General features: G+C 38.5%; 59 protein-coding genes (2 of these 59 cut by a window edge). 44 read left to right on the top strand and 15 right to left on the bottom strand.

Translation table 11 applies throughout. The features are described from left to right. A protein-coding gene (locus B7E05_RS14600; RefSeq protein WP_080874891.1) for a potassium channel family protein crosses the window boundary here: on the top strand, positions 1 to 154 show its 3' end. 509 nt of this gene lie to the left of the window's left edge; the window shows 154 of its 663 coding nt (coding positions 510–663); the start codon falls outside the window, past its left edge; the stop codon is at positions 152 to 154. Between the two features lie 272 nt (positions 155 to 426). Here B7E05_RS14600 and B7E05_RS14595 read toward each other — a convergent pair whose 3' ends face one another. From B7E05_RS14595 to def, 4 genes are all read right to left on the bottom strand, one after another. Beyond that, complete coding sequence (locus B7E05_RS14595; RefSeq protein ID WP_080874890.1) at positions 427 to 1,059, bottom strand: methyltransferase; 633 nt, start codon at positions 1,057 to 1,059, stop codon at positions 427 to 429. Between the two features lie 144 nt (positions 1,060 to 1,203). Next, a complete protein-coding gene (gene rnjA, locus B7E05_RS14590) occupies positions 1,204 to 2,871 on the bottom strand; it encodes a ribonuclease J1 (RefSeq protein ID WP_080874889.1) in 1,668 nt (555 codons plus the stop codon). A gap of 2 nt (positions 2,872 to 2,873) precedes the next feature. Continuing rightward, positions 2,874 to 3,083: a DNA-dependent RNA polymerase subunit epsilon gene (locus B7E05_RS14585; protein ID WP_080874888.1), complete on the bottom strand. Its 210-nt coding sequence runs from the start codon at positions 3,081 to 3,083 to the stop codon at positions 2,874 to 2,876. Between the two features lie 536 nt (positions 3,084 to 3,619). Continuing rightward, the gene (def, locus tag B7E05_RS14580) at positions 3,620 to 4,171 is read right to left on the bottom strand and encodes a peptide deformylase (protein ID WP_080874887.1); all 552 of its coding nucleotides are present in this window, start codon (positions 4,169 to 4,171) and stop codon (positions 3,620 to 3,622) included. 323 nt (positions 4,172 to 4,494) lie between these two features. Here def and B7E05_RS14575 point away from each other — a divergent pair, with 323 nt between their 5' ends. From B7E05_RS14575 to lpdA, 5 genes are all read left to right on the top strand, one after another. Then, entirely contained in the window at positions 4,495 to 5,178 is a 684-nt protein-coding gene (locus B7E05_RS14575; protein ID WP_080874886.1) for a YkyA family protein, read from the top strand. Between the two features lie 421 nt (positions 5,179 to 5,599). After that, entirely contained in the window at positions 5,600 to 6,682 is a 1,083-nt protein-coding gene (gene pdhA / locus B7E05_RS14570; RefSeq protein ID WP_080874885.1) for a pyruvate dehydrogenase (acetyl-transferring) E1 component subunit alpha, read from the top strand. A 3-nt stretch (positions 6,683 to 6,685) separates the two neighbouring features. Further along, positions 6,686 to 7,663: an alpha-ketoacid dehydrogenase subunit beta gene (locus B7E05_RS14565; RefSeq protein ID WP_080874884.1), complete on the top strand. Its 978-nt coding sequence runs from the start codon at positions 6,686 to 6,688 to the stop codon at positions 7,661 to 7,663. Positions 7,664 to 7,682: 19 nt separating this feature from the next. Next, positions 7,683 to 8,954 (top strand): dihydrolipoamide acetyltransferase family protein, encoded by a 1,272-nt coding sequence (locus B7E05_RS14560; protein WP_080874883.1) that lies wholly within the window; start codon positions 7,683 to 7,685, stop codon positions 8,952 to 8,954. A 4-nt stretch (positions 8,955 to 8,958) separates the two neighbouring features. Beyond that, the gene (gene lpdA, locus B7E05_RS14555) at positions 8,959 to 10,365 is read left to right on the top strand and encodes a dihydrolipoyl dehydrogenase (protein WP_080874882.1); all 1,407 of its coding nucleotides are present in this window, start codon (positions 8,959 to 8,961) and stop codon (positions 10,363 to 10,365) included. Positions 10,366 to 10,686: 321 nt separating this feature from the next. Here the strand turns inward: lpdA and B7E05_RS14550 are convergent, their stop codons facing one another. Next, positions 10,687 to 11,067: a hypothetical protein gene (locus B7E05_RS14550; RefSeq protein ID WP_080874881.1), complete on the bottom strand. Its 381-nt coding sequence runs from the start codon at positions 11,065 to 11,067 to the stop codon at positions 10,687 to 10,689. A gap of 362 nt (positions 11,068 to 11,429) precedes the next feature. After that, positions 11,430 to 13,058 (bottom strand): BCCT family transporter, encoded by a 1,629-nt coding sequence (locus tag B7E05_RS14545; protein ID WP_080874880.1) that lies wholly within the window; start codon positions 13,056 to 13,058, stop codon positions 11,430 to 11,432. Between the two features lie 697 nt (positions 13,059 to 13,755). Between B7E05_RS14545 and B7E05_RS14540 the strand changes: the two genes are divergently transcribed. The 3 genes from B7E05_RS14540 to B7E05_RS14530 are packed head-to-tail and all read left to right on the top strand — an operon-like array spanning position 13,756 to position 15,898. Further along, the gene (locus B7E05_RS14540; RefSeq protein ID WP_080874879.1) at positions 13,756 to 14,643 is read left to right on the top strand and encodes a polysaccharide deacetylase family protein; all 888 of its coding nucleotides are present in this window, start codon (positions 13,756 to 13,758) and stop codon (positions 14,641 to 14,643) included. Positions 14,644 to 14,663: 20 nt separating this feature from the next. Beyond that, a complete protein-coding gene (locus B7E05_RS14535; protein WP_080874878.1) occupies positions 14,664 to 15,632 on the top strand; it encodes an NAD(P)H-dependent flavin oxidoreductase in 969 nt (322 codons plus the stop codon). Continuing rightward, positions 15,629 to 15,898 carry a UPF0223 family protein gene (locus B7E05_RS14530; RefSeq protein WP_080874877.1) on the top strand — a complete coding sequence of 90 codons (270 nt, stop codon included), beginning with the start codon at positions 15,629 to 15,631 and terminating at the stop codon, positions 15,896 to 15,898. Before B7E05_RS14535 ends, B7E05_RS14530 begins: the two co-directional genes overlap by 4 nt. A gap of 45 nt (positions 15,899 to 15,943) precedes the next feature. On the opposite strand, the gene B7E05_RS14525 is transcribed toward B7E05_RS14530, so the two are convergent. Beyond that, positions 15,944 to 16,576 carry a YktB family protein gene (locus tag B7E05_RS14525; RefSeq protein ID WP_080876322.1) on the bottom strand — a complete coding sequence of 211 codons (633 nt, stop codon included), beginning with the start codon at positions 16,574 to 16,576 and terminating at the stop codon, positions 15,944 to 15,946. Positions 16,577 to 16,812: 236 nt separating this feature from the next. Here B7E05_RS14525 and B7E05_RS14520 point away from each other — a divergent pair, with 236 nt between their 5' ends. From B7E05_RS14520 to B7E05_RS14510, 3 genes are all read left to right on the top strand, one after another. Next, positions 16,813 to 18,174 (top strand): transposase, encoded by a 1,362-nt coding sequence (locus B7E05_RS14520; protein WP_080873175.1) that lies wholly within the window; start codon positions 16,813 to 16,815, stop codon positions 18,172 to 18,174. Positions 18,175 to 18,428: 254 nt separating this feature from the next. Continuing rightward, positions 18,429 to 18,617 carry a hypothetical protein gene (locus B7E05_RS14515; protein WP_080874876.1) on the top strand — a complete coding sequence of 63 codons (189 nt, stop codon included), beginning with the start codon at positions 18,429 to 18,431 and terminating at the stop codon, positions 18,615 to 18,617. 179 nt (positions 18,618 to 18,796) lie between these two features. After that, on the top strand, positions 18,797 to 19,603 hold the full coding sequence (locus tag B7E05_RS14510; protein ID WP_080874875.1) for an inositol monophosphatase family protein: 807 nt from the start codon (positions 18,797 to 18,799) through the stop codon (positions 19,601 to 19,603). Here the strand turns inward: B7E05_RS14510 and B7E05_RS22190 are convergent, their stop codons facing one another. After that, entirely contained in the window at positions 19,604 to 19,777 is a 174-nt protein-coding gene (locus B7E05_RS22190) for a DUF5325 family protein (protein WP_179134545.1), read from the bottom strand. Between the two features lie 155 nt (positions 19,778 to 19,932). Between B7E05_RS22190 and B7E05_RS14505 the strand changes: the two genes are divergently transcribed. Then, positions 19,933 to 20,241, top strand: coding sequence for a YlaH-like family protein (locus B7E05_RS14505; protein ID WP_080874874.1), 309 nt, complete (start codon positions 19,933 to 19,935; stop codon positions 20,239 to 20,241). Between the two features lie 86 nt (positions 20,242 to 20,327). Here the strand turns inward: B7E05_RS14505 and B7E05_RS14500 are convergent, their stop codons facing one another. Then, positions 20,328 to 20,531, bottom strand: coding sequence for a YlaI family protein (locus B7E05_RS14500; RefSeq protein WP_080874873.1), 204 nt, complete (start codon positions 20,529 to 20,531; stop codon positions 20,328 to 20,330). A 164-nt stretch (positions 20,532 to 20,695) separates the two neighbouring features. On the opposite strand from B7E05_RS14500, the gene B7E05_RS14495 reads away from it, so the two are divergent. Further along, positions 20,696 to 20,974, top strand: coding sequence for a hypothetical protein (locus tag B7E05_RS14495; protein ID WP_080874872.1), 279 nt, complete (start codon positions 20,696 to 20,698; stop codon positions 20,972 to 20,974). 57 nt (positions 20,975 to 21,031) lie between these two features. Here B7E05_RS14495 and B7E05_RS14490 read toward each other — a convergent pair whose 3' ends face one another. Then, entirely contained in the window at positions 21,032 to 21,478 is a 447-nt protein-coding gene (locus tag B7E05_RS14490) for a hypothetical protein (protein WP_080874871.1), read from the bottom strand. A gap of 298 nt (positions 21,479 to 21,776) precedes the next feature. On the opposite strand from B7E05_RS14490, the gene B7E05_RS14485 reads away from it, so the two are divergent. The 3 genes from B7E05_RS14485 to pyc all read left to right on the top strand — a co-directional run bounded on the left by B7E05_RS14485 (position 21,777) and on the right by pyc (position 27,220). Beyond that, positions 21,777 to 22,058, top strand: coding sequence for an Fpa/YlaN family protein (locus tag B7E05_RS14485; RefSeq protein ID WP_080874870.1), 282 nt, complete (start codon positions 21,777 to 21,779; stop codon positions 22,056 to 22,058). Between the two features lie 540 nt (positions 22,059 to 22,598). Beyond that, the gene (gene ftsW, locus B7E05_RS14480; RefSeq protein WP_080874869.1) at positions 22,599 to 23,783 is read left to right on the top strand and encodes a putative lipid II flippase FtsW; all 1,185 of its coding nucleotides are present in this window, start codon (positions 22,599 to 22,601) and stop codon (positions 23,781 to 23,783) included. Continuing rightward, positions 23,780 to 27,220: a pyruvate carboxylase gene (gene pyc / locus B7E05_RS14475; RefSeq protein ID WP_080874868.1), complete on the top strand. Its 3,441-nt coding sequence runs from the start codon at positions 23,780 to 23,782 to the stop codon at positions 27,218 to 27,220. Before ftsW ends, pyc begins: the two co-directional genes overlap by 4 nt. Positions 27,221 to 27,295: 75 nt before the next feature. Here pyc and B7E05_RS14470 read toward each other — a convergent pair whose 3' ends face one another. Further along, positions 27,296 to 28,210 carry a COX15/CtaA family protein gene (locus B7E05_RS14470; RefSeq protein WP_080874867.1) on the bottom strand — a complete coding sequence of 305 codons (915 nt, stop codon included), beginning with the start codon at positions 28,208 to 28,210 and terminating at the stop codon, positions 27,296 to 27,298. 587 nt (positions 28,211 to 28,797) lie between these two features. Between B7E05_RS14470 and cyoE the strand changes: the two genes are divergently transcribed. The 7 genes from cyoE (at position 28,798) to B7E05_RS14435 (ending at position 35,537) form a co-directional block, all read left to right on the top strand. After that, positions 28,798 to 29,742: a heme o synthase gene (cyoE, locus tag B7E05_RS14465; RefSeq protein WP_080874866.1), complete on the top strand. Its 945-nt coding sequence runs from the start codon at positions 28,798 to 28,800 to the stop codon at positions 29,740 to 29,742. A gap of 66 nt (positions 29,743 to 29,808) precedes the next feature. Beyond that, complete coding sequence (coxB, locus tag B7E05_RS14460; RefSeq protein ID WP_080874865.1) at positions 29,809 to 30,891, top strand: cytochrome c oxidase subunit II; 1,083 nt, start codon at positions 29,809 to 29,811, stop codon at positions 30,889 to 30,891. A 41-nt stretch (positions 30,892 to 30,932) separates the two neighbouring features. Further along, a complete protein-coding gene (ctaD, locus tag B7E05_RS14455; RefSeq protein ID WP_425435115.1) occupies positions 30,933 to 32,780 on the top strand; it encodes a cytochrome c oxidase subunit I in 1,848 nt (615 codons plus the stop codon). Between the two features lies 1 nt (position 32,781). Beyond that, positions 32,782 to 33,405, top strand: a complete 624-nt coding sequence (locus B7E05_RS14450; protein WP_080874863.1) for a cytochrome (ubi)quinol oxidase subunit III — start codon at positions 32,782 to 32,784, stop codon at positions 33,403 to 33,405. A gap of 3 nt (positions 33,406 to 33,408) precedes the next feature. After that, positions 33,409 to 33,729, top strand: coding sequence for a cytochrome c oxidase subunit IVB (gene ctaF, locus B7E05_RS14445; protein WP_080874862.1), 321 nt, complete (start codon positions 33,409 to 33,411; stop codon positions 33,727 to 33,729). 231 nt (positions 33,730 to 33,960) lie between these two features. Beyond that, on the top strand, positions 33,961 to 34,866 hold the full coding sequence (gene ctaG / locus B7E05_RS14440) for a cytochrome c oxidase assembly factor CtaG (RefSeq protein WP_080874861.1): 906 nt from the start codon (positions 33,961 to 33,963) through the stop codon (positions 34,864 to 34,866). A gap of 215 nt (positions 34,867 to 35,081) precedes the next feature. Next, positions 35,082 to 35,537 (top strand): DUF420 domain-containing protein, encoded by a 456-nt coding sequence (locus tag B7E05_RS14435; RefSeq protein ID WP_080874860.1) that lies wholly within the window; start codon positions 35,082 to 35,084, stop codon positions 35,535 to 35,537. A 192-nt stretch (positions 35,538 to 35,729) separates the two neighbouring features. On the opposite strand, the gene B7E05_RS14430 is transcribed toward B7E05_RS14435, so the two are convergent. Next, positions 35,730 to 36,095 (bottom strand): YugN family protein, encoded by a 366-nt coding sequence (locus B7E05_RS14430; RefSeq protein ID WP_080874859.1) that lies wholly within the window; start codon positions 36,093 to 36,095, stop codon positions 35,730 to 35,732. Positions 36,096 to 36,426: 331 nt separating this feature from the next. On the opposite strand from B7E05_RS14430, the gene B7E05_RS14425 reads away from it, so the two are divergent. The 7 genes from B7E05_RS14425 (at position 36,427) to coaD (ending at position 40,890) form a co-directional block, all read left to right on the top strand. Continuing rightward, complete coding sequence (locus B7E05_RS14425) at positions 36,427 to 37,494, top strand: CAP domain-containing protein (RefSeq protein WP_080874858.1); 1,068 nt, start codon at positions 36,427 to 36,429, stop codon at positions 37,492 to 37,494. A gap of 399 nt (positions 37,495 to 37,893) precedes the next feature. Next, complete coding sequence (ylbD, locus tag B7E05_RS14420; protein ID WP_080874857.1) at positions 37,894 to 38,298, top strand: spore coat protein YlbD; 405 nt, start codon at positions 37,894 to 37,896, stop codon at positions 38,296 to 38,298. A 10-nt stretch (positions 38,299 to 38,308) separates the two neighbouring features. Then, positions 38,309 to 38,542 carry a YlbE-like family protein gene (locus B7E05_RS14415; RefSeq protein ID WP_080874856.1) on the top strand — a complete coding sequence of 78 codons (234 nt, stop codon included), beginning with the start codon at positions 38,309 to 38,311 and terminating at the stop codon, positions 38,540 to 38,542. 219 nt (positions 38,543 to 38,761) lie between these two features. Beyond that, entirely contained in the window at positions 38,762 to 39,199 is a 438-nt protein-coding gene (locus B7E05_RS14410; protein ID WP_080874855.1) for a YlbF/YmcA family competence regulator, read from the top strand. Positions 39,200 to 39,275: 76 nt separating this feature from the next. Further along, positions 39,276 to 39,548, top strand: coding sequence for a YlbG family protein (locus B7E05_RS14405; protein WP_080874854.1), 273 nt, complete (start codon positions 39,276 to 39,278; stop codon positions 39,546 to 39,548). Positions 39,549 to 39,831: 283 nt separating this feature from the next. Continuing rightward, the gene (rsmD, locus tag B7E05_RS14400) at positions 39,832 to 40,401 is read left to right on the top strand and encodes a 16S rRNA (guanine(966)-N(2))-methyltransferase RsmD (protein ID WP_080874853.1); all 570 of its coding nucleotides are present in this window, start codon (positions 39,832 to 39,834) and stop codon (positions 40,399 to 40,401) included. Positions 40,402 to 40,404: 3 nt separating this feature from the next. Beyond that, positions 40,405 to 40,890 carry a pantetheine-phosphate adenylyltransferase gene (coaD, locus tag B7E05_RS14395; protein WP_080876321.1) on the top strand — a complete coding sequence of 162 codons (486 nt, stop codon included), beginning with the start codon at positions 40,405 to 40,407 and terminating at the stop codon, positions 40,888 to 40,890. An 84-nt stretch (positions 40,891 to 40,974) separates the two neighbouring features. Here coaD and ylbJ read toward each other — a convergent pair whose 3' ends face one another. Further along, entirely contained in the window at positions 40,975 to 42,183 is a 1,209-nt protein-coding gene (gene ylbJ / locus B7E05_RS14390) for a sporulation integral membrane protein YlbJ (protein WP_080874852.1), read from the bottom strand. A 380-nt stretch (positions 42,184 to 42,563) separates the two neighbouring features. On the opposite strand from ylbJ, the gene B7E05_RS14385 reads away from it, so the two are divergent. Beyond that, positions 42,564 to 43,586 carry a SepM family pheromone-processing serine protease gene (locus B7E05_RS14385; RefSeq protein WP_080874851.1) on the top strand — a complete coding sequence of 341 codons (1,023 nt, stop codon included), beginning with the start codon at positions 42,564 to 42,566 and terminating at the stop codon, positions 43,584 to 43,586. Between the two features lie 77 nt (positions 43,587 to 43,663). On the opposite strand, the gene B7E05_RS14380 is transcribed toward B7E05_RS14385, so the two are convergent. Then, a complete protein-coding gene (locus B7E05_RS14380; RefSeq protein WP_080874850.1) occupies positions 43,664 to 44,863 on the bottom strand; it encodes a nucleotidyltransferase in 1,200 nt (399 codons plus the stop codon). A gap of 289 nt (positions 44,864 to 45,152) precedes the next feature. On the opposite strand from B7E05_RS14380, the gene B7E05_RS14375 reads away from it, so the two are divergent. From B7E05_RS14375 to B7E05_RS14365, 3 genes are all read left to right on the top strand, one after another. Further along, on the top strand, positions 45,153 to 45,692 hold the full coding sequence (locus tag B7E05_RS14375; protein WP_080874849.1) for a YceD family protein: 540 nt from the start codon (positions 45,153 to 45,155) through the stop codon (positions 45,690 to 45,692). A 45-nt stretch (positions 45,693 to 45,737) separates the two neighbouring features. Then, positions 45,738 to 45,911 (top strand): 50S ribosomal protein L32, encoded by a 174-nt coding sequence (gene rpmF, locus B7E05_RS14370; protein WP_080874848.1) that lies wholly within the window; start codon positions 45,738 to 45,740, stop codon positions 45,909 to 45,911. Positions 45,912 to 46,114: 203 nt separating this feature from the next. Then, a complete protein-coding gene (locus tag B7E05_RS14365; protein WP_080874847.1) occupies positions 46,115 to 46,573 on the top strand; it encodes a Myb-like DNA-binding domain-containing protein in 459 nt (152 codons plus the stop codon). A 41-nt stretch (positions 46,574 to 46,614) separates the two neighbouring features. Here B7E05_RS14365 and B7E05_RS14360 read toward each other — a convergent pair whose 3' ends face one another. Continuing rightward, on the bottom strand, positions 46,615 to 47,097 hold the full coding sequence (locus B7E05_RS14360; protein ID WP_080874846.1) for an N-acetyltransferase: 483 nt from the start codon (positions 47,095 to 47,097) through the stop codon (positions 46,615 to 46,617). Between the two features lie 181 nt (positions 47,098 to 47,278). Here B7E05_RS14360 and B7E05_RS14355 point away from each other — a divergent pair, with 181 nt between their 5' ends. From B7E05_RS14355 to B7E05_RS14315, 9 genes are all read left to right on the top strand, one after another. After that, positions 47,279 to 47,659: a DUF3397 domain-containing protein gene (locus B7E05_RS14355; protein ID WP_080874845.1), complete on the top strand. Its 381-nt coding sequence runs from the start codon at positions 47,279 to 47,281 to the stop codon at positions 47,657 to 47,659. A gap of 102 nt (positions 47,660 to 47,761) precedes the next feature. Then, the gene (gene bshC / locus B7E05_RS14350) at positions 47,762 to 49,390 is read left to right on the top strand and encodes a bacillithiol biosynthesis cysteine-adding enzyme BshC (protein ID WP_080874844.1); all 1,629 of its coding nucleotides are present in this window, start codon (positions 47,762 to 47,764) and stop codon (positions 49,388 to 49,390) included. A gap of 196 nt (positions 49,391 to 49,586) precedes the next feature. Then, on the top strand, positions 49,587 to 50,018 hold the full coding sequence (gene mraZ, locus B7E05_RS14345; RefSeq protein ID WP_080874843.1) for a division/cell wall cluster transcriptional repressor MraZ: 432 nt from the start codon (positions 49,587 to 49,589) through the stop codon (positions 50,016 to 50,018). 35 nt (positions 50,019 to 50,053) lie between these two features. Further along, entirely contained in the window at positions 50,054 to 51,034 is a 981-nt protein-coding gene (gene rsmH, locus B7E05_RS14340; RefSeq protein ID WP_080874842.1) for a 16S rRNA (cytosine(1402)-N(4))-methyltransferase RsmH, read from the top strand. Then, positions 51,031 to 51,405: a cell division protein FtsL gene (gene ftsL, locus B7E05_RS14335; RefSeq protein ID WP_080874841.1), complete on the top strand. Its 375-nt coding sequence runs from the start codon at positions 51,031 to 51,033 to the stop codon at positions 51,403 to 51,405. Before rsmH ends, ftsL begins: the two co-directional genes overlap by 4 nt. A gap of 17 nt (positions 51,406 to 51,422) precedes the next feature. After that, positions 51,423 to 53,693: a penicillin-binding protein gene (locus tag B7E05_RS14330; RefSeq protein ID WP_080874840.1), complete on the top strand. Its 2,271-nt coding sequence runs from the start codon at positions 51,423 to 51,425 to the stop codon at positions 53,691 to 53,693. Positions 53,694 to 53,889: 196 nt separating this feature from the next. Further along, positions 53,890 to 55,824 (top strand): stage V sporulation protein D, encoded by a 1,935-nt coding sequence (locus B7E05_RS14325; RefSeq protein ID WP_080874839.1) that lies wholly within the window; start codon positions 53,890 to 53,892, stop codon positions 55,822 to 55,824. 157 nt (positions 55,825 to 55,981) lie between these two features. Then, positions 55,982 to 57,463, top strand: a complete 1,482-nt coding sequence (locus B7E05_RS14320; protein ID WP_080874838.1) for a UDP-N-acetylmuramoyl-L-alanyl-D-glutamate--2,6-diaminopimelate ligase — start codon at positions 55,982 to 55,984, stop codon at positions 57,461 to 57,463. 3 nt (positions 57,464 to 57,466) lie between these two features. Then, positions 57,467 to 57,671, top strand: partial view of a UDP-N-acetylmuramoyl-tripeptide--D-alanyl-D-alanine ligase gene (locus tag B7E05_RS14315; RefSeq protein WP_080874837.1) — the 5' portion only. Its footprint extends 1,151 nt past the window's final position; only the first 205 of its 1,356 coding nucleotides appear in the window; its start codon is at positions 57,467 to 57,469; its stop codon lies off the right edge, out of view.

Raw genomic sequence — 57,671 nt, 5'->3', positions numbered from 1 at the left:
AAGATACGGTTGTAACATTGTTGGAATAAAAAGAGGGGCAGACATTGATGTATCTCCGGATGCAGAGGAGCCGTTGTATGAAGGGGACGTGCTTGTAGTTATTGGAGCGGATCAGGATATTAACCGATTTGAAAAAGCTTTGATATTTGATTAAATAAAAAGACCTTTCCACGACTGTTGTAAGAAATGGAAAGGCCTTTTTTAAGATTAGGCATTAATATCTTGATAAGAAAGCGAAGAAAATATATTTCCTCTTAGATGGGAGTGGAGGGAAGTCGACTTCTGCGGGAAAAGCAACGGCTGAAGACCCCCGCAGGAAGTGGGCTTCTTCCGAAGAGGCTGAAGCGTTGCCCGCGGAAAGCGACTTCCCGCAGCGGACATCTTCTCGGCAAGAACACCGGTATGATAACGGCCAAGTGATTTTTTTTATTTAGCTTCGAACAATGTATTATCATAACGATAGACCATTATCCGTTCATCTGGATTCAACCAGTATGATTTTAATTTGATTTCTGTTAATAATTCGAAAGGGCTGTTATGTTCAAGAAAATGGATATACGTTTGATGCGGATAATATAAAATAATATCAATCTCTCTCGGCACATCTTTAACCGATATTAAGATATTAGAGATAATACGCTTAAAAATGTTAACCGAAAAAGGATTAAAAAAGTAAAACCGGTTATCTGTTGCGCCAATGTTATATTCTTCTGCTAAACTGCAAATAAATTGAATATTGGCTTGATTATTTTCGGAACGGATTAATTGCTGATAAGACTGCAAATTATGCTGTGCAGCATGGAAAAAATGTGTATCCATTTCAATGCCGGTTACGGATATATGTTGAAAATAATGAAGGTAAAAAGGCAAGCGCCCTTTCCCGCATCCAAAATCAATTACGGTGTCCTGCTTATCAAACGTATAATGTTTTGTTAATTTTTCCAAGGCATTATATGGAGTTGGTTCATATGGATTATATTGCTGGAATTCAGGATAAATGGTTTTCTTATCCTCCATGGTATGTATATGCAATAGCTTATCATAATATTTATCCTTCATCGTTATACCTCTTTCTAATATTAACGGCCTTTTAAAGACTTATGGATAGAAAAGCTCCATTCTCCACAAAATCAGGAGAATGGAGCTTTTCATATTATCACGGAATCATTGCCCGTAAAAACTCCCGCTGATGGAAATTTCGTTTTATATTTCCATAATAATCGGCAATACCATTGGGCGGCGCTTCGTCTTTTCATATAAGAACGGAGCGATTGTATCCGTGATTTCATTTTTAATTTCTGACCATTGTGTTGTGCGGCGTTCCATCACTTTGTCCAAGTGTTTGGAAACCAGCTTTTGTGCATCCTTGATAAGGTCTTCGGACTCGCGCATATATACAAAGCCGCGGGAAATAATGTCGGGACCTGATTCAATTTTGAATTCTTTCATATTAATGCTTACAACAACAATTACTAAGCCTTCTTCAGAAAGGATTCTACGGTCTCTAAGAACAATATTTCCGATATCCCCGATGCCGCTTCCATCCACATAGATAGAACCAGATGGGATTTTACCTGCGATGGCAGCTTGTTCTTTTCCAAGAGCAAGTACATCCCCATTATCCATCACATAAGAATGACTTTCTTCTACACCGCATGACTCAGCTAATTTCACATGTTCTTTCAGCATGCGGTACTCACCATGAATCGGCATAAAGAATTTTGGCTGAATTAAACGCAACATCAGTTTTTGCTCTTCCTGGCTTCCGTGACCGGATGTATGAATGTTGCTCAATTTTCCATGAATAACATCTGCTCCTGCACGGTACAATTTGTTAATTGTTTTGCTTACACTAACTGTATTTCCAGGGATTGGTGACGATGAAAATACAACCGTATCTCCAGGAATCAATTGAATTTGACGGTGTGTACCGTTGGCAATCCGGGAAAGTGCAGCCATTGATTCACCTTGTGAACCAGTGCAGAGGATCGTTACTTCATTTGCCGGAAGACGATTAATTTGGTTGGCATCCACAAATGTATCTTTAGGAGCTTGGATATAACCTAATTCCAATCCAATGTTTATCGCAGATTCCATGCTCCTTCCGAATACAGCAACTTTACGATGATGCTTGACAGCTGCTTCGACAACTTGCTGAAGACGGTAGATATTAGACGCAAACGTGGCAAATATCAGTCTGCCGTCAACACGGCCGAATATATCTTGGATGCTCTCGCCAACGACACTTTCTGACATTGTAAACCCGGGAACTTCACTATTCGTACTATCGGAAAGAAGACATAATACTCCTTCTTCGCCAATTTGAGCCATTTTTGCAAGGTTTGCAGGTTCTCCAACTGGTGTGAAATCAAATTTGAAGTCACCAGTATGCACAATATTACCAGGTGGTGTTTTTACGACAACGCCAAAAGAGTCTGGAATACTGTGTGTTGTACGGAAAAAGCTAACGGAAGTTTTACGGAATTTAATAACATCATCTTCTTGAATGGAATTTAGCTTGGTAGTGCGCAATAAACCGTGTTCTTCCAGCTTATTACGGATTAAACCGATTGCTAACTTTCCAGCATAAATTGGCACATTAATTTGTTTTAATAAAAATGGGATTCCACCAATGTGGTCTTCGTGACCATGTGTAACAAAAAGACCTTTAATTTTATCTTGATTTTGCACAAGATAGGTGTAATCCGGGATAACATAATCAATACCAAGAAGGTCATCCTCCGGGAATTTAATTCCCGCATCAATAAGGATAATCTCATCCTGGAATTGAACTGCATACGTATTTTTGCCGATTTCCCCAAGTCCGCCAAGGGCAAATACAGCAGTTTGATCATTTTTTACAAACTTCATCCTTATACGTTCTCCACTTCGAAGTTGCCGGTACGTTTTTCGTATTCGAGATGTGCCTCATCTAATACTTGAATGTACTCAATGTTAATGTTGCGGTCACTTAATTTTGATCTTGCTTCTCTGATGGACGCTGCTTCTACATAGAGGCTTTCCGTCCGTTCTCTTACAGGCACTTCTTTGCTCGATGCCTGATATAATACTTTAAAAATCATTTCATCTCTCCTTTAAAATTAAAAACGACATTATATAGTCAGGGTTATTATAGATATCATTTATTCCGTTATAAATGAAAAGGTAAGTTTCCGTCGGCTCACCTGAAAAATGGCTTTTCTGTTTGAAAAATAGTATTTGGCGATTAATTTTTATTAGTAGTTGGTACGCGCCCCTCTTTGCCTAGTAAATCCTTTAAACGTTTTTTTAGTTTCTCTTTAAGACGTTTCAGCATAAGGACTCACTTCTCCTTCCGATAATATAGAAAAGCAAATTTAACCCTCTACCGTCCAATCCTCTTATCTATAGTATAGTACGAAATGGAAAAGAATTAAATAAAAAACGATAAATAATAAAAAATATTCTTCTGCCCGCATCAGGTAAACTATTTCTATCATCGTCCAAAAAAGCAAATTTATACAGTTTTAAAATGAATTTTCCAAGGCTTCTCATCAAAGTCCATGGTTACTTTTATCAAAAAGATAGCTGTTAGTCACCCGTCGATTTTGGTGTTGAACCTTTTCCGGAAGTGGTGAAGTTAACTAATTTCGATGGAATTATCCGGAACAGCGAATGGACTATCCTGGTTAATTCGATCAAAAAACATAATACCTTGTAAATGATCAATTTCATGTTGGAATACAACCGCAGGGTAATTTTTTAAGCGGAGTTTCACCGGATTATCATTTATATCTGTTGCAGTAATTGTCACGCGGGCGTGTCTTGGAACATACCCTTCAACAACACGGTCAACGGACAAACACCCTTCGCCGCCTTGCAAGTATGCCTGCTCTACAGAATGGCTGATAATTTTAGGATTTGCTAATCCCATGCTGTATTGTCTTCCTCTGCTGTCTTCAAAGTGCAATGCAATCAATTGTTTTTCAACACCAAGCTGTGGTGCGGCTAAACCTACACCAGCTCTTAAGTCATATTTTTCAGCTATTTCCTCGTCTTGACTGTTTTTTAAAAACTGAAGCATATCTTCTAGTAATTGCTTATCTTCTGCAGACAACGGAACTTCTACCTCAGCTGCTTTTTTGGTTAAAGAGGGGTATCCTTCTCTGACAATGTCCTTCATTGTTATCATATTTATGACTCCTTTATAATAATTATATCAAATAGAAACTTTTTACGGGAATTTCACACAGAAACTCCCTTTGAATAAAGTTTTCCTTTATGCTAAATAAGTCTGGTGCTTATCATAACACATAATTTAAAGCGTGGTATGCTATTTACATAATATAGAATAGAAAAAGGAAATGTAAAAGTTTTTGTTTGAAACAGGAAGAGGAGGGGAAAAAGATACGGTCGACGCGTAATAATTTTCTTTTCCGGTACATATTTAGTGTGTTACAATTTTAAAGGTATATAGCTAAAAAAAGAAATGCATCATATATTGGAGGTTTTTTTGTGTCAAAAAAGGGTTATCTAACAGCAATCATTATTTCTTCTTTATTTATAATTGCCGCATGCAGCAGTAAGTCTTCCGAAGAACAAATACACGACCATCTTGAAGAAGCAATTCAGCTGGAAGAAGGATATGAAACGCAACAACAGGAAATTCAAGAACTGGAACAGCAGGAGCAGGAAATCTATTCTCAAATCGTTGAATTGGATATGGACCAATTCGATGAAATTCAACAATTGTCAGAAGAAGCTGTCTCTGTTGTTGACCAAAAACAAGAAAAATTGGAGGAGGAAAAAGAAAGCATTGAGTCCTCTGAAGAAGAATTTAGTGAGATAGAATCTATTATTTCCGATTTGGAAGATGAAAATGTACAGCAGGACGCTGAAACGATGTATGATGTAATGGGAGAACGGTATACCACATATTATGATTTAAATGATACTTATCAAGCTTCTGTCGATCAGGAAAAAGAATTATATGAAATGCTGCAGTTAGAAGAACTTGAACAGGACGAGGTAACCAATCATTTAGAAGCGCTAAATGAAAATTATGAAAGTATTATTGCATTAAATGGCGAGTTCAATCAATTAACAGCAGATTACAATGAAGCAAAACGTACATTTTATGAGGACTCCGACTTAAATGTAAATTATAATGATGATTCCGAAGCAGAAGCTGCTGAATAACTGAAAAAAGCTTCCGTGATGCATAAAAATGCATCACGGAAGCTTTTTTTGTTTCGTAGAGAAGAAATCCCTGTTGAATGCGGTTTTACGACATCCTGTATCATATATAAAATTGATACAGTTTTTTCATATAGTAATACAGTTTTTGCTTGAGTGGACAGAGAAGGAAAAATGGGTGGATGATATATGAAGCTTCTATAAACAAACTGATTGACCATCCTGTTAAAATGAGCTAATATGATAGAAGATAAAATTGTATTACTTTCTATTGGATGTCCTTTTAGAACAGTAACGATAAAATAATACAGATTAGAAAATGGTGCTTCAGGGTAAAGGTTTTCATATGTAATTTTTATTGTTTAAGGGTAGAATAGTAAAAGAATACTTAATTTTGATATATGAAAGGAAGAGGTGAATCATTTTGAAACAGGTACTTGAAAGTATTGAAAACCAATTCGAAATGTTCCAGGTTTTAGATGAAAGCGGAAAAGTAATAAATAAAGATGATCTCCCGGATTTGTCGGATGATGAATTGAAAGAATTAATGCGTCGTATGGTGTATACACGTATACTTGACCAGCGTTCTATTGCGCTTAACCGTCAAGGACGTTTAGGTTTCTATGCACCAACTGCAGGTCAAGAAGCTTCTCAATTAGGAAGTCAGTTTGCATTGGAGCAGGAAGATTTTATTCTCCCGGGATATCGTGATGTTCCACAGCTGATCTGGCAAGGACTTCCATTATATCAAGCTTTCTTGTTCTCTAAAGGTCATTTCCATGGAAACCAGTACCCGGATGAATTGAGAGCAACCAGCCCACAGATTATCATTGGTGCGCAGTATGTTCAAACAGCCGGCGTAGCACTTGGTTTGAAAAAACGCGGCAAGAAAAATGTAGCAGTTACTTATACTGGTGATGGCGGTACCTCTCAAGGCGACTTCTATGAAGGAATTAACAATGCTGGTGCTTTTAAAGCCCCTGCTATTTTTGTTGTGCAGAATAACCGTTTTGCTATTTCTGTTCCTGTAGAAAAACAAACGAATGCAAAAACATTAGCTCAAAAAGCAGTTGCAGCCGGAATTGAAGGAATTCAAGTAGATGGAATGGACGTTTTAGCAGTGTATGCTGCTATGAAAATCGCCCGTGACCGTGCAGTAGCCGGAGACGGTCCTACATTAATCGAAACATTGACATACCGTTTTGGACCACATACGATGTCCGGCGATGACCCGACCCGTTATCGTACGGAAGAAATGGATCAGGAATGGGAGAAAAAAGACCCGCTTGTCCGTTTCCGTAAATATTTAGAAGGTAAAAAACTCTGGTCTGAAGAAGAAGAAAACAAAGTAATTGATGAAGCAAAAGAAGATATCAAAAAAGCAATTAAACAAGCAGAACAGCAACCTAAACAAAAAGTGACAGATTTAATTGATCATATGTATGAAGAGCTTCCAACTCATTTACAGGAGCAAAAAGAAATTTACCAAGCAAAGGAGTCGAAATAGATCATGGCACAAATGACAATGATTCAAGCAATCACTGATGCAATGCGCGTCGAGTTGAAAAATGACGAAAACGTGCTTGTTTTTGGTGAAGATGTTGGACAAAATGGCGGAGTTTTCCGTGCAACGGAAGGTCTTCAAGATGAATTCGGCGAAGATCGTGTATTTGATACACCGCTTGCTGAATCAGGAATTGGCGGTTTATCCATTGGTTTAGCATTGGAAGGATTTCGTCCAGTACCGGAAATCCAGTTTTTCGGCTTTGTTTTTGAGGCGATGGATTCTATTAACGGCCAAATGGCTCGTTTGCGTTACCGTTCCGGCGGTCACTATCATGCACCGATTACGATTCGTGCCCCATTCGGCGGAGGTGTTCATACACCAGAGCTGCACGCAGATTCTTTAGAAGGTCTGATTGCTCAGCAACCAGGTATGAAAGTGATTATTCCTTCTACACCATATGAAGCAAAAGGACTTCTTATTTCTGCTATTCGTGATAATGATCCAGTATTATTCTTAGAGCATATGAAATTATACCGCTCTTTCCGCGGGGAAGTTCCTGAAGAAGAATATACGGTTGATATCGGAAAAGCAGATGTAAAACGGGAAGGTTCTGACGTAACATTGGTTGCTTATGGAGCAATGGTGCATTCTTCCTTAAAAGCAGCTGAAGAGTTGGAAAAAGACGGCATTTCAGCAGAGGTTATCGACTTGCGTACGATTTCTCCGGTTGATTATGACACCATTATTGAATCAGTGAAGAAAACGAACCGTGTTGTATTCGTTCAGGAAGCACAGCGTCAGGCGGGAGTTGCCGGACAAGTCATTTCTGAAATTCAAGAAAGAGCAATATTGCATTTAGAAGCTCCTATTCTTCGTGTTACTGCACCGGACACAGTATATGCATTCTCTGATGCAGAAGAAGTTTGGTTGCCGGACCATAAAGACGTTATTGAGAAAGTAAACGAAGTAATCAACTTTTAATTTTTAGGAGGTCAAACTCATGGCATTTAATTTTAAATTACCCGATATCGGTGAAGGAATTCACGAAGGCGAGCTTGTTAAATGGTTCGTAAAAGAAGGCGACGAAGTTAAAGAAGATGACGTGCTTTGTGAAATTCAAAATGATAAATCCGTCGTTGAAATTCCATCACAGGTAGACGGAACAGTAACGAAGATTCATGTGGCTGAAGGCGAAGTTGCTGTTGTAGGCGATACATTAATTTCATTTGATGCAGAAGGTTACGATGATGAAGAAGAGGAAGATACAAAATCGGAAGATACTTCTTCTGAGTCAAAAGAAGAAAAAGCTGAAGAAAGCATGGAACAAGCGTCGGGCGATGCATCAGGATCTGAAGATGACACTCGCGTTATTGCGATGCCTTCTGTCCGTAAATTCGCACGTGAAAATGACGTGAATATTAAAGATGTACAAGGCAGCGGCAAAAATGGTCGTATTACAAAAGAAGATGTAGAAAGCTTCTTAAGTGGAGACCAAACGGAAGCTTCTTCTGAATCTGCAGAAACAGCAACTTCTGAAGGTGCACAGGCAGCAGCTGCTCCACAAGGTGAGTACCCAGAAACGCGCGAGAAAATGACAGCGATGCGTAAAGCCATTGCAAATTCAATGGTGAACTCTAAATCAAAAGCACCGCATGTTACCTTGTTGGATGAAGTGGACGTAACGGACTTAGTAGCACATCGTAAGAAATTCAAAGCTGTTGCAGCAGAGCAGGATATTAAGCTGACTTATCTGCCATATGTCGTAAAAGCATTAATTTCTGCATCGAAGAGATTCCCGATTTTGAATTCTTATATTGATGATGCAACCGACGAAATTGCGGAAAAACATTATTATAATATCGGAATTGCTGCAGACACAGATCGCGGACTTTTAGTACCTGTTGTCAAAAATGCAGATAAAAAATCTATCTTTGAAATTTCCAGTGAAATCAATGAATTGGCAGTAAAAGCGAGAGATGGTAAACTGAAACCAGACGAAATGAAAGGGGCTTCTAATACGATTACCAATATTGGTTCTGCTGGCGGTCAATGGTTTACTCCTGTATTAAACTATCCGGAAGCAGCTATTCTCGGAATCGGTCGTATTGCAGAAAAACCTGTCGTTCGTGATGGGGAGATTGTTGTAGCACCGGTTCTTGCATTGTCCTTAAGCTTTGATCATCGTATTGTTGATGGTGCGACTGCACAAAATGCATTGAACCAAATCAAACGTTTATTGAATGACCCACAATTAATTATGATGGAGGCGTAAATTCATGGTAGTAGGAGATTTTCCGGTAGAAGTAGATACACTTGTCGTTGGTGCTGGTCCAGGAGGCTATGTCGCTGCAATCCGCGCGGCACAGCTTGGACAAAAGGTTACAATTGTTGACAAAGGACCTTTAGGCGGCGTGTGCTTGAATGTTGGATGTATTCCTTCCAAAGCACTTATTGAAGCTGGACATAAATATCAAAATGCCAAAGGAACTGACGAACTGGGGATTACAACAGAAAATGTAAGTCTTGACTTTTCTAAAGTACAAGAGTGGAAAGGTTCTGTTGTAAATAAGCTTACTTCTGGTGTTCAAGGGCTCTTAAAAGGAAATAAAGTAGATATTGTAAAAGGGGAAGTTTACTTTATTGATGAGCATTCAGTAAAAGTTGCTGGTGAAAAAGACTCTCAAACGTATAAGTTTAACAATTGTATTCTTGGTACGGGCTCTTCACCAATTGAAATTCCTTCTTTCAAATTCTCTGAAAGAGTATTGGATTCTACAGGTGCATTGAACCTGTCTGAAGTTCCAGAGAAACTAGTTGTTATTGGTTCTGGTTATGTTGGAACAGAACTTGGTACAGCTTATGCAAACTTCGGGACAGAAGTAACCTTCTTAGAAGGCGCAAAAGATATTCTTGGCGGATTTGAAAAGCAATTGACACAAGTTGTTAAAAAAGAGCTGGATAAAAAAGGTGCTAAAGTTGTTACGGAAGCAATGGCTAAAGGTGCTGAAGAAACAGAAAACGGCGTAAAAGTGACTTATGAAGCAAATGGTGAAGAAGAAGTCATTGAAGCTGACTATGTATTGGTTACAGTAGGCCGCCGTCCAAACACAGAAGAACTTGGCTTAGAACAAATCGGCGTTGAAATGGATGACAAAGGTTTGATCAAAGTGGATGAACAAGGCAGAACTTCTGTAGAAAGTATCTTTGCCATCGGTGATATTGTTCCTGGTCCGGCGCTTGCGCATAAAGCATCTTATGAAGCGAAAATTGCAGCGGAAGCAATCAGCGGCGAAAAAGCAGCAATTGATTACAATGCCATTCCGGCGGTAGCATTTACTGAGCCTGAGTTGGCAACAGTAGGTTTATCAGAACAAGCTGCGAAAGATGAAGGGTATGATGTAAAAGCATCTAAATTCCCATTTGCAGCAAATGGACGTGCACTATCATTAAATACATCAGAAGGATTCCTGAAATTAATCACCCGTAAAGAAGATGGTCTTATCATCGGCGGGCAAATTGCAGGTCCAAATGCAAGTGATATGATTGCTGAAATTGGATTGGCTATTGAATCTGGTATGACGGCAGAAGATATCGCACTAACAATCCATGCTCATCCTACATTAGGTGAGATTACAATGGAAGCTGCAGAAGTTGCTTTGGGTACACCAATTCATACAATGTAAGAGCAAAAGTGGTAAGTGTCCGCTTCAAAACGGAGAAGCTGCGCCCCTGTTTTTGGGGCGGTTGAATTTCCTTTATTTCTTGTGATAAAGGAACCTCACGATGAGGTAACGAACCGATGACTTATCGCAGGGCATAAGTAAGACTTTACTTCTGTCTGCGTCTGTCGGCTTGCTCATCGTAAGTCTTCTTTATAATTGCTTAGACAAAGAAAAATGCTCCGGGGATATCCCCGGAGCATTTTTTAATGTTTTATATAAGTAAGACGTGATAGAAATGGTGTTTTTTATGCTATCTATCCATTCTGAAGGCGCTTTTCCATATTAATAAACCAATTGATCATCCGTATTTACAATGGACTCCAATGTCTTCATAAGGTCTCCATACGACATGGCATTCTCACTCGAGTAAATAACCGATTCGTCTTTCAGTAAATAAATACTGTTATTATTTAATGTATAATCTGAAGGTAAGTCCTGATTGCCCATGGTACGCTTTTCTGGACTGCTAATTTCTTCTGGATACTTTGCCTTCAAATCAATGAATGTATTCATATAGCCTTCGTTATCTTCCTCTGGGGGAACATAAATCACTTGATAGTCTGTAAATTGAAATTCGATAACTTGTAAGTCCTCTTCAGCCTGACAGCTATTTAACAGGGACATGAAGACAGATAATAGTAGAATGATACCAATTTTCTTCATTCTATGTCACCTCTTCCCGAAAACAAAAGCAGCTTCTTTTATTTTCGTTCGCTATATTTAGCTTAACAAATAAATTCACGAAATCAGCAGATGTTATAAAATAGTAAAGAAAATGATATCAGAGTAACATTCGTTTGTAGCAAAGTGTAATACTTTTTAAAGAAAAAGCAACATACCATGGAAATGTATGCGTATACAGCTTGGAGGATACGGATAAAAAGGATATCATTATGACCGAAAAGAAGACGGCATTAAAAACGCTCCTTAAGTTATCATTAAGATACTTAAGGAGCGTTTTTAATGCACATCATTTTTATTTTGCAGCAGTATAAAGCCTATTTTTAAATACTTTATTTTAGAAATTAAAAGTTGTCTTTGTTTTCTTCATCCTTATCAGGCAGTGTTTTTTGGAATCCTTCTTTCATTCTTCTTATTTCTTTTCTCTGATTTTCCCGGAAGCTTGGATCATATCTGCGTTGTCTGGCTTCCAATGTTAAAATCTTATGCTCACTTCTCAGTGCTTTGAAAAGTGAAATTGTCATAAGAATCATTAAGAAGGCAAATGGGAATGCTGCAATCAGCATGGCCATTTCTAAGGCGCTTAAACCACCAGACCATAATAATACGGTAGCAATCGCCGCTAAAATGATTCCCCAGATAACTTTTACACCCATATTCGGATTTAGTTTACCGCCTGTTGTAAGCATACTGAGTACAAAAGTTCCTGAGTCGGCAGAAGTGATAAAGAAACAAGATATCAAGAGTACTGCAATACCGATAACAATGGAAGACATCGGTGAAGACTCAAGGAAAGCGAATAAAGCTACTTCTTCTCCCAGTTCGTTCATTAACTGATAAATTGATCCGCCTTGCGAAATATCCATATCTAATCCTGCTATACCAAAAACAGAGAACCAGAAGGCACTGAATATCACCGGTACAGCAGTTACTCCGATAACAAATTCACGAATTGTTCTTCCTCTGGAAACCCGGGCAATAAATGTTCCGACAAATGGGGACCAACCAATCCACCATGCCCAATAAAATAGTGTCCAATCATTTAGGAATCCTCTATTTCCTTCAAATGCATTTGTACTAAATGTCATACTAGGGAGATTCTGCAAATAATTTCCCAACGTAGTTGTAAAAGTTTCGACCATTTTTGTCGATGAACCTAAAACAAATACAAACACCATCAATCCAATAGCAAGAACAACGTTAGTCCAGCTCAGATAGCGAATTCCTTTGTTGATTCCTGTCGTAGCAGAAAGCATGAATAGGGCTGTAATAACTATAATCACAATCATATTCACTGTGAAGTTATTTGGAATCCCTTCAAACGTGAAATTTAACCCTGCTGTAATTTGTGTTGCACCGAGCCCGAGTGACGTTGCAATCCCAAATACAGTAGCAAATACCGCAAGTGTATCAATAGAAATTCCCAGAATTCCTTTTGTACGGTCACCAAACAGTGGTGCAAAAGCAGAACTGATTAGAGCTGGAGCCCGATGACGGAATTTAAAATAAGCAAGTGCTAAAGCAAGTACTGCGTAAGTTGACCATGGGTGAAATCCCCAATGAAATACGGTATAACGTAATGCTTCTTCTGTTGCAGCCGTCGTTTCAGGATCTGCAGTAGACGGTGAATAATAATGAGACACAGGTTCTGTAACACCGTAGAATACGAGGCCAACCCCCATACCAGCGGTGAATAAAAACGCAAACCAAGTAAAATAGTTATATTCCGGCTCATCATCCGGTTTACCTAGTTTAATTTTTCCGTATGGTCCAAAGATGAGGAACAATGCAACAATAATGAAACCTGTAGTAACCAGCATATAAAACCAGCCAAAGGTATCCGAAATAAAACCATCAATTATCCCTAGTACGTATTCAACATTTGCAGGGAAAAAAGTTCCCCAAATAAGAAATATAAGTATCAATGTTAAAGATACCCAAAAAACGGGTGTGAGTGTTTTCGATTTAATAATTATGACCTCCTTATAATTTGGAAAGTAAGTAGATTAGAGGGTGCTATCATTACCCATTCCGTTTAATCGTTGTTATTTTGGAAAGTTCAGCTGATTTGTACAGTTTATTATTCCCTTGAAGGGGGTGATTATCCGGAAACGAACAAGTAAGATGAAACAATCCAAAAGAATAAAATATAATTTTAATTTACACTGTTTCCCGGAATAGGCTTCCAGACTTTTCAAATGATGTTTACAAATAAGCATGAAGTCGGTCAAATTGCTGCATTTTAACATAAATAATCCACTGCCCAGAGTAATTGTATGTTATGTTTGGACTGGTATTAAACCAATTCACTGCGCCTCTTTATCAGAAAAAATACCTTTATCAGACTATCAATCCTTTAACCTTATTGTCAACTGTTTTATCGAATAAGGAATTTTAAAATTGTATAAGTCTTATGTCCATGCTTTACACGTTTTGGATTCACATCAGCCCTCTCCGTTTCCTAAATGTATAAGAATAGGACAGCAGTTCTTTATGTGCTGTATATTCTTCTTACATATTACTTTGTAAAATACCCATTCTCATAAAAACAAAACATGTTTCGACTTTTTTCTTAAAAAACACAATCGTCATACACTGGTTGCCCATTATAAAAAACTAACCTATAATTAAATCAGAATTTAGTAATAAATAGGGGAGGTTTTTGATAACATGTCACGAAAAAATGTACTTATTGTCGTATTGTTTTTGATGTTCGGCATGGTGGCAGCGTGCAGCTCAAATAATAACGAAGAGAGCAGTGCGGAACAATCAGAGGATGAAACAGAAGAAACAGAAAATGATTCAGAGAGCCAAGAAAATGAAAGCTCTGATGAAGACGGAACAAATGAAGAAGAAGCGGAAGAAGGAAGTGAGGAGGAGAGCGCAGAAAATCAAGAACCGATTTATTATATTGATGAAGAAACAGCTTCTATCCATCCTATTGATGACGCGGATGAAGATGTTGTCCTTCTCACTATTGATGATGCGCCGGATGAGTATGCGATGGAAATGGCTGAAACATTGCAGGAAAAGGATGCGAAAGCAATTTTCTTTGTCAATGGCCACTTCATTGAAGATGAGGAAGGGCAAGAAGAATTAAAAGCTATTCATGACATGGGATTTCCAATTGGTAATCATACATATTCTCATCCTGTTATTCCAGATATCCCTGAGGATGAACAGACAGAGGAGATTGTCAGTCTAAACGATAAAATTGAAGATATTATTGGAGAACGTCCTGAATTTTTCCGTGCACCGCATGGCGCTAATTCCGATCATTCACGTGAGGTCGTCAAAGATGAAGGAATGGTTTTAATGAATTGGACATACGGCTTTGATTATTTTGAGCCTTATGAAGATGCGGACAAATTAAAAGAAGCTCTGATTTCAGGAGAAGCGCCTGAAATAGGTGAGGATCAATCATTGCTTCATGCAGGTTCGAATTTGCTTATGCACGATCGTGAATGGACGAATGAAGCTTTAGGGGATGTTATTGATGGTCTGAGAGATCAAGGTTATGAGATAGCGGATCCCAACTTAATTGAAACATCAGAATAGAGTCAGGTGGAGGGAAAAGCGTGTATCAAACAAGGATAACCAAGCTGTTAAATATAAAATATCCAATTATTCAAGGTGGATTGGCATACTTGGCATATGCTGATTTGGCTGCGGCAGTGAGCAATGCGGGAGGACTGGGACAGGTTACGGCAATGAGCCTGGCCTCTCCTGAAAATCTGCAGAAAGAAATACAAAAGGTAAAACAGTTAACAGACCGGCCATTCGGTGTAAACTTTGCTATTGGTCAGCACGGCAGAAAGTATGACCATATGGTAAAAGTCGCTATAGAAGAGCAAGTACCTGTTGTTTCCGTTACAGGTGGAAATCCTGCCGGTGTATTAAATATGTTAAAAGACCACCCTATCAAAAAACTTGTATTGGTTGCATCTGTCAGACAGGCAGTGAAAGCACAAGAATTAGGTGCGGATGCTGTGATGGTTGTCGGACAGGAAGGCGGGGGCCACTTAGGAAGAAGTGACACCGGCACCATTGTTCTAGCTCCACAAGTCGCAGATGAACTTGATATTCCTGTTATTGCATCCGGCGGTATCGTTGATGGAAGAGGGCTGATGGCTGCACTTGCGCTTGGAGCAGAAGGGATTGAAATGGGGACAAGGTTTATTGCAACAAAGGAAGTTCAGGCGCATATAAATTATAAAAAAGCGATAGTGGCTGCGGGAGAAGGAGATACCGTTGTTATTAAACGATCCTTAGGTACCCCGGCAAGAGCTCTCAGAACCCCTTTTACAGAAAATATTTTATCCCTTGAAAACAAGTACGAGAATAATTATGAGCAGTTAAAGAATTATATTAGTGGAGAGGTAAATCAAAAATATATCGCTACCGGTGAAACGACAGCAGGTTTCGGTTGGGCCGGTCAAGGGGCAAGCCGTATTCATCAAATTTTGAGTGTGAAGGAAGTAATAGATACCATCATACAGGAAGCGGATCAGGTGAAAGAAAAATGGAATAAAGAGGTGTCAAAATGAATTATGCATATCCCATGGATGAGACATGGTCGACGAATGAAATTATTGATGTCGTTAATTTTTTCTCATTAATCGAACAGGCATATGAAAAAGGTGTAAGACGAGAAGACCTACTTTCTTTATATCGCCGTTTCAAAGAGATTGTTCCGTCAAAAAGCGAGGAAAAACAAATATTTGAAGAATTTAAGCGGTCTTCCGGATATTCCAGCTACCATGTTGTGAAAAAAGCAAGAGAGTCTGATGAAACGCTGATTTCCATGAAATAAATACACCCCCTTAAGCATGAAAATTGCTTAAGGGGGTGTATTTACTTATGCATCTCGACTGTCAATTGCTAATTGATAAAGCGGGAGCAGCTGTTCATATGTTTCCGTAATGGTGGCAAATAATTCTTTATCATTTTGTAAAATGGGATCATCATAGGATAAATGCCTGCCAATTAAAAATTCTGCTTTTTTCACGTCCCGAAAACGTTCTAAATCCTTTTCAGATAACGCTTCTAAGGAAACCGCATCTTTTTTTGTATGGTCTAATGAAACAACAAATGATGCAGGAAGCTTTTTGATTTCCTCAAAATGATCTAAATAGCTTTCTGCAATTTTTTGTTTGTTCGGTAATTCATAAATAAGTGCCAGCCAAATAAATAAATGATCATCAAATAATCCAACTTGGAAATGGGGATGCTTTTTATATCCTCTTTTATTATCTGCAATTGCCAACCATGTGTCATTAGGCGGATGAACACTTCTGCGTGCGTGTCTCGCAATATGTAAATAAAGCTCCTGATCTGTTTTCTCTGACAAATAGGAGACAAGTTCTTCACCTATTGCTTGAAATTTTGGCTGGATTCTTTTCTGTATAGCTTCCATACGTTCATCTAAACCATCAATGGTAAACGTTTGAAAATCTTCTTTTGTAAAGTGACGTAATTCCACAAATGTCATCCTTTCTTTCATTGTAAATCCTATTGCTAATATAAATTATTATTCTTTATCTGTACAAAGAAGTCAAGCCAGAGCAGAAAATGGAAAAAGCCGATCTTTTTACAAATGAATGAATTTCATAATTCTTATCCCTTGTGCCCCAATGAGTTCAGGACATGAAAAAAGAAGTACCTCCCCAAATCTTGTATAATGGTAGTTGACAAGAAAACCATAAAAAGACTGGAGGAGTACTTCTTATGACCATTATACGACAACCGAGCCTATTTGGCATCCAAGAATTATATGACATGGAACCTACCCAAAAATATGAAGCGATTATTTCAGCGATTGATCTGGATCTTATTTATCATGCGATTAATAAGAAATCCCGGCTGGGAGCGCCTGTTGAGCTAAATTATGCAGGGATGATTATTTCCTTTTTTATTCGCTACATCGAACGCATCCCAACGATCAAAGACTTAATCAAGCGTCTCAATGATGACTTTATCTTTAAAATGAACTGCGGATTTCTGGTTTCCGACGCTATTCCATCAGAAGCTGCGTATTCTCGTCTCGTAACGAAACTGAGTGAATCAGATATTTTAGAAAAATCCTTCGAAAGCGTAACGCTGGCAGCTGTCACAGAAGGGTTTATTGCCGATGAAGTCATTGCCATTGATGCCACCCATTTTGAAGCACGAGATAAGGCACCCGTTCAAAAAGAAGAAAAACCGGAAGCTGCGCCCAAAAAGCGTGGGCGTAAATCCAAAGAAGAACGCGAACAGTACCTTCAAGAACAAGCAGAAAAGGAAGCAAACCTGCCATTGTATGAAAAGAAAATCGAAGCACAGTTAGACGTTCCGTTAGACATCTTGCGTGCAGAAGTACCACTAGCCCCCAAATGGGGTGTGAAAAAGAATGCAGACGGTAAAAATGAATACTGGTTTGGCTACAAAGGACATCTCGCAGTTGGTACATCAAGCCAGTATATTCTACAATCCTTGTTTTCATCTGGCAGCTTAAATGATGGAAAAGCCGCTATCGCCTTATTAAAGGGAACGGACCAGCGCCTTCCTCTTACCACTGTTCATTATAATACGCTAGATGCTGGTTACGATTTCGAGCCGATTTATGAACAGATTCATCGCATGGGACAACAGTCTGTCATTGCCTATAATAAGCGCAATGAAGGCGAAATGATTGGGTTTGATAAGAATTTTGCCCCAACCTGTTTTCGAGAACATTCCTATAAATATGATAGCTTTGATCCAAAATACGAAACATTGAAATATACCAGACCAAAGGAATGCAGCGACTGCCCACTTGCGAACGAAGGTATCTGTCAAAAAGTGTATAAAGTCAAGATAACTACGGATTTAAGACGTTATACTGCGCCTGCACGCGGATCAAGAGCTTGGAAAAAGATTTTTAAACAACGGACAGCAGTAGAACGTGTCAATGCTTATCTGAAAGAGTTCTATCAGCTAAACAATGTTCGTTATCGTACTGGAAAGCGTGCGAAAGTCCATTTTGATATGGTCGCTTTGATTTATAATGCTTCCAAATTAGCTGCGGATCGCATCCAAGCTGAGCTTATTCAACAACAACAAACTGCATAATTTTGTTTTTAAAAATACACTTTCGAAAATTCGGTTCGTCTTTGTATTTTTAAAAAGAGCAATTATGAAATTCATTCAAATAAGAAAAGGTTTTAATTTGATGATTAAGGGGAATAGAGTGGTAACAATAAACCAAATTTATTGTTCAGGGTGAACAATTCATCCGGTAAATCATAATATATAACACATACATGAAACGAAAATAACAATCGGCTCGCAGTTGGAAAATGACCCCTCTCATAAGGAGTGATAGGATGAAATATGTGATGGAAGCTCTCCGACGGAAAGAAGCAGAAGAACGTCTCCCTGTCATTAAATTAGAGATTGATTATGAATTGGCAACATTATACGATGCGTTGCAGGAAAAAGATACGGTACAAATCATTAAATCAAAAGAGAAATTAAAACAGCTCAGTGAACAGTGGATGAATCTTATGGATTAACATCCATCTCGCCTACCCTAATATATAGCAGCTTTCTTGATGAGAAAGTGCATATTAGGGTTATTTGTTGATTATATGAAGCAGGCGCCTTTCACTTAAGAATGGAATGGCTGGGATTGGTTTAATAGAGAGCAGTCTGATAAAATAAGTGTAATTGCACTTTTGGGAGGCGATGTATAATGGATCAGCAACAAAGACAGGAAATTTATGAAACAGCAAAACAATGGATATACGAAGCAGGCGCCCAAATTCGCGGGCACATGAATGAACCTTTAGATATTGAAACAAAATCCAATCCGAACGACTTGGTAACGATACTGGATAAACAGACGGAAAAGTTCTTTGTAGATCGTATTCATCACCGTTACCCGAAACACCACATTATTGGTGAAGAAGGATTTGGAGATACCTTATCCCATGTTGACGGAACCATATGGATTATTGATCCGATTGACGGTACGATGAACTTTGTCCATCAAAAACGAACATTTGCTATATCTATTGGTATTTTACATAATGGCGTAGGTGAAATCGGGTTTGTTTATGACGTCATGGATGATATTTTATACCATGCTAAGCGTGGAGAAGGTGCTTTTAAAAATGATAGCCGGTTAGCTCCGCTGGATAAGGAGAAAAAAATCAAAGAAGCCATTGTCGGGATGAATCACTTTTGGTTGTGCGATAATAAGGTAGTGGATTATCCCGTGATGCAAAAATTTGTGCGTACAGTAAGAGGCACACGGACTATCGGATCTGCAGCATTAGAACTGGCGCATGTTGCGGAAGGCATACAAGACGCTTACCTGGCATTAAGTCTTGCGCCGTGGGATGTGGCAGGTGGAATTATATTGAATACAGAAGTTGGCGGAGTTGCCGGTGACGTTGACGGGAATCCGTGGAATCCGCTGGAAAGGTCACCTGCTGTCGTAGCCAATCCTGCAATACACGACTATATTATCGAATTTTTAAAGGAAGGAAGGAAGTAATTATCCCTTCCTTTTTTTCTTTTTGGATATGCCGTATCCGAAGACTGCGAATGCAAGAATAATGCATAAAATGATAGCCCATACACTTCGTAAAGCAATCGCTAATGCAACTAAAATAAATAACAATACGACAAGACATGCTAATAATAGCATTGGAATATCTAATTTCTTCATTTTTCAACCGCCTTTGCTATCTGTCCACAAAATAGTATAAAGCATATAACCATGAACTTCAAAAAACATACATATAATTTTTCATTTTTCTCTAGTCATATGAAAGCACTTTTAGTATGATAAAGGAAGCGCATAGATAAGGTGGCATGTAAACGATGGTATTTGATTATGTCTTTGAAGTAAATGGAACAGATAATATTTTCTGGATTTTTTATGTAATGAACCTGATTCTTTTAGCAATCGCTTATCAGCTTGGGTTTGCTAAGAAGCTCCCGATTGGGAAAAATATTATTGTGTACATATTATTAATGATTGGCACATTTGTTATAACCATTTTTTCAACGGTTATGCAGATGCCGACGATTGAGTGTTTAATTGTTATTATTTTAGTTTTGGGCATTTATCGTTTTCGATTACATCGTGAACGAAAACATCGTAAAGAGGTAAAGGAAGAGAACGTATAAAATTGGATACGGATTACATGGCAAAATAAAAAAGCAGGAACTTCTATACGGGTTCCTGCTTTTTATATGAAATAAAGAAAAGCTGCTTACAAGTAGTCATCTACTTTCTTATCTTCTTGATAGAAGCGGAAATTTCCTGTTGCCAGCCTTTTTTTCGTATTCTCTTCAATGCGTTTATAGCATGGGGTACATAAATGAATATTTTTTCTGCGGTTACGTAACCTTTTCGCATGCAGTGAATCTTTGTCTATTTCTTCCACTTTATCACAAATGGTACATTTAACCTGCATGTTTCCACCTCAATTCGGTAAAAATAATGAAACAATACCTTTTATAAATATAGTATAGCATATTTTTTCATCCGAAATAAATTATCAAAGTTTGAAATCCTGAGAAGCGGGAATGATAAGATTAAAGATGAAAGAAATGTCTGATTGTTTGAAAGGATGATAGGATGAAAAAAAGATATGTTGTATCAGCGTTAGGTGCAGTAGGAGCAGGAGTCGCCGGAGTATTATTGTCCGATAGAAAAAAACGGAAAAAAGAAAACTCGGCCACTGAAACATTGCGGGTTTTTGAAAATGCAGGAAAACCTGATCAATTTGAAGAAGACGAATTGGACCAGCTTGAAAACGCTAAAATGGTTTCTGAAGGATCTCAATTTGGAGTACAATATTATAATGAAAAAAAGGATGAAATGAATCATCTGTCTCGGAAAAATGAAAATAAATAAAAAGGAGTCCGCTTGCTAATTTGTATGAAACATACGGCAAGCGGACTTTGTTGATAATTAATGAACATGAATTTCTTTAATAAATTTAATCGGATTATCTTTATTAGATCCGTCCTTATCGTAAAAATGAACTGGACCATCTTCAAAAAGCGGCTTGCCTTCCAATGAAAAAAGCAAATAGCCGTTTTTGGCATCTTCTAATGATATTTTTTCATTTTCACCACTGCTTTTAATAAATTCTATTTCCCGGGCGTCCTTTTTTGGTTCTGCGTTGTTCAGAAAATCATGTAATGGAATCACATAACTATTTTTTAAATATTCTTCTCCTTCCATCTTGGAGATGCTCCGATTTACCGGCGGCTTATGAAAAATGGATGTGCTTGTCTCTCCTTCTTCTTTTTCAATAAAAGCATGCTCCAGTTCCACTTTTCGATCATCGAAAATCCATACAGTCGGATCAAGCGTGATCGGATATCCTACGTTTCCTTTAATCATGACAATCATCTTATTTTATCCCCCTAAGTTCATTTCAATTATATACAAGTACTACAAGCTAATATACGGAAGCGCTTGCTTCTTAAATACAGTTTGCACATACTTCCAATTACAAGAATAGCAAAGTTCGAGATGACTTTCATCTATTTTATTTCGGTTGATAACGATAACATGTGTCAAAATCCATCTGTTATAAAAAAGAATAAGCAATGTAAATTTAACAGAATACTTAAGTTAAATTTGCATTTTTGCGCTTGGAGCGATAATATTATATAAAGAATGATAATATGCGGAGGGGATTATATTGATGCCTGATGTAACGATTAATCACCGTGAAAAAGCCCACGCTCTTTTGAAAGCTGATGCTGACAAGATACTTCGTTTAATCGAGGTTCAGATAGAAAATTTAACAATGCCTCAATGTCCTGTGTATGAGGACGTACTGGATACACAAATGTTTGGTTTATCCAGAGAAATTGATTTTGCCGTCCGTTTAGAACTGATTACGGAGCATGAAGGGCGAAATCTATTGGGGAACTTGGAGAAAAAGCTGAATATACTGCATGAAGCTTCACAAGATACTTTGTGATTATCACTGTCTATGACTGTTACAGTACAACATAAAACTTTGCCAATGTAAGGAGCGGCAAGGTTTTTTTAAAAGATAAGCAAGTACAACGATTATTGTTTGTTTATCCTTATGAAGGTGTAGTTGCATGTTTGAGCGCTAAGCCAAAAAAGGGGGTTCGGCTGACGGTCGAAACACACTGCGAAAATAGAGACTGTTCGTTCTTTATTTTTTAACAGAGGGGCTTGCGCTTTTTTCTTTTGGTATAAGCAGCAGAAGAAGAGGCTGTTTAGGGCTTGTTGAAACTTTTTAAAAAGAAAAAGCATCGGCAAAATAAACATAGCATCGTAACATATGTACAAAGTAAGTGAAGGAGAAAATGCAAGGTGAGAAAACGATAGCCTTGGACTTCGAATGAAATCTTTTAGAGCTCCCTATTGTTTTGTATATGTTAAAAAATGTATACTGACAAATGAGAGATAAAAATAACAGCTCTATAAACAAATATGATATACTGTTAAAAATCTCTTAAACTTACATAGTGACTAGGAGAAAAATATAATGTTAAAAAATTGGAAACACTTCGATTTCACATTGATGATTACACCAATTCTATTAGCTAGTTTTGGCATCGTGATGGTATATAGTGCAAGTATGGTGTTAGCTGTTGTAGAAGGATCAGACAGCAGCTTTTATCTTAACAGACAAATAATATTCTTTATTGTTGCCCTGATAGGATTTGTGATTACATCCTATTTGCCTTACCAAATCTACCAAAGGATAATGAAAATAATTATTATCACTTGTATTATCTTGCTTGTGGCTGTTCTTTTCTTTGGGGATACAGTTAATAATGCAAGGTCGTGGTTCCGGTTTGGTCCATTTAGTCTGCAGCCTGCTGAGGTTGCCAAGCTTGGTCTGATTATATATTTGTCTGCGATTTATTCAAAAAAGCAGGCTTATCTGGATCAATTCAGTAAAGGGGTATTGCCACCGCTTATTATCACAGCAGTGGTACTTGCATTAATTGTTGGCCAGCCGGATGTTGGAACAGCGGCCATTATTTTTTTAATGGCATGTTCGGTTATTTTTGCTTCTGGTATTAAATGGAGGCATTTATCTATTCTTGTTTTTGCCGGATTGCTTTTGCTGGCATTTGCTATTCCAAACATGGTAACAGAAGAAAGGCTTTCCCGTTTCACGGGTGCTTACCAGCCGTTTAATTCTCCGGATTTAAATGGGTACCAATTAATCCAATCCTATGTTGCGATTGGTGTTGGCGGTTTAACAGGAGAAGGGTTGGGTCAAAGCATTCAAAAGCTGGGCTTTCTGGTAGAAGGCCATACAGATTTTATTATGGCTATCATTGCAGAAGAACTCGGGTTTATAGGCGTGGCTATTGTTTTAGGATTATTAGCTGCGATTGTCTTTAGAGGACTTTATATTTCAAGAAAATGCCAGGACAGCTTTGGTTCATTGCTAGCACTTGGAATTTCATCAATGGTAGGCATTCAAACTTTTATTAATTTAGGCTCAATCAGCGGGATTCTGCCAATCACTGGCGTCCCTTTACCTTTTGTCAGTTATGGAGGATCTTCCTTGCTTTTCATGATGATAGCTGTGGGGATTCTTAATAATATAGCTATGCAAGTTAACCAGAAAGATAGTGAAAAGGAAGAACTGGCACCTAAAGCCGGCTTATTTCATAGAAAATCTATCAATTCGAACAGAGGTGGTAAAGCATGAGTGATTTGAAGCAAATGAACAAAGTATTAGTTGCAAACAGAGGCGAAATTGCGATACGTGTATTTCGGGCTTGTACCGAATTAAATATTCGCACGGTAGCTGTTTATTCCAAAGAAGATTCTTCTTCTTTTCACCGATTTAAAGCAGATGAAGCTTATTTAATCGGTGAAGGAAAAAAACCGATTGACGCATACTTAGATATTGAAGGAATCATCGCTTTAGCAAAAGAAGTGGACGTGGATGCCATCCACCCCGGGTATGGATTTCTTTCCGAGAACATTGAATTTGCAAAAAGATGTGAAGAAGAGGGCATTATTTTTATTGGCCCTACCAGCGAACATTTAAATATGTTTGGAGATAAAGTAAAAGCAAGAGAACAGGCACTAGCTGCAGAATTGCCAATTATACCGGGCAGTGACGGCCCTGTTTATTCTTTAGAAGAAGTAAAGGCTTTTGGAGAGAAACATGGCTATCCCATTATTATTAAGGCTTCACTTGGCGGCGGCGGAAGAGGAATGCGTGTTGTCCAGGATGCGGATGAAGTAGAGAATGCTTATGACCGCGCAAAATCGGAAGCAAAGGCTGCATTTGGTAATGATGAAATTTATGTAGAAAAATTAATCGAAAATCCGAAGCATATTGAAGTACAAATTATTGGCGATAAACAAGGGAATATTGTTCATTTATATGAAAGGGACTGTTCTGTTCAACGCCGGCACCAGAAGTTGATCGAAGTAGCTCCGAGTATTTCGTTGAATGAGGATTTACGAGAAGCGATTTGTCAGGCGGCTGTTGATCTGATGGAAAATGTCAATTATATCAACGCCGGTACGGTGGAGTTTCTTGTTACGGATAATGAATTTTATTTCATCGAAGTTAATCCGCGTGTGCAGGTAGAACATACCATCACAGAGATGATTACGGGAGTCGATATTGTTCAGACACAATTAAAAGTTGCTGATGGTTTTGGTCTGCATGATAAGGCAGTTGGTATTCCGGAACAGGATAAGATTACAACGCAAGGGTATGCGATCCAATCCCGTGTGACATCGGAAGACCCGTTAAATGATTTTATGCCTGATACCGGAAAGATTAATGCATACCGCAGCGGCGGCGGTTTTGGTGTCCGTTTGGATGCCGGCAATGCCTATCAGGGAGCAATTATTTCCCCTCACTACGATTCGTTATTGGTGAAGGTTTCTACATGGGCACTTGATTTTGAGCAAGCTACAATTAAAATGGTGCGAAATTTAAAAGAATTCCGTATCAGAGGAATTAAGACAAATATTCCATTTCTTGAGAACGTGATGTTACATGATCAATTTTTATCAGGAGCATATGATACGACGTTCGTTGATAAAACACCGGAGCTATTTATTTTCCCGGTACGACGTGACCGTGGAACAAAAATGCTGACGTATATTGCGAATACAACATTAAATGGTGTGGACGGGGCAGAAAAACAAGAAAAACCCGACTTTGATAACATCATTATTCCGGATACGCAAGATATAAACACACAACCTGGAACAAAACAAATTTTAGATGAACGTGGTCCGGAAGGGTTGGCAAAATGGCTCAAAGAGCAAAACAAGGTGATGCTGACAGATACAACATTCCGTGACGCACATCAATCATTGTTGGCTACTCGGGTTCGTACCAATGATTTATTGCATATTGCCGAGCCGACTGCAAAATTACTGCCTAATCTGTTTTCTGTAGAAATGTGGGGCGGGGCAACGTATGATGTAGCTTACCGTTTCTTAAAAGAAGATCCTTGGCAGAGACTGCTGCAACTAAGAAAACGTATGCCAAATGTCCTGTTCCAGATGTTGCTTCGTGCAAGTAATGCGGTTGGATATAAGAATTATTCAGATAATGTGATCGAATTATTTGTGAAGAAAAGTGCGGAAGCAGGCATCGATGTTTTCCGAATTTTCGACAGCCTGAACTGGGTGGAAGGAATGCAGGTAGCTATCGATAATGTCCGCAAAACCGATAAAATTGCAGAAGCGGCTATTTGTTATACCGGTGATATCTTAGATACAGGCAGACAAAAATATGATATTGATTACTATAAAAATATGGCAAAAGAATTAGAAACAGCCGGTGCACATATTTTAGGAATTAAAGATATGGCCGGATTGCTCAAGCCGGAAGCTGCTTATCAGCTGGTCAGCACATTAAAAGAAACAGTAGATATTCCGATTCATTTGCATACGCATGATACAAGCGGAAATGGTGTCTATGCTTATTCCAAAGCGATTGAAGCAGGCGTGGATGCGGTAGATGTTGCGGTCGGTTCAATGGCAGGAACAACGTCACAGCCGAGTGCGCAGTCTCTATACTATGCTTTAGATGGAACGGAGCAGCAGCCAGAGCTGAATGTTGAAAAGTTTGAAGAGATTGGGCAGTACTGGGAAGGCGTGCGCCAGTACTACAAAGATTTTGAAAGTGGTTTGAAGGCGCCGCATACGGAAATCTACCATCATGAAATGCCGGGCGGTCAGTACAGTAATCTGCAGCAGCAGGCAAAAGCTGTTGGGTTAGGTGATCGCTGGAACGAAGTAAAAGCGATGTTCCGTCGAGTGAATGATATGTTTGGAGATATTGTCAAAGTGACTCCATCTTCCAAAGTCGTGGGAGATATGGCACTCTTTATGGTGCAAAACGATTTAACAGAGGAAAGCCTTTATGAAAAAGGGGAGTCCATTGATTTTCCTGATTCTGTGATTGAATTTGCACAAGGATATATTGGACAGCCTTATCAAGGTTTCCCGGAAAAACTCCAGAAGCTGATTTTGAAAGATAAAGAACCGATTACCGTCAGACCAGGTGAATTATTGGAGGATGTCGATTTCGAGGCTATGCGTGATACGCTTTATAATGAGCTGAATCGTCCAGTCAGCAGTCATGATTTAATTTCAAATGCACTTTATCCAAAAGTATTCAAAGACTACGAAGACTTCTTGAATACGTATGGGGATATGTCTGTGTTAGATACGCCGACTTTCTTCTATGGTATGAAACTGGGTGAAGTCATTGAGGTAGAGATTGAAAAAGGGAAAACACTCATTGTCAAACTGGTTTCGATTTCTGAACCGAAAGAAGACGGGACACGAGTTGTTTATTTTGAACTAAATGGACAGACACGTGAAATTACGGTTCGTGATAACAGCATTGAGTCTGCTATTGCAGCCAATCCGAAAGCAGATAAATCGAATCCGAAACATGTAGGTGCGACAATGCCTGGAACCGTTCTTGAGATACATTGTGCAAAAGGGGATACGGTTAAAAAAGGACAGCATCTGATGACAAATGAAGCCATGAAGATGGAAACGTCTGTACAAGCTCCATTAGAAGGGGTTATCAAGGATATTCATGTTCAGGCAGGAAGCTCGATTGGTGTAAATGATTTATTAATTGAACTGGAATAAGGAAAGTAAAAGGAAGTCCTGTTTGAATATGCAGGACTTCCTTTTATTTGTAAATATTAAAATGTTCAAATTCTATTATTTCTCTCTTCTGCTGCTTCGGAAAGAGAGGTGGATAAAGTAACTCAGCATCCCAAAATAACAAGTTATAAATAGTGCATGAGCCAATGCAATGAATAAATTAAGCTGTGTAAGGACGATCAGTGAACCAGAGATAACCTGGAGTGTAATCAGCGCCAATGTAATCATCCAGCCCCATTTCATAACATGGTTATGACTGTATTTCTTTAGCATACGTATTGTCAAAAAGAGTGTCCATAAAAATAAGATTCCAGCGGCAAAACGATGTCCTGTCTGTACCCATTGGTTAAATGAATAGCTTGCAAGGGCAAAGGGCTCCGAATTGGAACAAAATGGCCAATCCGGGCAGTCCAGGATGGAATTCGTATGACGTACGAGCGCTCCGGTGTATACGACGCACATCGTGTAAATCGTTATCGCATAGATTTCAATTCGATGCGGCTTTTTAATATGGATATCTTCTGTATGTAATTTTTTATCAATTTCAAAGAATAATAGCATAAGTAAAAAGACGGCTGCAAAACAAATTAAAGATATCCCGAAATGTGTAGCCAATATAAAATCGGATTGTCCCCATACTACGGCTGCTGCACCGACCAGTGCCTGCAGCATAATAAAGAATAGGGCGGAAAAGCTTAAGAAAATAACTTCTTTGTGATGTCTGTACGCCCTCCAGGACAGGATGGCAAGTAAGAGTACCAATATACCAACTGCGCCGCTGACCATTCGATGACTTAGTTCAACAATCATTTCAAAATGAAGGTTGGCAGGAAGAAGTTCTCCTTCACACAGCGGCCAGCTGTCCCCGCATCCATCTGCTGAACCTGTTTTTGTAACAAGTGCTCCTCCTAAAAGAAGAGGAAGCATTCCAATGGTCGTTATCACAGATAGTATTTTTAGTTTTTTCAACATATCTATGTAACCTCGCTTTTATTTAATATCCCCCGTTCTTTAAGTTTATCAAAAAATATACGGGAAACGCTTTCCAATTTTGAACAAAATAGAACAACCGCTAAATCTGTACGATATAAAATGCCAATATTTATCGTACCATGTTTTAATAGAGTTTTCACCAGCAAATAAAAAAAGCTTGCATAATTTTATTTTGTTTGCTAGAAATATAGTATGGGCAAGTATGGGAAAGAACAGTTATGTTATTTATAGAAAGGTTCAGAATGTTTCTGAGATGGAGAGTGATGAAACGCCGTGGTGACTGTAAATTTCCAATAAGGCTGCGATTTTCAATGGACTGTTTCTCTTATTTTACTTCTTTTGGAACAAGCACGAATCAAAGAAAAGATACATAATTTATTTACTTTATCTATTTTTAGTAAACCCTTTCAATGAAATGTTCAAATTGTTGTAAAATAATATATAAAAGTTCATTAGATTGTCATAGAAATCCATGCTATAATGAGATGAAAACGGAATACATAAGAATCAAAAGCGTGTATTCTGTTTATTATTATGTCTTCCTACTGGTACAAAGGGGGGAAATTATGGATAAAGTAGATATGACTTATTCGGAGTTAATTGGAAACACCACTATCTCAACCAAAGAAAAAATAACTGTTTTTCTGTCAGAAGTGAAGGCGCTTGTAAAAATCGGAATTGTCAATTCAAATTTGATTACGGCAATTACAGGTTTTTTTGTCGCTATCGCTTTAACAAACGCCTCTTTTAGTGATCATTGGGGGACATTTCTTTTGATGATAATTGGAAGTGCTTTAGTAATTGCCGGCGGTTGTATTATCAATAACTGGTATGATGCAGATATTGATCCCAAGATGTCCAGAACAATGAAAAGACCAACTGTAACAGGATTCTTTTCATTACGGACAGTACTGACAATGGGCATGGTAATAAGTGCTCTCGGGATTGCAGTATTAATGTTTACCACTTGGTATGCAGCACTATTTGCTTTTATAGGCTGGTTTGGTTATGTCGTACTGTATACGATATGGTCAAAAAGAAGATACACATTAAACACAGCTATTGGAAGTTTATCCGGCGCGATGCCCCCTGTTATCGGCTGGGCAGCAGTCGATTCTTCTTTTCACGTGGTTCCGCTTATCATGTTTATGATTATGTTTATATGGCAAACACCGCATTTTCTTGCATTAGCAATGAAAAAGAAAGAAGAGTATAAGGCAGCCGGTGTACCGATGCTGCCGGTTGTAAGAGGTATGGGTATAACGAAAAGACAAATTGTTGTCTATATTGCTTGCCTTCTACCATTGCCGTTTTTGTTACTTCCTGCTTTGGGATTAACCTTTACGGTAGCAGCAACTATTTTAAATGTCGCGTGGCTGATTATAGGTTTTATAGGATTATTTACGGAAAAAGATATAAAGTGGGCTAATTTAGTATTTATATTTTCATTGAATTATTTAACAATTCTTTTTCCGTTAATGATTATTGTTACACTGCCGATATTTAATTAATGTTTGTTATTCCTTGAAATTTTAAATATAAAAGGAAAGAACAAGAAGAAAGAGAGGTATTCTTACATGAAAGGTTGGATGGGAAAAACAAAAGTATTATTCGTATTCACACTGTTGGCATTATTTCTTGCAGGTTGTGGAATCGAAAACTTGACTGCACTTGAACCTAAAGGGTATGGAGCAGAAAAATCCATGGATCTTATTCTTCTGACCACATTAATCATGGTTGGCGTATTTATTGTGGTTATGGTGATTTATGTGATTACACTCGTTCGTTTTCGCAGGAAAAAAGGACAGGAAAACCATATTCCTGAACAAGTGGAAGGGAATCATAAGCTGGAAGTAATATGGACAGTAATTCCAATCATATTGGTATTAATTATTGCTGTACCGACTGTTTTAACTACATTTAATCTGGCAGATGACTCCAGTGCAGACGAACTCACGAATGTCAATGTAAAAGGGAACCAATACTGGTGGCATTTTGAGTATCCGGGCGAGGAAATTCAAACAAGTCAAGACCTTTACATTCCTACTGGTGAGCGCGTTTATTTACATATGCTCTCTTCTGATGTTATCCATTCATTTTGGGTTCCATCAATTTCCGGGAAAATGGATGTTAACGCAGAGAATGTAAATACGATGTACATTGAAGCCTATGAAGAAGGGGTCTACTGGGGTAAGTGTGCTGAGTTATGCGGACCTTCGCATTCATTAATGGATTTTAAAGTGATTGCTGTATCACCTGAAGAGTATGACCAATGGGTAGAAGACATGCAAAACACGGATGCCGAAGCGGAACCTGAAACTGCTGATGCACAGGAAGGTCAGGAATTGTTTGAAGCTAATAATTGCATGAACTGCCATGCGATTGATTCTGCCGCTTCTGGTATTGAAGCTGGACCGGAGAACAATGGGCCAATCGGGCCGAACTTATCAAACTTTGGAGACCGTTCCAGAGTTGCCGGTGTACTGGAGCACGATAATGAAAATCTTGTGGACTGGATAATGGATCCTGAATCTATTAAGCCGGGGAACAAAATGACCGGTCAATATCCAGAACTCAGTCAAGAAGAAGCGGAAAGTATTGCGGATTATTTAATGCAATTACAACCTTCAGAGATTACACCTGAAAGCGCAGGAGAATAAAAAAAGAACGACTGTTACTAAGGGAGGTTTATAATTTGGGTATGACTAGTGCTCAAAAAAGAGGTTTCGGGGCTGTCTTATGGGATTGGCTGACGACTGTCGATCATAAAAAGATAGGTATTCTGTATCTTGCCGGAGGCGGGCTCTTTTTCCTGTTAGGCGGCCTTGAAGCTGTTATTATTCGTATTCAATTGATTTCACCAGAAAATAATTTTATCAGTGCTGGTCTATATAATGAAATGATTACCATGCACGGTACTACCATGATTTTTCTTGCGGCCATGCCAATATTATTAGGATTGATGAACTTTATTATGCCGCTGCAAATTGGAGCGCGTGACGTTGCGTTCCCGTTTCTGAACTCTTTAGGATTCTGGTTATTCTTTTTTGGAGGAGTTTTATTAAACCTTAGCTGGTTTACTGGCGCACCTGATGCCGGCTGGACCAATTATGCTCCTTTATCAATACAATCACCAGGTCATGGCATTGACTTTTACATTATGGGGCTGCAATTATCCGGGGCAGGAACATTAATGGGAGGTATTAACTTTATTGTTACGATTGTATTAATGCGTGCTCCCGGTATGACGTATATGAGAATGCCGTTATTTACATGGACCACGTTTGTAGCAAGTATCTTAATACTGTTTGCTTTCCCGGCATTAACGGTTGGATTATTCTTAATGATGTTTGACCGTATGTTTGGTTCAGCATTTTTTGATGCTGCATTAGGCGGGAATGCTGTTATTTGGCAGCATTTATTCTGGATATTTGGACATCCGGAAGTATATATTTTAATTTTACCGGTATTTGGTGTTTTTAGTGAGGTTTTTCCTACTTTCGCCAAAAAGCGTTTGTTTGGTTATACAGCGATGGTATTTGCAACTTTCTTGATTGCATTTCTAGGCTTTATGGTATGGGCTCACCATATGTTTACAGTAGGGCTGGGACCAGTTGCAAACTCTATCTTTGCAGTTGCTACAATGGCGATTGCTGTGCCAACAGGTATTAAAATATTTAACTGGCTGTTCACCCTTTGGGGAGGCAGTATCAAAATCAATACAGCTATGTTATGGTCATTAGCTTTTATTCCGTCATTTACTATTGGGGGAATGACTGGTGTTATGCTGGCTTCTGCTGTTGCCGACTATCAATATCATGACACGTACTTTGTTATCGGACACTTTCACTACGTAATTGTAGGGGGAACTGTTTTTGGTATATTAGCTGGTCTGCATTACTGGTGGCCAAAAATGTTTGGTAAGTATTTGCATGAAGGATTAGGTCAAATATCATTCTGGACATTCTTTGTCGGATTTCATTTAACATTCTTTATTCAGCATTTCTTAGGTTTAATGGGAATGCCGCGTCGTTACTGGGTATTTTTAGAAAACCAGGGGCTGGATACTGGTAACCTTATCAGTTCCATTGGTGCTTTCTTTATGTCATTTGGTGTAATTGTATTCTTGATTAATATTATTCACACAACAATCAAAGGCAAAAAAGCTCCTGCTGATGCTTGGGGAACTGGACGTACATTAGAATGGACAATTTCATCACCACCGGTTCACTATAACTTTAAACAATTACCGTTAGTTCGCGGACTGGATTCATTTTGGATTGAAAAAACGGAAGGAAATAAAAAAATGACTCCGGCAGAACCTACCGATGAAATTCATATGCCAAACGGGTCTATTCTTCCATTCATTATGACGATTGGTTTCTCGATTGCTTCCTATGGTTTTATTTATCAAACGGGTAATAAATACTGGTTAATAGCTGTGTACGGAGGAGTAGCGGTTGCGCTAATTTGTATGTTGATCCGTTCGTTAAAAGATGACCACGGGCATCATATCTCTAAAGAAGAACTAGAAAGGGTGGGTGATTAATATGAGTCATGATCATTCCATTGATCCAAAGGATATGCCAAAAGATCCTTCAAAGGCAACAACAGAAGGAAAACATAAATTTATGGGTTTATGGATATTCCTTGGTGGAGAGACGGTTCTTTTTGCCTGCCTGTTTGGTACGTACCTCGCATTGAAAGATTCTGCTGCGGGCGGACCAACAACACAGGAATTATACGGACTTGGTTTAGTATTTTTAATGACTGTTTTGCTTTTAACAAGTTCTTTAACTAGTGTGTATGCAATTTATCATATGAAGAATAATGACTTTAAAAAGATGCAACTATGGATGGGAATTACCGCGTTACTTGGTCTTGCTTTCCTTGCATGTGAGATTTATGAGTTTGCGCATTATATTCATGATTATGAGTTTACGTTTCGCTCTTCTGCATTCGGTTCAGCATTTTATGCTTTGGTTGGCTTCCACGGAGGGCACGTTGCATTCGGTTTATCCTGGATTATTACGTTAATGGTACGTAATGCGAAGAGAGGGTTGAGCCTGTATAATGCTCCAAAATTCAATACATTTGCGCTATATTGGCACTTTATCGATGTAGTGTGGGTATTCATCTTTACAGTTGTTTATTTGATGGGGATGGTGAGTTAATTTATGACAGATGAAATGAGTACAAGAAAGATTAATTCGTTCCAGAAGCAAAAGAATAAACAAGAAATGCAAAAAATGGTTGTCAGTTTTGCGTTAATGATATTTTTTACATTAGTCGCATTTGCTCTTGTTATGTTTGAGGTACCATCCACTTATGTGATTCCAATATTGTTACTTCTTGCTTTTGTGCAGGTAGGCTTTCAGTTTTTCTACTTTATGCACTTGAAAGATAAAGGACATGAGGTACCTTCACAAATTATCTACGGCGGTATTTTCATTACAGTCATGATTGCATTGACGTTTACTATTATTACTTGGTGGTAAGTAAAGCAAATTGAAAATAATCATTTGAAATAAAAACACTATGATGGTTTACGTTTTAATCATCATAGTGTTTTTACTATATAAAATGTAAAATCTTCAATGCAACTTATACATAGAAAAATAGATAGGAAAAATAAAGAGATGTTTTAAAATCGTCACAATCCTCCTAGAGAATTCTTGTCCAATTTAAGGTATAATAGACAAAGCAGACGAAACTGGAGATGATTTGCTATGTGGTTGGATATACAAATATTCGGTTTTCGGGCGTTGTGGAGTCCGTACTTTATGCTATTTATTGCTCTCATCATGTTGGTTTACTTTCTTATAACAGGGCCATATCGGCATAAATTTGGTAATCATGATAAAGTATCAGTGAAGCAGCAAGTATTTTTTTATACGGCAATGATATGTTTATATTTTGTAAAAGGTTCGCCAATTGATTTACTTTCACACATAACACTAACTGCTCACATGATTCAAATGGCAATTTATTTACTCATTGTACCAATATTGATTATCAAAGGGATTCCAGCCTGGTTATGGAGAATAGCAATTGATCGTCCTGTTATCAGACCAATTGTCAAAATAGGTACAAAGCCTTTAATCTCCCTATTAATATTTAATGGTTTATTTTCGGTTTATCATATACCTGTTTTCTTTGAGTTTGCAAAGTCTTCGCCGGTCATTCATTCGGTGATTCATGGTTTATTATTAGTTGGAGCTTTTCTAATGATTTTTCCATTGCTGTCTCCTTTAAAGGAATTTGACCATATGCAGCCTCTGTTAAAAATAGGATATATTTTTGCAAACAGTGTATTAATCACGCCGGCATGTGCGCTCATCATTTTTGCTTCTGAGCCTCTTTATGCAACGTATACACAAGGAGGATCCTGGATGCAGGCGATGAGCCTGTGTGTACCGCCAGATGTGTTACAAGGGCTTGCTCCCGGTTTAACAGGGCCGGAAATGTTTACGCCGCTCAGTACACTCACTGACCAGCAGCTTGGCGGTATTATCATGAAGATTATTCAGGAAATCACCTATGGAGGGATTTTGGCAACTGTTATCTTTTCTTGGGTTAGAAAAGAAAAGAATACCATCGATCCGCTGCCGCCAAAAACGGCAGAATCACAATGAAGAGAAAGTTTTAGAAGGGAAGCTGGAATAAAGGAATAGAAGGCGGTAACGCCCGGAGTCGGGGAGCAAATCTTCTATAGGTTTTGATACGGTTCCGGTGAATATCCATATAAGGGCATGAAAGCGAACCTTTATATGATTTGCACGGACAGGGCTTCTTTACTTTTTCCTGATACCTTTTGGACGTATATTTAGAAATACTGGAGGATAACGAAATGCATGTATTACCAACAATCAGCACATTTTTTATAGCTTTGAGCGCTATACTCGTGGCAATAGGCTGGATTTTAATCGTAAATAATAAGAGAAAAGAACATAAAGTTGTGATGATATCAGCAGCTATCAGCGCACTGCTATTCTTTATTATTTATGTATCACGTACCGTCTTTATCGGAAATACAAGCTTTGGCGGACCTGAAAATATACAGACGTATTTTACTATTTTCTTGGTTTTCCATATTATCTTGGCTACTGTCGGAGCGGTGTTCGGGATTGTAACGCTTGTATTGGCATTTAAGAGAAATATTAAAAAACATCGTAAAATAGGTCCTGTAACAAGTATTATTTGGTTTTTCAGTGCGATTACGGGGGTTATGGTTTATATTTTTCTATACGTATTATACGATCCGGGCGAAACGACCAGCATGATAAAAGCCATTTTAGGTTTTTAACCGGAAGTTTATATTAGTAACATATTGTACGAAATTTAAAGGATACCGTGTTTCATTCGGAAACATGTATCCTTTTTCATTTATACTCGGCAACTATAAGCTATTAGCACTCTACAAAACTGTCTTCAGGAATATGAAAAGAGATCACAAATTTCAAAATAAGTATGTGATCTCTTTTTAATGTGTCATCATTTATTTTTTATAATATTGTAACTCATCACTAAGTTTTGCAAGTAACGTATGCGCTCTTTCTATAACGCTTTCAGGAAAGTTCTCTTCTTCCCCATATTCCACACCATGCGGGTAATAATGTTTACCGAGTAAAGGTGTCTTTAATTGAATAACGGCATTGCGTTTATCTACGTCCCCTTCGATAGCGTATCCTTGTACCCGGATATAGTATGTAATGTTTTCTTCGTTGGAACCAATTTTGTAATCATAAGTAACACGTTCATAGTCCCATTGACCTGCCCGGATAAATGCAAGATTTGCTGTTACATGGTCCAGTACCTGTACATCAATAATTGTGTCTTCTATCCCTGTGTTTTCAAATCTCATTACGTCTTCACCCCATCTATAATATTCTGCTTAATGTAAGGATAATACGAAATGATAATAGATGCAATAGAAACCATGGACGTGAGCAAAGAAAGGGTATAATATTATGAATAAAAGGGTATAGAACAGATAAATAGATTATAAGTTGAAATTCAAAAAAGTCCGCAAAGGATACGCTGCAAATTATTTCGTTGATAAGCTCTTTCACGGTGTCTCGATTAATGAGATAATGTTGCCGGAACTTCGATTACTTGCGAGGCGAAAATCATTGGTACTTTTTTGAATCGACACTATGAATAATCTATGCGTTTGCTGGATGGGGGTTCCAATCATGAAGATATTTCGTAATTTTATGATAATCATGATTATTGCACTCCTTGTATTTATTGTTATTAACCAGATGAGTTCATCACCGGAAGAAGTTGTAAGAGAAGCAAAGCCCCATTTCGATGAAGAGGAAGAAACGATTGAATCAAAGGGAACGGTAGCTGAACTTCCTCAGATGAATTTAGAAGGCGACTTATATCAATGGATCGGAAAGACGTCAACAGAACTTACTGAAGAGCTGGGAGAACCGGACAGAATTGATGTTAGTGCATATAATTATGAATGGTATGTATATAATAATTCAGAAACTCAATATGGTCAGTTTGCTGTTTTAGATGATGAGATTATATCTGTTTATGCCATTGGTGAAGATTTGGAGACTGCACCAATTGATTCCGGAGAAGATTACACGGAAGTAGCTGATACATTTCCTTTTTCAAATGAGGTAACCTATTCAAAGGGAGACGCTTCTTTTACTTTCCGGTTGAATGAGGAAGACCTTCAGACGAGGCCATTAGTCAAAATCAGTGACACAATGTTTATCCAATTCTATTTTGACACGATAACAGAGACATTATCTTCTATGAGAATTACTACTGGTGATGCGCTTTTATCGCAAAGACCCTATGAAATTGAATACCGTGGAGAGCTGCCTGAACAGCCTGCATTTAGTGAAGAAGAGTGGAGGGACATTCAGGAAGGGATGGAGCAGCAAATTTTTGATATCTCTAATATCATGCGTGACCAACATGATCTCCCTCAACTAGAATGGGATGATCAAGTAAGTCTGGTGGCATATGATCATAGTAAAGATATGTATGAAAATGATTATTTCTCCCATGATAGTTTGGATGGCGATGGTTTAAAAGAACGGTTGGAGGAAAGACAGGTTGCTTATGTCGCTGCTGGAGAAAATATCGCAGCACAGTATCCGGATGCCCCTGCTGCTATGGAGGGCTGGCTAAATAGTGAAAGCCACAGGGAAGCCTTATTAAGCGATGAATATAGTTACCTTGGTGTCGGCGTATATCGCTTTTATTATACACAAAACTTTTTGGGTAAGCCATTTTAACATACGTATTATTTATGGGTAGAGAGAAGCCATGGTTCATGGCTTCTTTTTTTACACGTTAGGAAAGTATAAAATTTTAACGCAGAAGAATTTCGACGTAGTAAAAATTTTTAGGTACCAAGTATAAGTGCAACTAAGGCATTCGCCGAAAGGCTTGCACTCAAGAGCATAAGGGATTCTAAGAAAGCAAAACACGCTTTCAAGGCTCCCTTTAACGAATGCCAAATTTTCTTTATAAGGCATTGACACATTATTAAGCAATTCACATAGATTATTATAGGCAGTTTTAAAGCAGATGTGGCAGGCTCAAGTGTTAAAAAGCAGGAAAGTCTTTGTTGTATATACATGAGAGTGCTCAATATAGTATATGTTTAGTGTGAAAAAAGGACGGTGAGAAAAATGAGTCAATTGCATCCCAGTGTTGAAGCATTCAAATCCTTTGTCAATCGCCATCCTAAGTTATTGGAAGAAATCAGAAAAAGTGGCAAAGGGTGGCAGGAATTTTATGAAAAATGGGCGATTTTAGACGAAGATGATCCGTTTTGGAATGCATATAAAGTCGAAGAATCATCCGGAGATGCGAAACCAAAGAGCCAGGAAAACAAAAAAGATAAGAAAACAGACCATTCCGATCTTATCAAACAGATTGTGGACTATACACAAAATCTGGACACAGAAAAGGTACAAGGACAAATTGAACAATTAAGCAATGCAATCGGTGTTGTGCAGGAGATAATTGGTGATATGAAAAAGCCTTCCGCTAAGAATACATCTCAGGCTCCTTTTTCATTAAGAAAAGATTAGAGGGGATAAAATGGATAATGACATTATTGTTTATCTCAAAAAAAATCCGGAACTGGCCGAATTTGTCCGGTATCATCCCGTTTGGTACCGTTATTTAATGCGTGACCCAAGCCGGCTTACAGAACTGAAAAAAGAAGCAAAAAAATTTTATGGAAAAACATTTCCGCAAAAAGTAAATAACTTCTCAAATCAATTACAAATGGTAAGAATGTTTGCGGAAATGGCTAAATCGATGAAGGATTAAAAAGAATTGTTTTTCAGGAGCCTGACAAAGCAATGGAGTTATTTCTTTTTTAAAAGTCACCTCTATTTTCTTTCGAATTATAAAATGGTATGATGAAAAGGATAACTATTAAGATTTAATCATGGAATAATATCTATTTTAATAGTTAATGGCATAAAACTTACTAAGAGATATTCTCTCTTGTTTACATTTTATTAATTTATTCGTGGAGGTGCGGGAATGATTGCTACGATGGAGTATGTAGATATATTAGATGAATCGGAGCTTCTCGGGAAGATGGTTTTACAATCGGATGTCATGAAGCAGTATCAATCAGCGAAACAGGCATTGGATGAAGACAAGGAAGCGCAGCATCTGATTCGAACATTTGCAGATGTCAAAGAACATTATGAAGATGTGCAGCGGTTCGGCAGATATCATCCGGACTATTATGATATTATGAAACAAGTCCGTTCCAAAAAGCGGGATATGGATTTACATGATAAGGTGGCAGCTTTTAAAGTTGCTGAAAGAAATCTGCAAAATCTTTTGGATGAGATTAGTCAGTTTGTTGCAGAGAGTGTCAGTGGACAGATTAAAGCACCAAAAGATGGTGCGGCACTAACAGATAGCGGCTGCGGCTGCGGTAGTGGCGGCGCTTGCGGCTGTGCATCGTAAAGTAAAACATAAGCAGGAAGCTTAAAAATAAGCGACCTGCTTTATACATAATACAGATAAGAAGGAGGATGGCAGTATGGTAGAAAGACAAGGCATCGTTGTCTGGTTTCAGCACATGAAAAATGTCAGACAGTTAAAAAAACACGGGCATCTTATTCATGTATCTAAAAAACATCGTTATGCGGTTATTTATGTGAATCGGGAAGATATCGATGTGATGGAGAAAAAATTTAATCAATTTTCGTTTGTTTCTAAAGTAGAACGATCTCAGAAGCCATTTATTCCGACAAATTATGAAAATGCCATACCGGACAAAGCGAAACAATACGATTATAAAATGGGGATTTAGTTAGTGTTATAATAAGGGATAAAAAAGAAAAAACCTGCAGTCAAAATTACTGCAGGTCCTTTTATTTTAAAAATAAAAGGCTAAAGGGAGAGGAGAAACCGGATGAAGAGCTTATGGGGAAGGATAAGCCTTCTTCCGTTTCAACTAAATCATATTTAGCTGAATCATTATGATATTATGGACAAAGAAAAGAAATAATATACATCACGAATAAAAATTATTTGCTAAACGTGAGAATCGTGGTAGACTATTGACGAGCAAGAGAAGCTGAGGTGATTCAGAAGTGCGTGTAATAGCAGGGATACATAAAGGAAGAGCATTAAAAAGTGCAGCTGGCGAAACGACAAGGCCAACTTCTGATAAAGTAAAAGAAGCTGTATTTCAAATAATCGGTCCATTCTTCTCAGGTGGGACAGCATTGGATTTGTTTGCCGGAAGCGGATCACTCGGGATAGAAGCATTAAGCAGAGAGATGTCAAAGGTCATTTTTATAGACAAGCATCCGAAAGCAATCCAGACGATAAAAGAGAATTTGAAAACGCTCCAATTAGAACAGAAGGCAGAGGTCTATCGAAATGACGCAGAGCGTGCGTTAAAAGCCATCGCCAAACGGGAATTACAATTTGATTTAGTACTTTTAGATCCACCGTATAAAAGTCAAGATTATATGAAAATACTTGATTATCTTCTCGATAATCACATGCTTCAAAAAAATGCGATTGTGTATTGTGAGCATGATAAGTCAAATCTGTTGCCTGATGAGTATAAATCGTTAAAAGCAATTAAACAGGCAGATTACGGCGGCTTGGTTCAAGTGACGATTTACCAAACAGACGAAAGTGAGGAAGCATAAATGATGCGGAAATTAGCAATATGCCCAGGAAGTTTTGATCCGGTTACAAATGGACATTTGGACATTATCAGACGCGGTGCTAAAGTGTTTGAAGAGATTGTAGTCACTGTGTTTAATAATCAATCTAAATCCCCGCTCTTTACGGTGGAAGAAAGAAAACAATTGTTGGAAGAAACATTAAAAGATTTACCAAATGTGCGGGTTGATTCGTCAAGTGGATTACTCATGGATTATGCAAGAGAAGTAGGAGCTACTGCTGTCATTAGAGGACTGCGTGCAGTCAGTGACTTTGAATATGAAATGCAGATTACTTCAATGAACCGGAAGTTAAATGAAGATGTGGAAACCTTATTTATGATGACAAACACAAAATACTCTTTTTTAAGTTCGAGCATGGTCAAAGAAGCTGCTAAATACCAGGGAAATATCAGCGGACTTGTCCCCGAATTGGTGGAAGAAGCGCTTCAGAAGAAATATAATGCATTTTAAAATACCGGATGATATCTATTATTGTCTTTGAAGAAAAAGAGAGTCAGGTTGACAACCGGCTCTCTTTTCTGGTTTCAAAGAAAATTATTCTTTTTTACTATGATGGATAATGATATAAATAGCTGCTGCTAAACTGATAATTGTTATGGCTGGTCCAATCGTTTGCAAAAAGTAGTATATATGCATCCAAATAGAGGGGTCCTGCACCGTGGCAGCAGGAATTTCATTCGAATGAATCACAATTCGATCGAGATACAGCGGTTTGTATAAAATAAGTGTCAGTCCAACAGCAAATGTTCCATGTAAAAGACGGGCAAAGAAATACGGGTGGAAACGGATATCGGTTTTTGCTAAAATACTTGCAATTTGAGCCTGGATGGATAATCCGTTAAAGCCCAGGATAAAACTAATTAACATTGCTTTTTGCAACAGAGAATCGGTCGTTACTTGTGAAATTAAGTTCGATCCCACGGTGATTTCAAATAAACCGGAGATAAATGGAAGTCCTAATTCTTTTGGCAGTTCAAATATTGGAAGAATCGGTTCAATAAATGCTGCAAAAAACGGTGTAATGTCCATCAGGAAGAGCAGTTTAATAAGAACGGAAAATAAAATGATAAATCCGCCGACCATGACAAGTGTTTGAATCGAATTTAATACAGCATCTCCCAATATCTCCCCAAATGGGCGTGTATTTCTCAAACGGTTTCGGTGCATCTCCTGAAATGCTTTTTTCAGTGAAAAGGGAGCCCTTTTTTTCTTAGTGATATGCTTCTCCTGTTTCCTTCCATGAAAACGCATAACGATTCCGACAAGGGTGTTTGCACCATAATGACATACAGCTAATAGTAAGCCCAATTTTATATTATAAAAAAAGCCGGCGGAAATGGCTCCAAATATAAAAAGCGGGCTGGAATTATTTGTGAAAGATACTAATCTTTCCGCTTCTATTTGTGTTACTTGCTTTTCTTCACGAAGCCTCGCTGCTATTTTTGCCCCTGTTGGGTAACCGCTGGCCATTCCCATAATCCAGCCAAAGCTCCCGGCACCGGGGATATTAAATAACGGCCGCATAATTGGTTCAAATAGAATACCAAGAAATTTTACGACACCGAAAGCTAATAATAGCTCAGCAGTTATAAAAAATGGCAGTAAAGAGGGAAAGACAACCTCCCACCACATATTTAACCCGCGGATAGCTGCTTCCAATGCCTGATCTGGAAATCGTATTAAACTGAAGAATAAGAAAATAGATATCCCGGCATAGCCAAGTGTTTTTAGCTTTTGTTTCAATCTGATATCCCCCTACTAATGCTTATTCAAAAAAATACTGCTTGCTTTTTATCCGGAAATGAAAGTGTCATTCCTCTTTTTTGGCTTCATGCCATGAAGTGTCTATTCTGTACAATTATGGCGGGAAGTAGTAGAATAATGCTAGCTTGTCCGATGTGTTAACGTAATAATAAAGTGACGATATTGGACGTTTACCAATGCTGTATAAGAAAAACAAGTGTTTAAAATCTCAGGGACTCCCAAGAAGGCAATAACCTGCCTGATTGAAAATGGTACCGATTCTTAAACAGTTTCTCTATATGATATATACGCGAATACCATCTAAAAATATGCCATAGATATATATTTAGTAAGTGTGCCAGGAAGGGGAATCAAGAGCATTGCGATTAACGAAAAAAAGAATTATAGGTTTATTAGCTGTTGTAGTAATCGTTTATTTATTGGGTGTCTATCAATTGCCGTATTATATTCAAAAACCGGGAGGAGCCGATGCATTAGATCCTATTGTAGAAGTAGACGGCGGCTACCCTAGTGAAGGGGAAATGCATTTGGTGACAATAAGCGGTATGCAGGCAACCCCTATTTTATATGCTGCTGCTCTCGTTTTGCCGCATCAGGAGATTCTTCCTTTAGATCAGGTTTTCCCGGAAGGAATGTCCCAGGAAGACTATATGGAAGCACAGCTCCAAGTGATGGAAAGCTCTCAGGAAGCGGCCACTGTCGTTGCTTATGAAGCAGCGGATAAAGAGATAGATATTGATTTTAAAGGTGTCTATGTGGTTGCTGCAGTGGATGGGCTTCCAGCAGAGGGGAAATTAGAGAGTGGAGACCGTATCATCGGAATTGATGATGCAGAAGTGAATGAATCTCAGGATTTGCTTGATTATATTGATGGAAAAGAGTCTGGGGATACAGTAACAGTCGTTTATGAAAGAGACGATGAAGAACATACTGTAGATTTGGATTTAGCACCGCTGGATGATGAAGAGAGCCGTGTAGGTGTTGGTATAAATCTTGTGACAGATCGTGAAGTAACGGTTCAGCCGGAAACACGATTTTCAAGTGGCAATATCGGTGGCCCGAGTGCAGGCCTGATGTTTTCATTGGAAATCTATGATCAGTTAACGGAAGATGATTTAACCGGCGGCAAACAAATCGGCGGTACTGGTGAAATTGATTATGAAGGAAATATCCATCGAATTGGCGGAATAGATAAGAAAGTCGTTGCTTCTGATAAAGAAGATGTGGATATTTTCTTTGCACCTAATGAGGGCGGACAGGAAGATTCGAATTATGAAGTAGCAGCAGAAACTGCAGAAAGTATCGGAACAGATATGGAGATTGTTCCAGTGGATGATTTTCAAGATGCAGTGGACTATTTAGAAAGTGCTGCGAATGAATAAGAACCAATAAAGAGGATTTCCGTGCAATAAAGAGCACGGAAATCCTCTTTTTATAACCATACGATGTATGATTCCGCTTATTTTACAATAATCGGGGAAGTCAGTTCCTGTAAAAAGAAATTTCTTTGTTTTTCAGCAGCTAAAATGCTGTAATATGCTTTGGCGGCCCGTTCTTCTATTTGCAGAAACGGATGTTTCATCTGATTCATTTTTGTAATAAATGGGAAGTCAGTTTGCTTTTTCTGTTGATTTAAATAAGCCTGACCGGTTTTGTTCATGGCAAGTATCCGTACGTACCCGGTATCATGCTCTAATATTTTTTCTTCTTTTCTGGTATGAGTTAAAATATGAACGAATATCCGCTGGAGCCTTGTCCAAGTGTAACGCTTTGTTTTCAAGGCATGCATCCATTCTTGAAAGGATGAAGCTTCCTCAACAGTGCGTTTCATTCGATGCTCCAATCCTTCTACAACCCCTTCTATTTGCTCTAATTCTGCAGAAGTCATGGTTTGTACACGATATTTCAGGAAGGGAAAATATAATTCCCACTCATGCCATTGTCCGGCTTCCTGTTTATAGGTTGTCAATAGCTGTAATGTTTCAGCAGGCATGCTGTCAGCAGCTGTTGCAGACGTATTCACCAGCACTTCTTTACGGATACTGGTGGCACTGGCGATCTTTCCTGTAATGACAGTGTCATGATAATTGTTCTGTATTCGTTTGATAGTAATCGGCTGGATTGGATAATGTGCATCTTTTATTGCTCGGACATAACCTAAACCTAATATATTATTCGGTTGGGACACATCAAGTATTTCAGATAAACCGAAAATATGCTGGTAAGCTTTTGTTGCTGCGTCCGGATAGGAAAATCCTTGATTTAAATACATTTTCAAATTTGATTCGTAGGTAGGACGATGCTCTTTCTGCAGCTGATAAGCATCTGTAAAAGCAGCAATATTGCCGGATTCGCTGCCGAAACAGACCGCGTTAACTCCGGCGTGGTAGAGCGTTTCGATTGCTCCTTTGGCAAAATAATCACTATGTTGCACAGCATACGCATATGGTAACTCAACTACTAAATCAACGCCTCCAAGGATGGCCGCTTTAGCACGATGATATTTGTCCATGATTGCCGGTTCACCGCGTTGCAAAAAATTTCCGCTCATAACCGCAATCATACAAGCAGCACCTGTCTCTTCTCTGGCTTTTTTTAAATGATATTGATGTCCATAATGGAAGGGATTATATTCAACCACTAAACCGCAAGCTTCCATACACTCACCTCTATTTTTTAAGTAGTTCTATTTTAACATATTCAGGGAGCTGTTTGAGAAAAATAGAAATAACATGACAAAAAGCCAAATTACCGTTAAAATGATTCTAAATGCTGTATTGTATACCCTATATCAGGAATACTGTTTCTGTAAAGAAAATATGGCAGTTGCGGGACCACAGACGCAGACAGAATATGAACCGTACTTCAACCTGTGGCGAAAAAGAAAATATATTGACAAATGCCGTATTTTCTTTTATCATTTATCTTGTTGCCTAGAGGTGATTTTAATGAAATTGACTATTAATCAGATTAAAAAAGGTTCCGTAAATGAGCCGTATTTCTTTGATGATCATGCAGATGTGTCCGAACTGGAAACGATGAATAATGATATACGTAAAATTTCTCCGGTACATGTAAACGGACAAGTGACGGTTCATGGTGAGGAGTTTTATGTGAACATGCGCATAAAGGGAGAGATGATACTTCCATGTGCCCGCACATTGGTGGATGTTCCTTATTCGTTTGACATAGATGCAAACGAGGTTTTTTCTGCTTCTGCTTATTATGGGAAAGAAGAAGAGGAACAAGAAATTCATCCCATTCAGGGAGAAGTTCTTGACTTAATCCCATTTATCAAGGAAAATATACTATTGGAAATTCCGTACCGCGTTTTTGCCGACAATGTGGATCATGTTGATTCGGAGGAGGCAGCCCCTTCTAGCGGGAAGGATTGGGAATTTGTATCTGAAACGAAGGAAGACAAGAATATCGATCCGAGATTAAAAAAATTGGAGTCTTTCCTTAATAATAATCAGGAAGAAAAATAAGAATCTGATTCAAGTTTTACTTTCATTTTGAAGGAGGTGTAAGTCATGGCAGTACCTAAAAGAAGAACTTCCAAAAAAGTAAAAAACCAACGCCGTACGCATAAAAAATTACACGTACCTGGCATGGTAGAATGCTCTAACTGTGGCGAATTAACAAAACCTCATCGTGTTTGCAAATCTTGCGGACATTATGACGGAAAAGAAGTTGTGAGTAACTAATTCTAATTAACGAAAACAGATCATATCACATGGTCTGTTTTTTTCGTTTCACAGAATTGTTTACTTGGGGATGCTTGTCTTTAAAGAACAGTCCAATCCAATTACAGCATTTTTCACTTTTATTTTGCCAATTTACTATAAAACGATTCTAGCATACCTATTTTTTGCATACATTGATAGCAAACCCTAATAGGAGGTATGTTATGAACGATACACGACAGGATGCATGGACAGAAGAAGAAGACAGACTACTAGCTGATACAGTACTCAAGTGTATACAGGAAGGAAGAACACAATTGGAAGCCTTTAAAGAAGTTGCTGAAAAATTATCCAGAACTTCAGCAGCGTGCGGGTTTCGCTGGAATGCTAAAATAAGAAAACAATGCCAGGAACAAGTGCAAGCTGCAAAAGAAAAAAGAAAAGCTGGATTAAAGCAGCGCATTACTTATCCGGCTATAGAAGCGCCATCGATTCAATCTATTGATACAGCTATTCAGCTGCTAGAAAAAATGCGGAAGGATATACCGCAGCAGGAAGGTTTTGTGAAGCGGGAAGAATTAGATAAAGCATTGCAGGAAAATAAAGATTTAAAAAACAAAATTGCAACATATGAAACGGTATGGGGAGAAATAAATCAACTGTTGAATACCATTTCAAAGTAATTATATTTATTTATTCGAATACGTAAAAAAAGACAGGAAGCTTATTGCTTCGTGTCTTTTTCATTGACTCCTTCAGGCAGCCATAGTAATGGATTTTCACCTAAATCACGTTCCATTTCATAATGTGGTTTAACGAATCCCATCTTCTCCCAAAAATCATGAGAATTAATTCTTGGATTTGTCTTAATAGGCAAACCAAAACTTTTTGCGAAATCTACAAGTGCTTTTCCGTACCCTCTTCCCTGATAATCAGGAATGACCTCCAGTTTCCACAGTGTCAGATATTCTTGTGGAGGTTCGAAATAAAAATCATATTCCTTACGTATTTCATAAAGACTCATTCGTGCTATTAAATTATCTCCAATATAAATTCCGTAAAAAGGAGATGTGCTATTATTCTCAATAATTTTATTCTCTAAATCTTCCATCATCGTTAATTCCTGGTTTCCGTATTCGCGAAAACGCTTAAATTTTTCCAGTGTTTTAAAATTAATCAACAAATTTTCTATCTTTACATTTCCCATATTACCCCTCCTGAATAAAGTATCACTACATTCATAAAGTTGAATGTAGATTTCCTTCCCTGACTAAATTATAATACATAAGAGACAAATTTTAAATTAATTCTATTAGATTTGTCGAAATAAATCAGACAGGTTGACGTAACCTGATGAAAATAATTTGTTTTCAGGCAGGGGGAAAAGAATGCGAGATTATATTTATTATACCTTGGCACTTTTTATTGCATTTCCATTTATCGTTACTTTTTTAGTTTATTGGATAACAAAACTGAGCAAAAAACATACGTGGAAAGCTGTACATAATGCTGTTCAATGGTCTGCGATCTTTTTTATTTTAGGTACTGGAGTTTTATTGCAGCTTTTGTTTGATCGGAATTTTTTCGGTTGGATTATTCTTTTATTCTTGATAAGCCTGACAGGTATTTTAATTCAGCAATATCGGACACAGCAGGATATCGAGTTGTCCAAAGCAATTAAAATTGTTTGGAGAAGCGCATTTTTACTATTTGCTTCTGTATATCTGATTTTAAGTGTTATTTATATTATTTTAGAAATTTTAACCTGAAAAAATCAATTCATTTTCCCGGAGAGAGCAATTTAGTTTGATTCTTGCTGTTTTTTCTGTACAATACGGAATGAATCCAAATCGACGTAAGGGGAAAATGATATGCAGATAAATTCATTAACTTTACCTGCTGCCAACAGATTGGTAGCTGATTATAAAAATGAAGAAACGAATATAACAGATATGTTTGACTACCATCCGTATAAAGATTTTTATAAACGCGTACAAGATGTGACGGAACGAGATTTTAACAGGTCTTCCTTAACGGATGTATTACATACATTAAATAAAGAATGGGGAGCACCAGAAGAAACACTAAAACAAATTGAACGCTTAAATGATGAGCAGAGTACGGTTGTGATTGGCGGTCAGCAAGCCGGGTTGTTGACAGGTCCAATCTATACGATAAATAAAATTATATCCATCCTTGAGCTGGCTAAGCAGCAGGAAAAGGCGTTGGAAAAACCGGTTATTCCAGTGTTCTGGATTGCCGGTGAAGATCATGATTTTGAGGAAGTGAATCATATTTACTGTCCCACAGGGGACAAAGATTTTCAAAAACGCAAGCTCAAAACCAAGAATATAGATGCTGGTAAAAAAGCTGTTTCCGAATTGGAAATGAACAAAAAAGAGCTGTCCGAATGGGTGGAATCGGTTTTTGAAACGTTGCCGGAGACGGCGCATACAAAAGATATTTACGCATTAATTCAAGAAGTTCAGGATCAAGCTTCTAATTTTATTGATTTTTTTGCACGTCTTATTTTTGCATTGTTTCCAACCCAAGGGATTGTGCTGGTAGATTCCGGGAATGCTGCATTCCGCAAACTGGAGACAGGTTGTTTTCTGGAGATGATTCAAAAGCGGCCGCAAATTAGTGCAGCTGTTGCTGATACCTTGAATAAATTAGAAACAATGGACTACCCGCTCGCAATAGAAGCTGATATGTCAGATGGGAATTTATTTTACCATGATGAGATGCAAGGCAGAATTTTGTTGAAAGTAGATGAGAGCGGGAATTGGATTGGGAAACAACAGGAGATTTCGTTCACAGAGAAGGAACTGCAGGATGTCGCCAGCAATGAACCGTGGAAATTAAGTAATAACGTGGTAACAAGACCAATGATGCAAGAGTATATGTTTCCTACGCTGGCCTTTATAGCCGGACCTGGTGAGATAGCTTATTGGGCAGCTTTGAAATCGGGTTTCCATGTGATGAATTTACAGATGCCGCCAGTGGTGCCGAGACTTTCTTTTACATTTTTAGATGCGTCTACGAAGAAGTTAATCTCCAAATATCAGCTGACGGTAAAAGACGTTATTTTAAATGGTGTTCAATCCACTGTGGATGATTATATGGAGGCGAATGGCAGCCGGGAAATCGATCAGGTAACAACGGATGTTGCGGAAAAAATGAAAGATATACATCAGCCAATCCGTGATATGGCTGCTGAAATGGGAGATGATATCCAGGCGCTGAGCGAAAAGAATTTAGCTTATCTGTTAGATAACATTCAATTTATGAACAAACGTTTCCATAAAGAATTTGAGAAAAAACATTCGAAAGTTCTCCATGAATTGAATCAGCTGGAGCTGGTGCTTCATCCGCATGGAGGATTGCAAGAACGTGTTTGGAATCCGTTATTTTTATTGAATCATTATGGGACGGAGCTTATCTCCCAGTTAACATCTTTTTCACTGGATATGGAAAAAGGTCATTGGGTGGTTGAATAAATTCCCCCCACGCGTCCCCACCTCATTTCGTATAGGAAGTAAAAGACTGTCTATCTATTGATATGACAGTCTTTTTTAGGTTTAAAAAAAGGTTATAAAACGCTTTGAAAAAGAGATTTAAAATATTTTTGAAGAAATAGTGGAGCATAGTGGGGCAATGTGGTATTATGAATTTACGAAAGTAGGGGGCGTCTATATGTTTATGGGAGAATTCCAACATAGCATTGACACAAAAGGACGAATCATTGTCCCTTCCAAGTTTAGAGAAGAGTTAGGGACATCTTTTGTTTTAACGCGTGGACTTGATAAATGTTTATTCGCATACCCTCAACAAGAATGGGAAATTTTGGAAGGTAAGTTAAAGCAACTCCCACTGACTAAAAAGGATGCCCGAGCTTTTACACGATTCTTTTTCTCTGGTGCGGTGGAATGTGAAGTAGATAAACAGGGAAGAATAAATATTCCTGCGAATCTGCGGACTTACGCTGATTTGGAAAAGGATTGCCATGTAATTGGCGTTTCCAATCGTGTGGAATTATGGGCCAGCGATCACTGGAATACGTATGTAGAGGAATCAGAAGAATCGTTTGCAGAGATTGCTGAAAATCTAATGGATTTTGATATTTAACGCATTATAGAGAAGTGAAAAAGTTGGTGGATTAGATGTTTGAACATTATAGTGTTTTAAAAGAAGAAACAATAAAAGGGTTGGGAATCAATCCGGATGGTATTTATGTTGACTGTACCGTCGGCGGTGGAGGACATTCCCTGGAGATTGCATCAAGACTTAATGAAAACGGAAGGCTCTATGCTTTTGATCAGGATGTACAAGCCCTGCAAGCCGCAAAGGAACAGTTGAACAAGTATCAAGATAAAATAACGTTTATACATTCAAACTTTCAAGGACTGAAGACAAGCCTTGCTGAATTAGGTGTAACGCAAGTAGATGGTGTTCTCTTTGATTTAGGCGTATCTTCACCGCAGCTGGATCAGGCGGAGAGAGGATTCAGCTATCATCAGGATGCAGCATTGGATATGCGTATGGATCAGTCGCAGGAACGCACAGCATATCAAGTAGTGAATGAATGGAGTTACGAACAATTAGTCTCTATCTTTTTCCGATATGGCGAAGAGAAGTTTTCTAAAGGAATTGCCCGGAAAATAGAGAAGGCAAGATCTGTAAAGCCAATTGAAACAACAGGAGAACTGGTAGAGATTATTAAAGATGCGATACCTGCTCCTGCCAGAAGAAAAGGCGGGCATCCGGCAAAACGTATTTTTCAAGCGATACGCATTGCTGTCAATGACGAACTGGAAGTATTTAATCAGGCACTTCATCAGGCTGCTGAATTAACGGGGATAAATGGAAGAATTGCAGTCATTACCTTCCATTCATTAGAAGACCGTCTTTGTAAACAGGCTTTTAAGACATGGAGTACGGATAAGCCTGTACCCAGAAATCTTCCTATTGTCCCGGAAACCCACCAGGCCCCATTTAAATTAATAAGCCGAAAACCGATAATAGCTCAAGATGATGAGTTAGATGAAAATAGACGATCACGTTCAGCTAAGTTGCGGATTGTCGAAAAAATAAATGAATGGAATAATGATTTCCGTTATGAAGAAGGGTGGAAAAAGAGATGAGCGAAAATCAAGCTAGAAAGTGGCAAGTAAATCCCCAATATAATCCCCAAGAAGAAACAAAAACGGTCGTCAAAAAGGTAAAAAAGGCACCATGGATTACAAAAGGCGAAAAAATAGTTTACGCTGTTACCAGTGCTGTTATTTTAGTATTCGGAATTGGAATGGTTTCCTATGCTTCCGGAACCGATGCTTTAAATCGTGACATGCAGCAGTTAGAGGACAACATCAGCAGTCAAAAAACAGTGAATGAAAATTTACATTTTGAGAAAGAGGAGTTGTCACGTCCAGAAAGAATCATTGATATTGCAGAAAAAAATGGTTTGAAAATCCAAAATTCGGAAGTGAAACAAGCAGAAACGGTTAACAACTAGCAAGGGGATTCTTTAACATGAAAAAAAATAAGACAGCAAACGTAATGGCAGGCATTTATATGCTGTTTTTCGTTGCTTTATTCCTTGTGCTTGCAGGCAGGTTTATGTATATCCAGGCAACAGGTGAAGTGGGCGGTGTTTCATTGGATGATTGGGCGGAGGAACAACGAACAGCTTCCTACAAGATGAATGCAGAACGGGGACAAATCATGGATAAGAATGGGATGGTATTAGCCTATGACCGTCCAGCCTACCGAATGTACGCTATATTAGATGAAGCATATTCAGAGAACTCACCGGAAGCCCTGCATGTTTCAAACACGGAAGAAACAGCGGAAACACTAGCTTCTATTCTAGATGAGGATAAAAATGAAATAAAACAGATATTAGACGAGGCTGTTCAGTCAGAAAGATTTCAGGTTGAATTTGGACAGCTTGGTCGTCAGTTAACGCAACAGGAAAAAGAAGAAATAGAGGAATCAGGCATACCGGGTATTTACTTTGATGAAGAACCGAAACGTTATTACCCTAATGGGATGTTTGCTTCCCATATTATTGGTTTTGCACGCGAAACAGAAGAAGAGACAGAAGACGGCGTTGAACATAGTATTACCGGTGTAACAGGAATGGAAGATGTTATGAACGGGGTTCTCGGCGGAAAGGATGGCTCTATCTCTTATCAACGTGACCGCTATGACAAAAAATTATTAGATCCTGATGAAATTGTGCAGGAGCCGGAAGATGGAGATTCTGTTTATCTGACACTGGATCAAAAAGTGCAAACTTTATTAGAAGACGTTATGACACAAGTGGATGAACAATATAATCCGGCAAAAATGAATGCGATTATTATGAATCCGAAAACCGGTGAAATTATAGCAATGAGTACACGTCCAAGCTATAATCCGAATAGCCCCAATGATGTTGAAAACTGGTACAATGATCCAATTTCTTCTCCGTTTGAACCTGGGTCAACATTTAAAATTTTCACATGGGCAGCGGCATTAGAAGAAGGTGTCTATAATGGAGACGAAACCTTTGAATCTGGAACGTATCAGCCGAATGAGAGAATTGAAGAAATCAGAGACCATAACCAGGGAGAAGGCTGGGGAGAAATTTCCTATGATGAAGGTTTTCTGCGTTCTTCCAACGTAGCTGCTTCCAAATTGCTTTGGGAAGACATCGGCGCAGATAAATTCTATGAATACATTCAGGCATTCGGTTTTGAAGACCCAACCGGCATTGATCTTCCGGATGAATCGATTGGGCAGATTCAATATAATTGGCCGTCTGAAAAATTAAGAACAGCCTTTGGTCAAGGGTCAACGGTTACTCCAATCCAGCAGATGAAAGCTGCTTCCGCTGTAGTCAATGATGGAAAAATGGTGAAGCCTTATGTAGTGGATAAAATTGTTGATTCTACCACCGGAAATGTATTGGAGGAAGCAGAACCGGAATATTCCGGCCAGCCGATTTCACCGGAGACAGCGGAGGAAATGAAAGAATTATTAGCTTCTGTCGTCAATGATGAAGATGGGACTGGAGCGCCTTATAAATTAGATGATTATGTCGTTGGCGGTAAAACGGGAACAGCACAAATGCCTAACCCTGATGGCGGCGGCTATTTAACTGGACGAGATAATTACGTATTTTCCTTTTTAGGTATGGCTCCGATGGATGATCCGGAATTAATGGTCTATGTATCTATCCAGCAGCCAGAATTGGAAGATACAGAATCAGGTTCTGCGCCGCTTGCTTTTATTTTTAATAATGTGGTAGAAAACAGCTTGCATTATTTAGATGTAGAACCAGACGAAGAAAATGAAACGAACCAGGTTGAAGAGGTTGAATTCCCGGAAGTAGTGGATGAATCTACTGAAAGTGCACAGGCTGCTTTAGAAGAAAGAGGCTTTGACCCAATTGTTATTGGTGAAGGAGAGAATATTGTTTCAAGCAGCGTGGAACCTGGAGAGAGCATATTGCCAAGTGAAAAAGTCTTATTACTTACAGATGAACCAACGATGCCTGATTTAACAGGCTGGTCATTAAGAGAAGTAATGCGCTTTGCTGATATGTTGGAATTGCAAACAGAAAGATTTGGTAATGGTTATGTTAGCTCGCAAAATATTGAAGTTGGAAAGCCGATTCAGGAAGGTGACTATTTGGGTGTTGAATTAGAAGACCCTTCCGGCGGGTCATCTGATACATCATCGGATGATGACGATGCAGATGATTCGGATGAAGAAGAAAACAACGAGAGCAACGAAGAAGAAACGGAAGAAGAATAAAAAGGAAGACTTGCTGAAAGAATAGTGATATTTTTTCAGCAAGTCTTTTTTTGTAAGGAATTAACAAATACAGGTGAGATGGGAAGAAATAATTGTCGTTGGAATACGTCATAGAAATCAAGGATAGCTTGTTCTATTCCATTTTTAATATTCATATAGTGGATACAAAGCAAAGTATGATGAAGGGAGTTCTTTCATGAAACGCATATCCACAATTATCATAAAAAAACGAATGATTACCGTTTTTTTATTTGCGATTCTTATTTTACTCGTTATTGTTGCAAGACTGGCTTATGTTCAGCTTGTATTGAGCGATGATCTGTCCGACAGTGCCAATGATTTATGGACAAGAGATATAACATTTGCAGCAGAAAGAGGATATATTCTTGACTCGGAGAATGAAATACTGGCAGAGAATGTCACCGCGCCAACGGTATTATTAATGCCGAGACAAATTAAAGAGCCGGAAACGACAGCCAGGCAACTTGGGGAAATTCTTGATGTACCACAAGACCGGATGATGGATTTAGTTACTCAAAATGCATTAAGTGTGATGGTACGGCCTGAAGGGATAAAAGTGAACAATGAACAGGAGCAGGCGATTAGAGAATTGGATTTGGATGGCGTTTATTTAGCAAAGGATTCAAAACGTCATTATCCAAATAATAGTGCTTTATCCCATGTACTCGGGTTTACAGGAATTGATAACCAGGGGCTGATGGGGCTCGAATTATTTTATGATGATAAATTGAAAGGAGAAAATGGCAGTCTATCCTTTTTTTCGGATGCAAAAGGGGGAAGATTGGAACAGCTGGCAGACGAATATCAATCCCCTAAAGATGGGCTGAATTTAAAAACGACGATTCATAACAAAGTACAAACCATTATGGAAAGGGAGCTAGACCAAGTTGTTGCGGAATATAATCCGGACGGGGCAATGGCCATTGCTGTTAACCCGAAAACAGGCGGGGTACTGGGGATGTCCAGCCGGCCGAATTTTAATCCAGAAAATTATCAGGATGTTGATTCTTCTATATTTGGCAGAAATTTGCCTATTTGGAGTACGTATGAGCCTGGTTCCACCTTCAAAATTATTACGCTGGCAGCTGCTTTGGAAGAGGGCGTTGTTGATTTGGAGAAAGACCGGTATTATGATGATGGCGATATTAAAGTGGACGGAACGACCATTCATTGCTGGAAAAAAGGTGGCCATGGGGATCAATCATACCTCGAAGTTGTCCAAAATTCCTGTAACCCTGGATTTGTAAATTTAGGACAAATGCTTGGAACAGAGAAGCTTTTTTCTTATATTGATGCTTTTGGATTTGGAAGAAAAACAGGAATTGATTTGCAAGGTGAAGGGAATGGGATTCTTTTTGATCCGGAAAATGTCGGGCCTGTAGAGCTTGCGACCACATCCTTTGGACAGGGTGTATCTGTTACGCCGATTCAGCAAGTAATGGCTGTTGCAGCAGCGGTAAATGGCGGTTATTTATATGAACCGATGATTGCGGAAGAGTGGGTGGACCCTGTAACGGGAGACGTGGTGGAAAGTTATGAACCGGAAGTAAAGGAACGCGTTATCTCGCAAGAAACATCAGAAACGATTCGGGAAACATTAGAAACAGTTGTCGCACAGGGGACAGGTAGGCCTGCTTATGTGGACGGATACCGTGTCGGCGGAAAAACAGGGACCGCTCAAAAAGTGGGGCCTAATGGCGGGTATTTAGAAAATAACTATATTGTATCTTTTATCGGTTTTGCGCCTGCAGATGATCCGGAGATTGTCGTTTATCTGGCTGTTGATAATCCGAAAGATACTATCCAATTTGGTGGTGTTGTGGCTGCACCTATTGTTGGAACAATAATTGATGACAGCTTGCGGGCGATGAACGTAGAACCGCGTACGGATGGTTTGGAGAAAGAATATGCTTGGCCGGAACAGCCTAAGATTGAAGTGCCGGATTTTATTGGTGAAAGCACAGATGAACTGGCGGAGTACCCGTTAGATCTATCCATTGATGTGAGTGGAGAGGGAGATGAAATTATTGATCAGTCTCCAAAAGCGGGAACAATGCTAGAATCTGGAAGTACGATTCGTTTATTTTTAGGTCAAGAAAATAATCGTTAAATCGATAGAAATTTGATATAATAGATTTTGTTATCTTTCACGGTAAATAAAAAAATGTAAATAACGGTTTTCTAAATGGAACTTGATAACAACCCTCTTAAAGAAGAGAATCGTTGAGAATACCTTTAAAGGAAAAGAATAGAAATAGGGTGTGAAAATGAAACTTGATAAACTATTAAATGAAATTGGATTTTATCAAACAACCGGGTCCATTCAGAATGTAGAAGTTGTCAACGTAGAAATGGACTCCAGAAAAGTAGAACCAGGGAGCTTATTTGTGTGTATTGAAGGTTACACCGTAGATGGTCATGACTTTCTTCAGCAAGCAATAGATAAAGGCGCTGCGGCGGCTGTTATTTCCAGGGATGTACATGTGAGCGGGGACATTCCGCTAATCCAGGTGAAAGATACTGGCCGTGCCTTGGCGATGCTTTCAGCCGCATACTATGATTATCCAACCACAAAATTTCCGCTGATTGGTGTCACGGGAACGAATGGAAAAACAACAACAACATATTTATTAGATACGATTTTTGAACAACAGGGAAAAAAATCCGGTGTTATCGGAAGTATTCAAGTGAAAATCGGCAATGAAACATTTCCGGTCATCAATACAACACCAGATGTGCTGGAACTGAACCGCATTTTTCATCAAATGCAGGAAAAAGAAGCAGAGCAGGTCATCATGGAAGTTTCTTCGCATGCCTTGGACATGGGAAGGGTTTTTGGCTGTGATTATGACATTGGTATTTTTACAAACCTGTCACAGGATCACCTGGATTATCATAAAGATATGGATGATTATTTACGGGCGAAGAGTCTTCTTTTCTCCGGATTGGGGAATGACTATCAGCAAGGGAAAAAGAAATATGCCATTATTAATGAAGACGACGATTCAAGCGATTTACTAAAACGCAGTACAGCACAGCAGGTCATTACCTACAGCTGTAAACAGGATGCGGATATGATGGCCAAAAATATCATGCTATCTCCATCCGGAGTTGCGTTTAAACTGGTGACACCAATCGGTACGACGCATATTAAAACGAATTTAATCGGTATGTTTAATGTCTATAACATGCTTGCTGCCAGTGCTGCCGCGATTGCATCAAATATTGGCTTAGATGTGATTAAAGAAGCGCTGGAGTCGGTTAAAGGGGTAGACGGCCGGTTTGAACCAATTAATGAAGGCCAGGATTATTCTGTGATTGTCGATTTTGCACATACACCTGACTCCTTGGAGAATGTACTCCAGACGAGCCGGGAATTTGCAGAGCGTAAAGTGTATGTGGTTGTTGGCTGTGGAGGCGACCGTGATCGCACGAAACGTCCATTAATGGCGAATGTGGCTGTGAAGTATGCTGATCATGTTCTGTTTACATCGGATAACCCGCGCACAGAGGAACCGGTACAGATTTTGGAAGATATGACAGCTCATTTAACGGAAGAAGAAGCAACCTTTGAAGTCATTGTTGACCGGACTGAAGCAATTAAACATGCTGTAGAGCTTGCTCAAAAAGGCGATATTATTTTAATTGCAGGAAAAGGTCATGAAACCTATCAAATTATTGGCAAGACAAAATATGATTTTGATGATCGTCAAATTGCTCGGGAAGCCATTAAAGAGAAAGGGGAGTAAGAGATGTTATTTACTGCATCACAATTAAAACAATTATTTCCCCATCACCAAGGGCAGATTCCTGCTGATTTGGAAATTCATGAAGTAGTTAATGACAGCCGTGTCCGTTCTCATAACGGACTTTATATACCGATTGCCGGAGAAAAGTTTGACGGGCACCAATTTATCGCTGGAGCAGTGGAGAATGGCGCAGCAGCAACTTTTTGGC

This window comes from Oceanobacillus timonensis (assembly GCF_900166635.1).
Classification (GTDB): Bacteria; Bacillota; Bacilli; order Bacillales; family Amphibacillaceae; genus Oceanobacillus; species Oceanobacillus timonensis.
The sequence above is the reverse complement of the archived record's forward strand: the minus strand, read 5'-3'. Positions and strand labels throughout refer to the sequence as shown.

Bases quoted from the DNA above. Each gene is read 5' to 3' on its own strand.
- B7E05_RS14320 (WP_080874838.1), top strand. From the start codon at position 55,982: ATGAAACTTGATAAACTATTAAATGAAATTGGATTTTATCAAACAACC.
- pyc (WP_080874868.1), top strand. From the start codon at position 23,780: ATGAGTGATTTGAAGCAAATGAACAAAGTATTAGTTGCAAACAGAGGC.
- cyoE (WP_080874866.1), top strand. From the start codon at position 28,798: ATGGATAAAGTAGATATGACTTATTCGGAGTTAATTGGAAACACCACT.
- B7E05_RS14595 (WP_080874890.1), bottom strand. From the start codon at position 1,059: ATGAAGGATAAATATTATGATAAGCTATTGCATATACATACCATGGAG.
- B7E05_RS14375 (WP_080874849.1), top strand. From the start codon at position 45,153: ATGAAATTGACTATTAATCAGATTAAAAAAGGTTCCGTAAATGAGCCG.
- B7E05_RS14380 (WP_080874850.1), bottom strand. From the start codon at position 44,863: ATGGAAGCTTGCGGTTTAGTGGTTGAATATAATCCCTTCCATTATGGA.
- B7E05_RS14550 (WP_080874881.1), bottom strand. From the start codon at position 11,067: ATGAAGAAAATTGGTATCATTCTACTATTATCTGTCTTCATGTCCCTG.
- B7E05_RS14530 (WP_080874877.1), top strand. From the start codon at position 15,629: ATGAATTATGCATATCCCATGGATGAGACATGGTCGACGAATGAAATT.
- B7E05_RS14425 (WP_080874858.1), top strand. From the start codon at position 36,427: ATGAAGATATTTCGTAATTTTATGATAATCATGATTATTGCACTCCTT.
- B7E05_RS14540 (WP_080874879.1), top strand. From the start codon at position 13,756: ATGTCACGAAAAAATGTACTTATTGTCGTATTGTTTTTGATGTTCGGC.
- B7E05_RS14415 (WP_080874856.1), top strand. From the start codon at position 38,309: ATGGATAATGACATTATTGTTTATCTCAAAAAAAATCCGGAACTGGCC.
- def (WP_080874887.1), bottom strand. From the start codon at position 4,171: ATGATAACAATGAAGGACATTGTCAGAGAAGGATACCCCTCTTTAACC.
- ctaD (WP_425435115.1), top strand. From the start codon at position 30,933: ATGACTAGTGCTCAAAAAAGAGGTTTCGGGGCTGTCTTATGGGATTGG.
- B7E05_RS14525 (WP_080876322.1), bottom strand. From the start codon at position 16,576: ATGACATTTGTGGAATTACGTCACTTTACAAAAGAAGATTTTCAAACG.
- rpmF (WP_080874848.1), top strand. From the start codon at position 45,738: ATGGCAGTACCTAAAAGAAGAACTTCCAAAAAAGTAAAAAACCAACGC.
- ftsL (WP_080874841.1), top strand. From the start codon at position 51,031: ATGAGCGAAAATCAAGCTAGAAAGTGGCAAGTAAATCCCCAATATAAT.
- B7E05_RS14495 (WP_080874872.1), top strand. From the start codon at position 20,696: ATGAAAAAAAGATATGTTGTATCAGCGTTAGGTGCAGTAGGAGCAGGA.
- B7E05_RS14355 (WP_080874845.1), top strand. From the start codon at position 47,279: ATGCGAGATTATATTTATTATACCTTGGCACTTTTTATTGCATTTCCA.
- B7E05_RS14325 (WP_080874839.1), top strand. From the start codon at position 53,890: ATGAAACGCATATCCACAATTATCATAAAAAAACGAATGATTACCGTT.
- B7E05_RS14565 (WP_080874884.1), top strand. From the start codon at position 6,686: ATGGCACAAATGACAATGATTCAAGCAATCACTGATGCAATGCGCGTC.
- B7E05_RS14410 (WP_080874855.1), top strand. From the start codon at position 38,762: ATGATTGCTACGATGGAGTATGTAGATATATTAGATGAATCGGAGCTT.
- B7E05_RS14330 (WP_080874840.1), top strand. From the start codon at position 51,423: ATGAAAAAAAATAAGACAGCAAACGTAATGGCAGGCATTTATATGCTG.
- B7E05_RS14485 (WP_080874870.1), top strand. From the start codon at position 21,777: ATGCCTGATGTAACGATTAATCACCGTGAAAAAGCCCACGCTCTTTTG.
- ctaG (WP_080874861.1), top strand. From the start codon at position 33,961: ATGTGGTTGGATATACAAATATTCGGTTTTCGGGCGTTGTGGAGTCCG.
- B7E05_RS14560 (WP_080874883.1), top strand. From the start codon at position 7,683: ATGGCATTTAATTTTAAATTACCCGATATCGGTGAAGGAATTCACGAA.
- ftsW (WP_080874869.1), top strand. From the start codon at position 22,599: ATGTTAAAAAATTGGAAACACTTCGATTTCACATTGATGATTACACCA.
- B7E05_RS14515 (WP_080874876.1), top strand. From the start codon at position 18,429: ATGAAATATGTGATGGAAGCTCTCCGACGGAAAGAAGCAGAAGAACGT.
- B7E05_RS14435 (WP_080874860.1), top strand. From the start codon at position 35,082: ATGCATGTATTACCAACAATCAGCACATTTTTTATAGCTTTGAGCGCT.
- B7E05_RS22190 (WP_179134545.1), bottom strand. From the start codon at position 19,777: ATGAAGAAATTAGATATTCCAATGCTATTATTAGCATGTCTTGTCGTA.
- ctaF (WP_080874862.1), top strand. From the start codon at position 33,409: ATGACAGATGAAATGAGTACAAGAAAGATTAATTCGTTCCAGAAGCAA.
- coaD (WP_080876321.1), top strand. From the start codon at position 40,405: ATGCGGAAATTAGCAATATGCCCAGGAAGTTTTGATCCGGTTACAAAT.
- ylbD (WP_080874857.1), top strand. From the start codon at position 37,894: ATGAGTCAATTGCATCCCAGTGTTGAAGCATTCAAATCCTTTGTCAAT.
- B7E05_RS14405 (WP_080874854.1), top strand. From the start codon at position 39,276: ATGGTAGAAAGACAAGGCATCGTTGTCTGGTTTCAGCACATGAAAAAT.
- B7E05_RS14450 (WP_080874863.1), top strand. From the start codon at position 32,782: ATGAGTCATGATCATTCCATTGATCCAAAGGATATGCCAAAAGATCCT.
- coxB (WP_080874865.1), top strand. From the start codon at position 29,809: ATGAAAGGTTGGATGGGAAAAACAAAAGTATTATTCGTATTCACACTG.
- B7E05_RS14430 (WP_080874859.1), bottom strand. From the start codon at position 36,095: ATGAGATTTGAAAACACAGGGATAGAAGACACAATTATTGATGTACAG.
- B7E05_RS14360 (WP_080874846.1), bottom strand. From the start codon at position 47,097: ATGGGAAATGTAAAGATAGAAAATTTGTTGATTAATTTTAAAACACTG.
- rsmH (WP_080874842.1), top strand. From the start codon at position 50,054: ATGTTTGAACATTATAGTGTTTTAAAAGAAGAAACAATAAAAGGGTTG.
- B7E05_RS14585 (WP_080874888.1), bottom strand. From the start codon at position 3,083: ATGATTTTTAAAGTATTATATCAGGCATCGAGCAAAGAAGTGCCTGTA.
- B7E05_RS14520 (WP_080873175.1), top strand. From the start codon at position 16,813: ATGACCATTATACGACAACCGAGCCTATTTGGCATCCAAGAATTATAT.
- rnjA (WP_080874889.1), bottom strand. From the start codon at position 2,871: ATGAAGTTTGTAAAAAATGATCAAACTGCTGTATTTGCCCTTGGCGGA.
- mraZ (WP_080874843.1), top strand. From the start codon at position 49,587: ATGTTTATGGGAGAATTCCAACATAGCATTGACACAAAAGGACGAATC.
- lpdA (WP_080874882.1), top strand. From the start codon at position 8,959: ATGGTAGTAGGAGATTTTCCGGTAGAAGTAGATACACTTGTCGTTGGT.
- B7E05_RS14365 (WP_080874847.1), top strand. From the start codon at position 46,115: ATGAACGATACACGACAGGATGCATGGACAGAAGAAGAAGACAGACTA.
- B7E05_RS14470 (WP_080874867.1), bottom strand. From the start codon at position 28,210: ATGTTGAAAAAACTAAAAATACTATCTGTGATAACGACCATTGGAATG.
- B7E05_RS14510 (WP_080874875.1), top strand. From the start codon at position 18,797: ATGGATCAGCAACAAAGACAGGAAATTTATGAAACAGCAAAACAATGG.
- bshC (WP_080874844.1), top strand. From the start codon at position 47,762: ATGCAGATAAATTCATTAACTTTACCTGCTGCCAACAGATTGGTAGCT.
- B7E05_RS14505 (WP_080874874.1), top strand. From the start codon at position 19,933: ATGGTATTTGATTATGTCTTTGAAGTAAATGGAACAGATAATATTTTC.
- B7E05_RS14500 (WP_080874873.1), bottom strand. From the start codon at position 20,531: ATGCAGGTTAAATGTACCATTTGTGATAAAGTGGAAGAAATAGACAAA.
- B7E05_RS14490 (WP_080874871.1), bottom strand. From the start codon at position 21,478: ATGATTGTCATGATTAAAGGAAACGTAGGATATCCGATCACGCTTGAT.